Origin of the sequence: Mycobacterium sp. URHD0025 (genome assembly GCF_000426065.1) — a bacterium.
GTDB lineage: Bacteria > Actinomycetota > Actinomycetes > Mycobacteriales > Mycobacteriaceae > Mycobacterium.
Window position 1 is genome coordinate 1 of record NZ_AUEQ01000022.1, and the last position, 46,299, is coordinate 46,299.

General features: G+C 67.4%; 53 protein-coding genes, 1 pseudogene and 1 riboswitch. Of the genes and pseudogenes, 31 read left to right on the top strand and 23 right to left on the bottom strand.

What is annotated here, in order from left to right; genetic code table 11:
- Nucleotides 1-296 (top strand): IS3 family transposase (locus H977_RS0127460; protein ID WP_029108220.1); only part of this gene is annotated, 296 nt, incomplete at its 5' end.
- A 76-nt stretch (nucleotides 297-372) separates the two neighbouring features.
- On the opposite strand, the gene H977_RS0127465 is transcribed toward H977_RS0127460, so the two are convergent.
- The 4 genes from H977_RS0127465 to pdxH form a co-directional block, all read right to left on the bottom strand.
- Nucleotides 373-1,677 carry a citrate synthase gene (locus tag H977_RS0127465; RefSeq protein ID WP_029110865.1) on the bottom strand — a complete coding sequence of 435 codons (1,305 nt, stop codon included), beginning with the start codon at nucleotides 1,675-1,677 and terminating at the stop codon, nucleotides 373-375.
- Nucleotides 1,678-1,812: 135 nt separating this feature from the next.
- Nucleotides 1,813-2,451, bottom strand: coding sequence for a TetR/AcrR family transcriptional regulator (locus H977_RS0127470; protein WP_029110866.1), 639 nt, complete (start codon nucleotides 2,449-2,451; stop codon nucleotides 1,813-1,815).
- 81 nt (nucleotides 2,452-2,532) lie between these two features.
- Entirely contained in the window at nucleotides 2,533-3,834 is a 1,302-nt protein-coding gene (locus tag H977_RS0127475; RefSeq protein ID WP_029110867.1) for an MFS transporter, read from the bottom strand.
- Nucleotides 3,835-4,470, bottom strand: a complete 636-nt coding sequence (gene pdxH / locus H977_RS0127480; protein WP_029110868.1) for a pyridoxamine 5'-phosphate oxidase — start codon at nucleotides 4,468-4,470, stop codon at nucleotides 3,835-3,837. It lies immediately after the preceding gene.
- A gap of 92 nt (nucleotides 4,471-4,562) precedes the next feature.
- Here pdxH and H977_RS0127485 point away from each other — a divergent pair, with 92 nt between their 5' ends.
- The 8 genes from H977_RS0127485 (at nucleotide 4,563) to H977_RS0127520 (ending at nucleotide 10,947) form a co-directional block, all read left to right on the top strand.
- Nucleotides 4,563-5,681 (top strand): citrate synthase 2, encoded by a 1,119-nt coding sequence (locus tag H977_RS0127485; protein WP_029110869.1) that lies wholly within the window; start codon nucleotides 4,563-4,565, stop codon nucleotides 5,679-5,681.
- Nucleotides 5,678-6,292: a maleylpyruvate isomerase N-terminal domain-containing protein gene (locus H977_RS0127490; RefSeq protein ID WP_029110870.1), complete on the top strand. Its 615-nt coding sequence runs from the start codon at nucleotides 5,678-5,680 to the stop codon at nucleotides 6,290-6,292. The genes H977_RS0127485 and H977_RS0127490 overlap by 4 nt, the downstream gene beginning before the upstream one ends.
- Nucleotides 6,293-6,420: 128 nt before the next feature.
- Nucleotides 6,421-6,873 carry a VOC family protein gene (locus tag H977_RS0127495; RefSeq protein ID WP_029110871.1) on the top strand — a complete coding sequence of 151 codons (453 nt, stop codon included), beginning with the start codon at nucleotides 6,421-6,423 and terminating at the stop codon, nucleotides 6,871-6,873.
- Nucleotides 6,874-6,933: 60 nt separating this feature from the next.
- Nucleotides 6,934-7,476 (top strand): GNAT family N-acetyltransferase, encoded by a 543-nt coding sequence (locus tag H977_RS0127500; RefSeq protein ID WP_029110872.1) that lies wholly within the window; start codon nucleotides 6,934-6,936, stop codon nucleotides 7,474-7,476.
- A gap of 94 nt (nucleotides 7,477-7,570) precedes the next feature.
- Nucleotides 7,571-8,188, top strand: a complete 618-nt coding sequence (locus tag H977_RS0127505; protein WP_029110873.1) for an ECF transporter S component — start codon at nucleotides 7,571-7,573, stop codon at nucleotides 8,186-8,188.
- Nucleotides 8,185-9,669: an ABC transporter ATP-binding protein gene (locus H977_RS0127510; RefSeq protein WP_029110874.1), complete on the top strand. Its 1,485-nt coding sequence runs from the start codon at nucleotides 8,185-8,187 to the stop codon at nucleotides 9,667-9,669. The genes H977_RS0127505 and H977_RS0127510 overlap by 4 nt, the downstream gene beginning before the upstream one ends.
- Nucleotides 9,663-10,409, top strand: a complete 747-nt coding sequence (locus H977_RS0127515) for an energy-coupling factor transporter transmembrane component T family protein (protein ID WP_196808340.1) — start codon at nucleotides 9,663-9,665, stop codon at nucleotides 10,407-10,409. Before H977_RS0127510 ends, H977_RS0127515 begins: the two co-directional genes overlap by 7 nt.
- A complete protein-coding gene (locus H977_RS0127520) occupies nucleotides 10,396-10,947 on the top strand; it encodes a nucleoside/nucleotide kinase family protein (RefSeq protein WP_029110876.1) in 552 nt (183 codons plus the stop codon). Before H977_RS0127515 ends, H977_RS0127520 begins: the two co-directional genes overlap by 14 nt.
- On the opposite strand, the gene H977_RS0127525 is transcribed toward H977_RS0127520, so the two are convergent.
- Nucleotides 10,944-12,599 (bottom strand): 4Fe-4S binding protein, encoded by a 1,656-nt coding sequence (locus tag H977_RS0127525; RefSeq protein WP_029110877.1) that lies wholly within the window; start codon nucleotides 12,597-12,599, stop codon nucleotides 10,944-10,946. The two genes, H977_RS0127520 and H977_RS0127525, sit on opposite strands and share 4 nt — an antisense overlap.
- A gap of 36 nt (nucleotides 12,600-12,635) precedes the next feature.
- Nucleotides 12,636-13,652: an AurF N-oxygenase family protein gene (locus tag H977_RS0127530; RefSeq protein WP_029110878.1), complete on the bottom strand. Its 1,017-nt coding sequence runs from the start codon at nucleotides 13,650-13,652 to the stop codon at nucleotides 12,636-12,638.
- Nucleotides 13,653-13,910: 258 nt separating this feature from the next.
- On the opposite strand from H977_RS0127530, the gene serC reads away from it, so the two are divergent.
- The 3 genes from serC (at nucleotide 13,911) to H977_RS34070 (ending at nucleotide 16,996) form a co-directional block, all read left to right on the top strand.
- A complete protein-coding gene (gene serC, locus H977_RS0127535) occupies nucleotides 13,911-15,017 on the top strand; it encodes a phosphoserine transaminase (RefSeq protein ID WP_029110879.1) in 1,107 nt (368 codons plus the stop codon).
- A 103-nt stretch (nucleotides 15,018-15,120) separates the two neighbouring features.
- Nucleotides 15,121-15,930, top strand: a complete 810-nt coding sequence (gene sepH, locus H977_RS0127540; RefSeq protein ID WP_029110880.1) for a septation protein SepH — start codon at nucleotides 15,121-15,123, stop codon at nucleotides 15,928-15,930.
- Nucleotides 15,931-16,084: 154 nt separating this feature from the next.
- Nucleotides 16,085-16,996 carry an SAM-dependent methyltransferase gene (locus H977_RS34070; RefSeq protein WP_036477477.1) on the top strand — a complete coding sequence of 304 codons (912 nt, stop codon included), beginning with the start codon at nucleotides 16,085-16,087 and terminating at the stop codon, nucleotides 16,994-16,996.
- Between the two features lie 12 nt (nucleotides 16,997-17,008).
- On the opposite strand, the gene H977_RS0127550 is transcribed toward H977_RS34070, so the two are convergent.
- Genes H977_RS0127550 through H977_RS0127560 form a run of 3 tightly spaced genes read right to left on the bottom strand, consistent with a single transcriptional unit; the run spans nucleotide 17,009 to nucleotide 18,554 of the window.
- Nucleotides 17,009-17,284: a DUF2537 domain-containing protein gene (locus H977_RS0127550; protein ID WP_029110881.1), complete on the bottom strand. Its 276-nt coding sequence runs from the start codon at nucleotides 17,282-17,284 to the stop codon at nucleotides 17,009-17,011.
- A gap of 20 nt (nucleotides 17,285-17,304) precedes the next feature.
- Complete coding sequence (locus H977_RS0127555) at nucleotides 17,305-18,126, bottom strand: TrmH family RNA methyltransferase (protein ID WP_029110882.1); 822 nt, start codon at nucleotides 18,124-18,126, stop codon at nucleotides 17,305-17,307.
- Nucleotides 18,123-18,554, bottom strand: a complete 432-nt coding sequence (locus H977_RS0127560; protein WP_029110883.1) for an Rv0880 family HTH-type transcriptional regulator — start codon at nucleotides 18,552-18,554, stop codon at nucleotides 18,123-18,125. Before H977_RS0127560 ends, H977_RS0127555 begins: the two co-directional genes overlap by 4 nt.
- Before the next feature lie 85 nt (nucleotides 18,555-18,639).
- Here H977_RS0127560 and H977_RS0127565 point away from each other — a divergent pair, with 85 nt between their 5' ends.
- Nucleotides 18,640-18,903: a DUF2530 domain-containing protein gene (locus tag H977_RS0127565; RefSeq protein WP_029110884.1), complete on the top strand. Its 264-nt coding sequence runs from the start codon at nucleotides 18,640-18,642 to the stop codon at nucleotides 18,901-18,903.
- A gap of 9 nt (nucleotides 18,904-18,912) precedes the next feature.
- A complete protein-coding gene (locus H977_RS0127570; protein ID WP_029110885.1) occupies nucleotides 18,913-19,365 on the top strand; it encodes an SRPBCC family protein in 453 nt (150 codons plus the stop codon).
- A gap of 29 nt (nucleotides 19,366-19,394) precedes the next feature.
- On the opposite strand, the gene H977_RS0127575 is transcribed toward H977_RS0127570, so the two are convergent.
- Nucleotides 19,395-20,189 carry a DUF3027 domain-containing protein gene (locus H977_RS0127575; RefSeq protein WP_029110886.1) on the bottom strand — a complete coding sequence of 265 codons (795 nt, stop codon included), beginning with the start codon at nucleotides 20,187-20,189 and terminating at the stop codon, nucleotides 19,395-19,397.
- A 141-nt stretch (nucleotides 20,190-20,330) separates the two neighbouring features.
- Here H977_RS0127575 and H977_RS0127580 point away from each other — a divergent pair, with 141 nt between their 5' ends.
- Together H977_RS0127580 and H977_RS0127585 are read left to right on the top strand one after the other, a co-directional pair.
- Nucleotides 20,331-21,944, top strand: a complete 1,614-nt coding sequence (locus H977_RS0127580) for an MFS transporter (RefSeq protein WP_231396073.1) — start codon at nucleotides 20,331-20,333, stop codon at nucleotides 21,942-21,944.
- On the top strand, nucleotides 21,941-22,429 hold the full coding sequence (locus tag H977_RS0127585) for a DUF2771 domain-containing protein (RefSeq protein WP_029110888.1): 489 nt from the start codon (nucleotides 21,941-21,943) through the stop codon (nucleotides 22,427-22,429). The genes H977_RS0127580 and H977_RS0127585 overlap by 4 nt, the downstream gene beginning before the upstream one ends.
- A gap of 14 nt (nucleotides 22,430-22,443) precedes the next feature.
- Here H977_RS0127585 and H977_RS0127590 read toward each other — a convergent pair whose 3' ends face one another.
- Together H977_RS0127590 and H977_RS0127595 are read right to left on the bottom strand one after the other, a co-directional pair.
- Nucleotides 22,444-23,460 carry a glutathione S-transferase family protein gene (locus H977_RS0127590; RefSeq protein ID WP_029110889.1) on the bottom strand — a complete coding sequence of 339 codons (1,017 nt, stop codon included), beginning with the start codon at nucleotides 23,458-23,460 and terminating at the stop codon, nucleotides 22,444-22,446.
- Between the two features lie 85 nt (nucleotides 23,461-23,545).
- Nucleotides 23,546-23,956, bottom strand: a complete 411-nt coding sequence (locus H977_RS0127595) for a cold-shock protein (RefSeq protein ID WP_003884584.1) — start codon at nucleotides 23,954-23,956, stop codon at nucleotides 23,546-23,548.
- 162 nt (nucleotides 23,957-24,118) lie between these two features.
- Between H977_RS0127595 and H977_RS0127600 the strand changes: the two genes are divergently transcribed.
- The 4 genes from H977_RS0127600 (at nucleotide 24,119) to H977_RS0127615 (ending at nucleotide 27,603) form a co-directional block, all read left to right on the top strand.
- Nucleotides 24,119-24,511, top strand: a complete 393-nt coding sequence (locus H977_RS0127600; RefSeq protein ID WP_029110890.1) for a YccF domain-containing protein — start codon at nucleotides 24,119-24,121, stop codon at nucleotides 24,509-24,511.
- Nucleotides 24,508-25,596 (top strand): GTP 3',8-cyclase MoaA, encoded by a 1,089-nt coding sequence (gene moaA, locus H977_RS0127605; RefSeq protein WP_029110891.1) that lies wholly within the window; start codon nucleotides 24,508-24,510, stop codon nucleotides 25,594-25,596. The genes H977_RS0127600 and moaA overlap by 4 nt, the downstream gene beginning before the upstream one ends.
- Complete coding sequence (locus H977_RS0127610) at nucleotides 25,597-25,860, top strand: MoaD/ThiS family protein (RefSeq protein ID WP_029110892.1); 264 nt, start codon at nucleotides 25,597-25,599, stop codon at nucleotides 25,858-25,860. It abuts the gene before it with no gap.
- Nucleotides 25,861-26,108: 248 nt separating this feature from the next.
- Nucleotides 26,109-26,293: riboswitch (cyclic di-AMP (ydaO/yuaA leader) on the top strand.
- Nucleotides 26,294-26,301: 8 nt separating this feature from the next.
- Nucleotides 26,302-27,603 carry a transglycosylase family protein gene (locus H977_RS0127615; RefSeq protein ID WP_029110893.1) on the top strand — a complete coding sequence of 434 codons (1,302 nt, stop codon included), beginning with the start codon at nucleotides 26,302-26,304 and terminating at the stop codon, nucleotides 27,601-27,603.
- A 6-nt stretch (nucleotides 27,604-27,609) separates the two neighbouring features.
- Here H977_RS0127615 and H977_RS0127620 read toward each other — a convergent pair whose 3' ends face one another.
- From H977_RS0127620 to H977_RS0127635, 4 genes are read right to left on the bottom strand one after another with little or no spacing between them, the layout of a single operon-like run.
- Nucleotides 27,610-28,038 carry a molybdenum cofactor biosynthesis protein MoaE gene (locus H977_RS0127620; RefSeq protein ID WP_029110894.1) on the bottom strand — a complete coding sequence of 143 codons (429 nt, stop codon included), beginning with the start codon at nucleotides 28,036-28,038 and terminating at the stop codon, nucleotides 27,610-27,612.
- Complete coding sequence (locus H977_RS0127625) at nucleotides 28,035-28,511, bottom strand: MogA/MoaB family molybdenum cofactor biosynthesis protein (RefSeq protein ID WP_029110895.1); 477 nt, start codon at nucleotides 28,509-28,511, stop codon at nucleotides 28,035-28,037. The genes H977_RS0127620 and H977_RS0127625 overlap by 4 nt, the downstream gene beginning before the upstream one ends.
- Nucleotides 28,508-28,993: a cyclic pyranopterin monophosphate synthase MoaC gene (moaC, locus tag H977_RS0127630; RefSeq protein ID WP_029110896.1), complete on the bottom strand. Its 486-nt coding sequence runs from the start codon at nucleotides 28,991-28,993 to the stop codon at nucleotides 28,508-28,510. The genes H977_RS0127625 and moaC overlap by 4 nt, the downstream gene beginning before the upstream one ends.
- Nucleotides 28,994-28,995: 2 nt before the next feature.
- The gene (locus tag H977_RS0127635; protein ID WP_019345946.1) at nucleotides 28,996-29,193 is read right to left on the bottom strand and encodes a hypothetical protein; all 198 of its coding nucleotides are present in this window, start codon (nucleotides 29,191-29,193) and stop codon (nucleotides 28,996-28,998) included.
- 73 nt (nucleotides 29,194-29,266) lie between these two features.
- Here H977_RS0127635 and H977_RS0127640 point away from each other — a divergent pair, with 73 nt between their 5' ends.
- The 3 genes from H977_RS0127640 (at nucleotide 29,267) to H977_RS0127650 (ending at nucleotide 34,362) form a co-directional block, all read left to right on the top strand.
- Nucleotides 29,267-31,522 carry a helicase-associated domain-containing protein gene (locus H977_RS0127640; protein ID WP_029110897.1) on the top strand — a complete coding sequence of 752 codons (2,256 nt, stop codon included), beginning with the start codon at nucleotides 29,267-29,269 and terminating at the stop codon, nucleotides 31,520-31,522.
- 132 nt (nucleotides 31,523-31,654) lie between these two features.
- Nucleotides 31,655-33,304 carry a DNA repair helicase XPB gene (locus tag H977_RS0127645; RefSeq protein ID WP_029110898.1) on the top strand — a complete coding sequence of 550 codons (1,650 nt, stop codon included), beginning with the start codon at nucleotides 31,655-31,657 and terminating at the stop codon, nucleotides 33,302-33,304.
- 122 nt (nucleotides 33,305-33,426) lie between these two features.
- Nucleotides 33,427-34,362 carry a type IV toxin-antitoxin system AbiEi family antitoxin domain-containing protein gene (locus H977_RS0127650; protein ID WP_029110899.1) on the top strand — a complete coding sequence of 312 codons (936 nt, stop codon included), beginning with the start codon at nucleotides 33,427-33,429 and terminating at the stop codon, nucleotides 34,360-34,362.
- A gap of 71 nt (nucleotides 34,363-34,433) precedes the next feature.
- On the opposite strand, the gene H977_RS0127655 is transcribed toward H977_RS0127650, so the two are convergent.
- Complete coding sequence (locus H977_RS0127655) at nucleotides 34,434-34,778, bottom strand: cupin domain-containing protein (protein ID WP_029110900.1); 345 nt, start codon at nucleotides 34,776-34,778, stop codon at nucleotides 34,434-34,436.
- 51 nt (nucleotides 34,779-34,829) lie between these two features.
- Complete coding sequence (locus H977_RS0127660; RefSeq protein WP_029110901.1) at nucleotides 34,830-35,534, bottom strand: SDR family oxidoreductase; 705 nt, start codon at nucleotides 35,532-35,534, stop codon at nucleotides 34,830-34,832.
- 202 nt (nucleotides 35,535-35,736) lie between these two features.
- Here H977_RS0127660 and H977_RS0127665 point away from each other — a divergent pair.
- Nucleotides 35,737-36,705 (top strand): annotated as a pseudogene (locus H977_RS0127665) (YbfB/YjiJ family MFS transporter); the annotation flags it as partial.
- 42 nt (nucleotides 36,706-36,747) lie between these two features.
- Here the strand turns inward: H977_RS0127665 and H977_RS35060 are convergent.
- Nucleotides 36,748-37,680: a LysR family transcriptional regulator gene (locus tag H977_RS35060; RefSeq protein ID WP_081681881.1), complete on the bottom strand. Its 933-nt coding sequence runs from the start codon at nucleotides 37,678-37,680 to the stop codon at nucleotides 36,748-36,750.
- A gap of 125 nt (nucleotides 37,681-37,805) precedes the next feature.
- Between H977_RS35060 and H977_RS0127675 the strand changes: the two genes are divergently transcribed.
- Nucleotides 37,806-38,519, top strand: coding sequence for an SDR family NAD(P)-dependent oxidoreductase (locus H977_RS0127675; protein WP_029110904.1), 714 nt, complete (start codon nucleotides 37,806-37,808; stop codon nucleotides 38,517-38,519).
- The gene (locus tag H977_RS0127680) at nucleotides 38,506-38,880 is read left to right on the top strand and encodes an SgcJ/EcaC family oxidoreductase (RefSeq protein WP_029110905.1); all 375 of its coding nucleotides are present in this window, start codon (nucleotides 38,506-38,508) and stop codon (nucleotides 38,878-38,880) included. The genes H977_RS0127675 and H977_RS0127680 overlap by 14 nt, the downstream gene beginning before the upstream one ends.
- A gap of 52 nt (nucleotides 38,881-38,932) precedes the next feature.
- On the opposite strand, the gene H977_RS0127685 is transcribed toward H977_RS0127680, so the two are convergent.
- Together H977_RS0127685 and H977_RS0127690 are read right to left on the bottom strand one after the other, a co-directional pair.
- Nucleotides 38,933-39,319: a hypothetical protein gene (locus tag H977_RS0127685; RefSeq protein ID WP_155946867.1), complete on the bottom strand. Its 387-nt coding sequence runs from the start codon at nucleotides 39,317-39,319 to the stop codon at nucleotides 38,933-38,935.
- 136 nt (nucleotides 39,320-39,455) lie between these two features.
- Nucleotides 39,456-40,445, bottom strand: a complete 990-nt coding sequence (locus H977_RS0127690; RefSeq protein ID WP_029110907.1) for an LLM class F420-dependent oxidoreductase — start codon at nucleotides 40,443-40,445, stop codon at nucleotides 39,456-39,458.
- Nucleotides 40,446-40,501: 56 nt separating this feature from the next.
- Here H977_RS0127690 and H977_RS0127695 point away from each other — a divergent pair, with 56 nt between their 5' ends.
- A complete protein-coding gene (locus H977_RS0127695) occupies nucleotides 40,502-40,927 on the top strand; it encodes a pyridoxamine 5'-phosphate oxidase family protein (protein WP_029110908.1) in 426 nt (141 codons plus the stop codon).
- A 4-nt stretch (nucleotides 40,928-40,931) separates the two neighbouring features.
- On the top strand, nucleotides 40,932-41,519 hold the full coding sequence (locus tag H977_RS0127700) for a class I SAM-dependent methyltransferase (RefSeq protein ID WP_029110909.1): 588 nt from the start codon (nucleotides 40,932-40,934) through the stop codon (nucleotides 41,517-41,519).
- A gap of 3 nt (nucleotides 41,520-41,522) precedes the next feature.
- Here H977_RS0127700 and H977_RS0127705 read toward each other — a convergent pair whose 3' ends face one another.
- Both H977_RS0127705 and H977_RS0127710 read right to left on the bottom strand, forming a co-directional pair.
- Nucleotides 41,523-43,358 carry a S9 family peptidase gene (locus tag H977_RS0127705; RefSeq protein ID WP_231396072.1) on the bottom strand — a complete coding sequence of 612 codons (1,836 nt, stop codon included), beginning with the start codon at nucleotides 43,356-43,358 and terminating at the stop codon, nucleotides 41,523-41,525.
- A 55-nt stretch (nucleotides 43,359-43,413) separates the two neighbouring features.
- Nucleotides 43,414-43,959 (bottom strand): TetR/AcrR family transcriptional regulator, encoded by a 546-nt coding sequence (locus H977_RS0127710; RefSeq protein ID WP_029110911.1) that lies wholly within the window; start codon nucleotides 43,957-43,959, stop codon nucleotides 43,414-43,416.
- Nucleotides 43,960-44,035: 76 nt separating this feature from the next.
- On the opposite strand from H977_RS0127710, the gene H977_RS0127715 reads away from it, so the two are divergent.
- Genes H977_RS0127715 through H977_RS0127725 form a run of 3 tightly spaced genes read left to right on the top strand, consistent with a single transcriptional unit; the run spans nucleotide 44,036 to nucleotide 46,163 of the window.
- Nucleotides 44,036-45,244, top strand: coding sequence for an FAD-dependent monooxygenase (locus tag H977_RS0127715; protein WP_029110912.1), 1,209 nt, complete (start codon nucleotides 44,036-44,038; stop codon nucleotides 45,242-45,244).
- A 28-nt stretch (nucleotides 45,245-45,272) separates the two neighbouring features.
- Nucleotides 45,273-45,695, top strand: coding sequence for a PPOX class F420-dependent oxidoreductase (locus H977_RS0127720; protein WP_029110913.1), 423 nt, complete (start codon nucleotides 45,273-45,275; stop codon nucleotides 45,693-45,695).
- A gap of 9 nt (nucleotides 45,696-45,704) precedes the next feature.
- Nucleotides 45,705-46,163 (top strand): TIGR03618 family F420-dependent PPOX class oxidoreductase, encoded by a 459-nt coding sequence (locus H977_RS0127725; protein WP_081681882.1) that lies wholly within the window; start codon nucleotides 45,705-45,707, stop codon nucleotides 46,161-46,163.
- The last annotated feature ends 136 nt before the right edge of the window (nucleotides 46,164-46,299 follow it).

The following is a 46,299-nucleotide window of genomic DNA, read 5'->3' on the forward strand; positions in this document are numbered from 1 at the left end:
TGGTGCATTCCGATCAGGGCTTCCAATACCGGCATTGGTCCTGGCGTAAGTTGCTCGGCGACGTTGAGGCGGTGCAGTCGATGTCGCGCAAAGGCAACTGCTATGACAACGCGGTCATGGAGAACTTTTTCGGCCACCTGAAGTCAGAAATGTTCCACCACAACCGGTTCGACACTGTCGAGGACTTCGCCGCTGCCCTCGACACCTACATCCACTGGTACAACATCGAACGAATCTCGACAAAGCTCAAGGGCCTGAGCCCGGTCCAATACCGGGCCCAGGCCCTTGCCGCTTAGGCTCCAAACGTCAGAGTCCAACTTCTGGGGACCACTTCAGTTTTAGGGCAGTTTTGTGTCTGCTCGCGAGGGAAACTCAGCGCTTGTCGATGTTGACGTAACCGCGCTCGGTGTAGCCGGTGTAGATCTGGCGCGGGCGGCCGATCTTGTTGGGCTCCGAATGCATCTCGCGCCAGTGCGCGATCCAGCCGGGCAACCGGCCGAGTGCGAACAGCACGGTGAACATGCGGGTCGGGAAGCCCATCGCCCGGTAGATCACGCCGGTGTAGTAATCCACGTTCGGGTACAGCTTGCGCTCGATGAAGAAATCGTCGGTCAACGCGATCTCTTCGAGCTGCTTGGCGATGTCGAGCAGCTCGTCATCGCCGCCGAGCTTGCCCAGGATCTTGTCGGCCTGCTCCTTGACGATGCGGGCGCGCGGATCGTAGTTCTTGTACACGCGGTGACCGAAGCCCATCAGCTTCACGCCGTCTTCGCGGTTCTTGACCTTCTTGACGAACGTCTGCACATCGTCGTCACCGGTGCGGATCTTCTCCAGCATCTCCAACACCGCCTGGTTCGCGCCGCCGTGCAGCGGGCCCCACAGCGCGTTGATGCCACCGGAGATCGAGGTGAACAGGTTGGCCTGCGAGGACCCGACCAGACGCACCGTCGACGTCGAGCAGTTCTGCTCGTGATCGGCGTGCAGGATCAGCAGCATGTCCAGCGCCCGCACGATCTCGGGGTCGACCTCATACGGCTCGGCCGGGAAACCGAACGTCATCCGCAGGAAGTTCTCCACCAACGTCAACGAGTTGTCCGGGTACAGGAACGGCTGCCCCTCGGACTTCTTGTAGGCATACGCCGCGATGGTGGGCAGCTTGGCCAGCAGGCGGATGGTCGACAGCTCGACCTGCTTGTTGTCCAGCGGATCCAGCGAATCCTGGTAGTAGGCGCTCAGCGCGTTGACCGCACTGGACAGCACCGGCATCGGATGGGCATTGCGCGGGAAACCGTCGAAGAAGCGCTTGAGATCCTCGTGCAGCAGGGTGTGCCGCTGGATCTGGGTGGTGAACGCCTCCAGCTGCTCGGCCGTCGGCAACTCACCGTAAATCAGCAGATAGCTGACTTCGATGAACGTCGAATTCTCGGCCAGCTGCTCGATCGGGATACCCCGGTACCGCAGGATTCCGGCATCACCGTCGATGTAGGTGATCGCCGACTTGGTCGACGCGGTATTGACGAAACCACCATCGAAGGTGGTGTAGCCGGTCTTGGCCAGCAACGGACCAAGCGCGATGCCGTCACTGCCCTCGGTAGCGCGGACGATATCCAGATCAATCTCGCCACCGGGGTACTTGAGAGTGGCAAGCTCCTGCCCACTCGACGGGTTTTCGGCCACGGGAGTCCCTTCATCCTCGTCGGGAACCGACAACTGCTCTACAAAAGGTAGTCGCAATCGATCCGCGCTGCCCGCGGGGGGTTACCAACGGGTTGTGAATCCAGCTCAGACTCGGCTGGGCAGGCTGCCTGCGACCTATCCCAGGCCCGCGACAACTTCCAGGAAATCCGCGTAGGTGGCCTCGATCCTGGCGACGATGTCATCCACCGTCACGGAGGCCCAGTCGGCCTGAGAGCCCAGCTCAGCGATGCCGGTCATGATGATCGAACTCCACAACACCGCCGTCAGTTTGAGCCGGCGATCATTGCCGGGCACGGCCATCCGCTGCGCCAGCACCGCATTGACCGCGTCCGCCCGGAACTCCGAAGCCGACTGCATCAACGCCGGAGACGCGGTGATGATGCGTGCCGAAGCCAACAATCGATCCGCGGTGAGCTGAGTCGGCGGGGCCGTCTTGGTCCTGAGGAACGCCTGCACGTGCGCCCGGTACAGCGCCTCGATGTCACTGATTCCCGACGGTTGTGCGGCCAGCTCGACCGCGACGATCTCGATCACCTCATCGATGAACGCGAGGATGACGGCGTCCTTGGTCGCGAAGTAACGGCTGAACGTGCGGGGGGAAACGTCCGCGACCGCGGCAATCTGTTCGACGGTGGTCTGCTCGAAACCCTGACGGTCGCAAAGATCGATGGCGGCCTCGATCAGCATCGTTCGCGTGCGCTGTTTCTTACGCTCACGCAAACCCGTCGGCGCCTGCCGCGCAACGTCAACCACGAGACCGGATGCTATCGCTCAAAGGCCTGCTTTTCGGTCCTTTTGAGCAACTATGTGGCGCGGGATGCCATTCGCCGGTGGTCACACTTTGTCAGGCTCGGACTGTTCCAGCGGCATGCTGGTGTTCACCCGGTAGCGCACGAACGCAGGCACCACGAGCGCCGCGAGCACCACGCCGACGACCACCAGCGCCCCGCCACCGGCCGCGGCGACCGTCGTTCCCACCGCCGCCGCTGCCGCCCCGTGCAACGTGTCGGCCAGCCGCGGGCCACCGGCGACCACGACCGTGAACACGCCCTGCAACCGGCCGCGCAGCTCATCGGAGGCCGCCTGCTGCAGGATCGTCGACCGGAACGCCGCCGACACCATGTCCGCCGCGCCGCCGATCGCCAAGAACGCCAACGCAATCCACAACACCAGCCCCGCCTGGCCGTGGGCCATCCCACCGACCAGTCCGAATCCGACCATCGCCACGCCCCACACCACGATCGCCAGCACCACGGCCAGGCCCTGTCTGCCGATCCTCGGCAGCCAGCCCGAGAACACGCCACCGGCCACCGCGCCCACCGACATCGCCGCCGCCAGCAGCGCCATCGCGGTGCCACCCCCGACCGGGCCGCCGAAACTCTCGTGCGCCATCTGGGGGAACAACGCGCGCGGCATGCCGAAGATCATCGCCACCAGATCGACGACGAACGACATCAGCACCACCCGGTTGCCGGCCAAGTAGCGGAAGCCGTCCAGCACCGCCGTCAGGCCCCAGCGCGAGGCCCCCTCCTCGGTACTCGCCGGCGGCATCGGAGCCAGCCGGAAGGTCGCCCAGATCGGCGCCAGACAGGTCACGGCGTCGATCAGGTACAGCGTCGACAGGTCCACCCAGTTGAGCAGGAACCCGGCCATCAGCGGGCCGACGATCGCACCGAACTGCATGACAGTCATGTTCAGCGAGTTCGCCGCGGGCAACTGCTCACCCGGCAGCATCCGCGGTATGGCGGCGGAGCGGGTCGGGCTGTTGATCGCGTAGAACGCCTGCTGCACACCGAGCAGGCACAAGACCACCCACACGTTGTTCAGGGCCAGCGCGGCCTGCAGCCACAACAGCACCGAGGCCGCGGCCAACCCGATCGAGGCGATGATCAGCAGCAGCCTGCGGTCCATCGCGTCGGCCCAGGCGCCACCCCACAGGCCGAAAACCACCAGCGGTACCAGCGCGAACAAACCGGAAAGCCCCACGTAAGCCGAGTTCTCGGTGAGCACGTACAGCTGCACCGGCACCGCGAAGATGGTCAGGTTTGCGCCGATGACCGTCGGGATTCCGGCCACCCACAGCCGCCGGAAATCCGGTGTGCGCAGCGGTGTGGTGTCGGCGAAAAGGCGCCCCACCTACGGCTGGAGGCGCTCGGCGCGGTTGCCGATCACCCGAATTCGGTTGTGCACCCGGTCCTCCCGGCCCTGCCAGAACTCGACGCTCTCCGCGGCGATCAGGTAACCACCCCAGTTCGGCGGCACCGGCACCGCTTCGAGACCGGCGAACCGCTCGGTCACCTCGGCGAGCTGGGCGAGCAAGGCCTGACGCGACGCGATCGGGTCGGATTGGTGCGATGCCCAGGCACCCAGCTGTGAACCCCTTGGCCGCTTGGACCAGTACTGCTCGGTGTCCTCACGGCTGACCTTGGTGACCGGACCGCGCACGTGGACCTGACGCCCCAGCTGGTACCAGGGGAACGTCGCCGATGCGTAGGGATTCGCGGCCAGCTGTGCGCCCTTGGCAGAGTCATAGTTCGTGAAGAACGTGATGCCCGTCTCGTCCATGCTCTTGCACAACACCGTTCGGGTGACCGGTCTTCCCTCGTGGTCGACGGTCGCCACCACCATGGCGTTGGGCTCGGCCACCCCGGCGCGGTACGCATCTGCCAACCAGGTCCGCACCAGGCTCAGCCAACCGATCGCCGGATCCTCGCCGAGCCAATCGACATCGAGGTCGCCGCAGCCGTCCTTCTCGACGTAATCCACGCGCATGGCAGCCAGGTCATGGTGGTGTTCGGGGGGTTGTCCGGAGGGTCTTGCCACCGCGCTAACGCTACGCCTGAGCGTGGTGCAAGAATCTGGCCATGCCCGCTGTACCGGAAGACTTCGTTGCCGGCCTCGAAGGCGTCGTTGCCTTCACCACCGAAATCGCCGAACCGGACAAGGACGGCGGAGCGCTGCGCTACCGCGGCGTGGACATCGAGGAACTGGTGAGCCGCCGGGTCACCTTCGGCGACGTGTGGGGACTGCTGGTCGACGGCAGCTTCGGCACGGGCCTGCCCCCGGCCGAGCCGTTCCCGCTGCCCATCCACAGCGGCGACGTGCGGGTCGACGTCCAGGCCGGGCTGGCCATGCTGGCACCGATCTGGGGCTACGCACCGCTGCTGGACATCGACGACAGCACCGCGCGGGACCAGTTGGCGCGGGCCTCGGTCATGGCGCTGTCCTACGTCGCCCAATCCGCCCGCGGCATCTACCAGCCAGCGGTATCCCAGCGCACGATCGACGAATGCGACACGGTCACAGCACGTTTCATGACGCGCTGGCAGGGCGATCCGGATCCCAGGCACGTCGAGGCGATCGACGCCTACTGGGTGACCGCCGCGGAGCACGGGATGAACGCGTCGACCTTCACCGCGCGGGTGATCGCCTCCACGGGCGCCGATGTCGCGGCCGCCCTGTCGGGCGCGGTGGGCGCGATGAGCGGACCGCTGCACGGCGGCGCCCCGGCCCGGGTGCTCCCGATGATCGAGGAAGTCGAGAAGACCGGTGACGCCCGCGCGGTGGTGAAGGGCATCCTGGATCGCGGCGACAAACTCATGGGCTTCGGGCACCGCGTGTACCGCGCCGAGGATCCGCGGGCACGGGTGCTGCGGGCCACGGCCAAACGTCTTGAGGCGCCCCGCTACGAGGTGGCCGCCGCACTGGAGCAGGCCGCGCTGGCCGAGCTTCGCGAACGCCGTCCGGACCGGGCCATCGAGACCAATGTCGAGTTCTGGGCCGCGGTGATCCTGGACTTCGCCCAGGTGCCGGCGTCGATGATGCCCGCGATGTTCACCTGCGGGCGGACCGCCGGATGGTGCGCGCACATCATGGAGCAGAAGCGGCTGGGCAAGCTGGTTCGCCCGGCCGCCATCTACATCGGCCCCGAGCCGCGCAGTGTGGAATCGGTCGCGGGATGGGACAAGATCGCCACGTCATGAGCGGCGCTCGCGACGTGTTCGCTTCTGCAGCACATACTTTCGCCCGGTTGGTGCAGGTGCTGCCGGCGGACTCGTTCGCTCGCCCCGGCCTGGGCGAGTGGGATCTGCGCGCCCTGGTGGGCCACACCTCGCGCTCGCTGATCACCGTCAGCACGTACCTGCAGACCCCTGCGTCGACGGCCGATCTGGCCGGTCCGGTGGAGTACTACGCGGCCATGCGGGGATTCATGTCCGACGCCGGCGCCGAGGCCATCATCGAGCGCGGCAGGCAGGCCGGACGCGACCTGGGATCCGATCCGGCCGCCGCGGTGGACGCGCTGGCGAGCCGGGCCCTCGACGACATCGACGAGGCGGGCGATCCGTTGATCACCGTCATCGGCGGGTTCGGTATCCGGTTGAGCCATTACCTGCCCACCCGCATCTTCGAGCTCGCCGTACACAGCCTCGATATCGCCAGGGCCACAGGCCTTTCGGCGGACCTGCCGGCTGAAGTACTGGAGGCAGCCGCTGTGCTCGCGACACAGGTCGCGGTGAAGCTGGGTGAGGGCGAGACCGTGCTGATGGCACTCACCGGCCGTGTCGAACTGCCGCGCACGTTCTCCGTCACCTGACCCGGTCCCGAGCTTTTGTCAGAGGGCAGTGGTTGCATGGGGGTTGTCCGGCGATGAGATCCGCCCGCCGCGCGGGTCTGCATTGAGTCCGCTCACCAATCAGGACACTCACCGATCAGGAGAAGAACATGGCGATCGAAGTAACCCCGGCAGTCACTCCCCATCTGGTTGTCGACGACGCCGCCGCGGCAATCGACTTCTACGTCAAGGCGTTCGGCGCCACCGAGCTGGGCCGGGTGCCCGGGCCCGACGGCAAGCTGGTCCACGCCGCACTCACCATCAACGGGTCCACGGTCATGCTCAACGACGACTTTCCCGAGTTCAACGGCGGCAAGTCGACGACACCCAAGGCCCTGGGCGGCACCCCGGTGACCATCCACCTCACCGTGACCGATGTCGAGGAGAAGTTCGCCCGGGCCGTCGACGCAGGGGCCGAGGTGGTCGCGGAGTTGGCCGATCAGTTCTGGGGCGACCGCTACGGCGTCGTGCGCGACCCGTTCGGGCACCAGTGGTCACTCGGGCAGCCGGTCCGCGAGGTCAGCATGGACGAGATCGAGCAGGCGATGAAGTCGGGACAGTAACCCCCACTCCCGGTACGCCAGATACGCACGGACGCGACGCCGGAGTGGCATCCTGAGCCGGTGATCGACGTCGTGATCGCCGAGCCCACGGAGATGGGCCCGGACGCCTTGGACGCGGCCGAGAAGTTGGTGCGCTCGGCATTCGGTGACGGCTTCCGCGAATACGACTGGTTGCACGGCGTCGCCGGCGTGCACGTGCTGATCACCGAAGGCAGCGAACTGGTGGCCCACGCCGCGGTGGTGCCCCGCACGCTGCGACACCTCGACGACGTCTTCGACACCGGATACGTCGAAGGTGTCGCCGTGCGGGGTGACCAGCAGGGCCGCGGTCTGGGCCGGCTCGTGATGGACCACACGGAATCGATCATCCGCACGCGACACCGGATCGGCGCCCTCAACGCCGTGGAGGACGCCGCCGCCTTCTATGCCGGCCGGGGCTGGCAGTTCTGGGACGGCCCGACCGAGGCCGACGCCCCCGACGGAGTGATCGACACCTACGACCCGACCGACCGGATCTTCCTGTTCCCGACGGGCAGCACTGCGCTCGATCTCGCGACCTCAGCACCGCTGATCTGCGATTGGCGCGTCGGCGACGTCTGGTAGCCACCGACCGGCGCCGGCGCCGGCGTCTGACCGACTGGGCGCAGGCCATACTGGTCTCCTTGCGCGCCATCGCGACATGCCACGAAGGAGACCGATGAACACCCAGCCGACCGACACCCCGCCGGCTGCCCGCACGCTGAGCTGGCGGGTCGTCGACATCGTCGTCGCCAGCGTCCTCGCGACCGCGGCCGGCCTGGTGTTCGTCGTGTGGAACATCGCGTCCAACCCGATCAGCGCGCCGCTGAGTGCGCTGCTTCCCGGGCTGCAGGCACTGCTCGCCGGAGGTTGGCTGTTCGCCGGCGTGCTCACCGCCCTGGTGATCCGCAAACCCGGCGCCGCACTGTACGGCGAGCTCGTGGCCGCCACGGTGTCGGCGTTGGTGGGCAACCAGTGGGGTGTGCTCACCCTCGAATCCGGGCTGGTGCAAGGCCTCGGCGCGGAACTGGTCTTCGCGGTGTTCCTGTACCGCCGTTGGGGATTGCCCGTCGCGCTGATCGCCGGCGCCGTCGCCGGATTGGCCCTGGCCGTCAACGACCTCATCCTGTGGTACCCCGGCTCGGCCAACACGTTCGCGGCGATCTACACGGCCTCGGCGATCGTCTCCGGTGCCCTCGTCGCCGGTCTGCTGTCCTGGTTCGCGGTCAGGGGTCTGGCGAAGACCGGGGCGCTGAGCCGATTCGCCTCGGGCCGGATCGGCCCCGACGCTCGATGAGCCCGGCGCACGGCATCGGTGCCACCGTCACCGCGCACAACTGGGGTTGGTGCCACGCCGGACGCGCCACCTGGGCTGTGCGTGACCTCGACCTGCGGATCGAACCCGGCGAACGGGTACTGCTGCTAGGCCCGTCCGGGGCCGGGAAATCGACTCTGCTGCACGGCATCGCCGGTCTGCTCGGGGGTGCCGAGGAAGGCCGTCAGACCGGCGCCCTCCTGGTCGACGGCGGCCCTCCGCCTGACCAGCGCCACCGGATCGGCATGGTGCTGCAGGATCCCGACTCCCAGGTGATCCTGTCCCGGGTGGGTGACGACGTCGCCTTCGGCATGGAGAACTTCGGCGTGGAACGCGAACAGATCTGGCCCCGCGTGCGAGCCGCGCTCGATGCCGTCGGGCTGAAACTCGGTTTGTCCCAATCTACTTCGGAGCTTTCCGGCGGCCAGAAGCAGCGGCTCGCACTGGCCGGGGTGATCGCCATGGACCCCGGTCTCATCCTTCTCGACGAACCCACGGCCAACCTCGACCCGGCCGGTGTCATCGAAGTGCGCGACGCCGTCGCCGAATCGGCTGCGCGCACCGGCGCGACGCTCATCGTCATCGAGCACCGCACCGAGATGTGGCTGCCTGTCATCGACCGCGTCATCGTGCTGGGCGCCGACGGTGAGGTGGTCGCCGACGGAACACCGGAGCAGACCATCCGGCGCCACCACGACTACCTGGTCCGATCCGGTGTCTGGGTGCCCGATACCCCGCTGCCCCAGATCGCCCGCCGCAGGTCTGCCGCGGGCGAATCACTGTTGTACGCAGCAGATCTGGCGCTGGCACATCCCGGAGATCCACCGATGCACGTCGGGTTGAATTTCGAGATCGCACCGGGCCGGACGACGGTGATCACCGGTCCGAACGGGGCGGGCAAGTCGACGCTGGCACTCACCGTCGGCGGCCTGTTGCCCGTGCCTGCCGGACGCCTCGAAGCGCACCCCGGCTTCGCCCCCTCCCCGACGCGCCGCACACCCGTCAAGTGGCGGTCGAAAGAGCTGCTCACCCGGATCGGCAGCGTGTTCCAGGACCCCGAACACCAGTTCCTCACCGGCACAGTGCGCGACGAACTCTCCCTGGGCCCCAAGGCGATCAAGCTCTCCACCGCCGAAATCGCCGCCCGCACCGACGAACTGCTCGACCGGCTACGCCTGGCACACCTCGCGTCGGTGAACCCCTACACGCTTTCCGGCGGTGAGAAGCGCCGGCTGTCTGTGGCCACGATGCTGGCCACCGCACCCAGGGTGATCATCCTCGATGAGCCCACCTTCGGCCAGGACCGCCGCACCTGGGAGGAATTGACCCGGCTGCTGGCCGAGATCGCCGATGCCGGAACGGCAGTCGTCGCGGCCACTCACGATGCGGACTTCGCCGCCCTGCTCGCCGACGACCGCATCGTGCTACCGGACTGGGAGCCCACCACGGAGACGGCATCGTGATCAATCCGGTCGCGCGATTGCTCACCGCCCTGATCATCGCGGCCGCCCTGGTGTTGTCGGTCGACTGGGTTTCGGCGCTGACCGCGCTGGCCGGTGAGTTCGTCTTGTTCGCAGTGGTCGGGGTGCGGCTGCGGGCGGCCCTGACCCGCGGCGCCCTGGTCGCCGTCGCGGCCGCACTGACCGCCGTCACCATCCTGCTCTACGGGCAGACGAGCGGAACCGTGTATTGGCATTTCTTCCTCGTCACCATCAGTGACGGGTCCATCGCCCTCGCGCTGGCCACCTTTCTCCGTGTGCTGGCCATCGCACTGCCCTCGGTCATCCTGTTCGTCGACGTCGAATCGACCGAATTGGCAGACGGTTTGGGACAGGTGCTCCGGCTGCCGGCCCGGTTCGTGCTCGGCGCGCTGGCCGCCCTGCGTATGGTCGGGCTGCTGGGACAGGATTGGCAGTATCTCGGTTACGCCCGCCGCGCCCGCGGTGTGGCCGACCACGCCAGGATCCGGCGGGTCACCGGGCAGGCGTTCGCACTGCTGGTGTTCGCCGTGCGCCGCGGGTCCAAGCTCGCCACCGCGATGGAAGCCCGCGGGTTCGGCGCCTATCCGCACCGGACCTGGGCCCGTCCCTCACCATTCGGCGCACGCGAATTCGCCCTTATCGCCGCGGGATTCGTCATCGCGGCAGCAGCGATCGCAGTGTCGGTCGCCTCGGGAACGTGGAACTTCATTGGCACTCGATGACATCCTGCGCCGCCTCGGCGCGGCAGCGCGGACGGTGCTGATCGACGGCCGTTCCGGATCGGGCAAGTCGACGTTGGCGATAGAGCTGCACCAACTGTGGACGGACAGTGTCGTCGTCCGGCTCGACGACATCTACCCGGGCTGGGACGGACTGCTCTGGGCCGCGGAACATCTGCGGCGGTCGCTGCTCGAACCGCGGGCCGATGGGCACAACGGCCATTGGCGGGAATGGGATTGGGCCACCGCCGCGCCCAGCGGGCGGCACACGGTCGAACCGGGCCAACGCCTGATCGTCGAGGGCATCGGTGCGCTCACCCCGGCCGGCCGGGCGCTCGCGGATCTGGGCATCTGGGTCGAGGCCGACGATGCCGAGCGCAAGCGCCGGGCGCTGGAGCGCGACGGGGACACCTACCGACCGCACTGGGACCGGTGGGCCGCTCAGGAGGACGAGTTCATCGCCCGGTTCCAGCCGAGAGCATGCGCCGACCTGATCGCGGTGCCCACCGCAGACGGGTTCGAATTCTCCGAGTCCGGCTAGCGCAGGGCCGACAAAACCTTTTGCCGCACAGACGGTTTCGGTGCTGTTGCGGCGACCGCGACCATATCGCCGACCGAGGTGAACTTGACGCGCGGCCGGTCCTCGCCACCGCGGGCGATCTCGGCGGCGTCGATGGCCTGCCAGCCCGCGGCGTCGACCATGGCGGGCTGGCGCGTGCGCACCAGCTTCTCCAGGGCGGCGGGCTTGTGCACCGGATCGGTCAGCACGCCCGCGTTGTAGTCATCGACCAGCTGACGCACCGTCTGCGCCGCGCATGACTTGTTGGTGCCGATGAATCCGGTGGGCCCGCGCTTGATCCAGCCGGCCACGTAGGCACCGGACGTGCCGCGGACCCGCCCGCCGTCGTTGGGCACGACAGCCGCGTCGTCATCGAACGGAAGATCGGCAATCGCCTTGCCGCGGTAGCCGATCGAGGTCAGCACAAGCCCGGCGTCGAGCGTGCGTACGTCATCGGTCCCGGTCACGCCGAACTCGATGCCGCTGACGCGATCCTCGCCGAGCACCCGCCGAGGGGTCAGCCGGTAGGCCAACCGGATCCGCGGCCGGGTGGCCGGAGCCGACGAATTGCCGAGCTTGGCCAGGATCTCAAGCTTGTTGCGCGTCAACGGATCCGTCTCACGGGCCAGGTCCGCGGCCACCAGTTGATGGTCGGCCTCATCGAGTACAACGTCACAGGTGGCGGTCAGACCGATCAGCTCGGGAAGCGTGAAGGCCGATTCGGCGGGGCCACGGCGGGCCGCGATCACCACCTCGGAGACCTTCGAGGAACGCAGCGCCGCGAGCGCGTGGTCGGAGATGTCGGTACGGGCCAACACGTCCGGATCGGTGGTGAGGATCCGGGCCACGTCGAATGCGACATTGCCGTTGCCCACGATCACCGCCCGCTCGTGGCTCAGGTCCACGGGCAGGTCGGTGAAGTCCGGATGCCCGTTGATCCAGGCGACCATCTCGGTGGCGGTGCCGGTGCCGGGCAGACCCATGCCGTCGATCTCGAGACGACGGTCGTTGGGCGCGCCCACGGCGTACAACACGGCGTGATGGTGCTCCAGCAGGTCGGCATGCGAGAGGTGCTTGCCCACCTCGACGTTCAGGAAGAATTTGAACCCCGACTGCTTCCCGATGACATCGAACAGCCGGGTCACCCGTTTGGTGCTCTGATGGTCGGGCGCGACACCGGCACGAACCAGCCCGTAGGGCGTCGGCAGCTTCTCGAAGACGTTGACCCGCACGCCCCGTTGGGTCAGCAGCTCGTCGGCCGCGTACATGGCGGCCGGACCGGAGCCCACTATCGCCACCGTCAGGTGTCGGTCCCGAGGTTCGATCCGCGGCGCCGGGATCACCGGCGCCAACTTCGACGTCGGCGGCAGCTTGCCTTCCCGCTTGGGGTAGAACGCGGCGTTGAGCTCGATGAACGGCAGCTGTTTGTCGGTCAGCTTGGTATCGGCCGCGATCGCACCCACCGGGCAGGCGCTCACGCACGCGCCGCAGTCCACACACGCGTCGGGATCGATGTAGAGCATCTCGGCCGTCGCGAAGCCCGGCTCATCCGGTGACGGATGGATGCAGTTCACCGGGCACGCGTAGACACAGGACCCGTCGCTACAACACGACTGGGTGATCACATGGGGCATCTAAACCTCTACAGACCTTGCGCTTCCGGGCGAGCTTCAGGCGACCGAGACCAGGTGCTCGCGCTGCGGTTCGCTACGGTAGCGGCTCGGCGGCCCGTCGATCTTGCAGATCCGCCAGATCAGCTTGGCGATCGGGTTCATCAGGCCGGTGTCCTGGCACAACATCCGGACATCGCCGAACATGTCCCGCAGCATCTTGCGCGACTCGGGCGATCTGAAGAACAACTCCTTGCGGACCGAGCGCGGAATGTCGAATTCCTTCCAGAACGCGCGCGGCGGCACGATGATCGCCGAGCACAGGATGCGCATGGTCAGCGGCACGAACAGCGACAGGATCCAGCGCTGGCGGCGGCGCAGGTTCGGTACCCGCTTGTGCAGGTACTGGTGTGCGAACGAGATGTGGCGGGCCTCCTCGGCGACGTGAATCGCCATGACCCGTTCCATGATCGGGTGCAGGGCCTTGCCCTCGCGCAGCACGTTCTTCTGCGTGTGGTCGATGGGCTCCTCGCCGGCGAGGACGCCGAAGAAGAACGGGATCGGCAGCGGGCCGGCGGCCAGCGGGATCAGCGGCTGAAGCCACTTGAGCAGGCGCGGCATACCCGGCACGTCCATGCCGATGCGGTTCACCATCTCCTGGAACATCAGCGTGTGGTTGCACTCTTCAACCGACTCGTGCAGGCAGTACCGATACTCCGGCGAGCCGTTGGGCACCCAGAACGAGTACTCCATCAGGCCGCGGATCAGGATGTTCTCGAAGTGCAGGCCGACCTTGGCGACGTTGGCCTGGCGCCACATGCCGATCTCGATCTGCCGCTCGACCGGCTGGGCCTGGTACCACGGGTGACCGCCCATGGGGTCGGTCTCCGGCAGGATCCACCGCGGATCGTTCGGGATCACGGCAAACTCCGGCGAATCCCAGTCGATGTCCTTGTAGGGGTTGAAATTGCGCCGCACCGACCCCTCGGACAGTGTGGCGAGCATGTCGACGTACTGGGTGTCGTCGCTGACGTCCATGTTCTTGCGCCAGCGCCTGACCATCTTGGTCCGAGCCATGTTGCAGAACCTCTCTATACTCGTCGGCGGTTTACATCTACCCACTTGTTGTACAAACGGTACCGCAGGTATCGAGTAAAAGTCCATGCCTGATTTCACCGGCTTACCGGTGGGTCTCCATCCCTGGCCACTGCCGCGACAAAACGCCAGATAGACGCGCCGGCGGCAGCACCGAAAGTGGTCGGCGCCACATTCGGGCCGGTCCGCGTGGGCAGGGCCCACGCTCGGCCCGTCCGCAGCCGCCTTTAGGCTGGTCCCATGGCTGAACTGATCATCCCCGCCGACCTCAAGCCCCGCGACGGGCGTTTCGGATGTGGCCCCTCGAAGGTCCGTCCCGAACAACTCACCGCGCTGGCCGCTGCCGGGGATCTGTTCGGCACGTCTCATCGGCAGGCGCCGATCAAGAATCTGGTGGGCCGCGTCCGCGACGGGCTGCGGCAGCTGTTCTCGGTGCCCGACGGCTACGAGGTCATCCTCGGCAACGGCGGTTCGACCGCATTCTGGGACGCCGCGGCCTTCGGCCTGATCGACGAGCGCTCGCTGCACCTGACCTACGGCGAGTTCAGCTCCAAGTTCGCCTCCTGCGTGGCCAAGAACCCGTTCATCGGCGACCCGATCATCGTCAAGACCGACCCGGGCACCGCGCCGCAGCCTCAGTCCGACCCCTCGGTGGACGCCGTCGCCTGGGCGCACAACGAGACCTCGACCGGCGTCTCGGTGCCGGTACAGCGTCCCGCCGGTGACGCGCTGGTTCTGATCGACGCCACCTCGGCCGCCGGTGGCCTGCCCGTCGACATCGCCGACACCGACGCGTATTACTTTGCGCCGCAGAAGAACTTCGCCGGCGACGGCGGCCTGTGGCTGGCCATCGTCAGCCCGGCGGCACTGGCCCGCATCGAGGCGATCGCCGCGTCCGGCCGCTGGGTTCCCGACTTCCTGTCGCTGCCCATCGCCGTGGAGAACAGCCTCAAGAACCAGACCTACAACACCCCCGCCATCGCCACGCTGATCCTGCTGGCCGAGCAGATCGACTGGCTCAACGGCAACGGCGGCCTCGACTGGGCGGTGAAGCGCACTGCGGATTCTTCGCAGCGGCTGTACTCATGGGCCGAGGCGTCCAGCTTCGCCACCCCGTTCGTCACCGATCCGGCACTGCGTTCCCAGGTGGTCGGCACCATCGACTTCAGCGATTCGGTGGACGCCGCCGCGGTCGCCAAGACGCTGCGAGCCAACGGGATCGTGGACACCGAGCCGTACCGCAAGCTGGGACGTAACCAGTTGCGGATCGGCATGTTCCCGGCCGTGGAGCCCGATGACGTGAGCGCCCTGACCAGCTGCGTCGACTGGGTCGTCGAACAACTCTGAGGGAAACTCTGAGCAAACCCTCGATCTCGCCCGTACCCGCCAGCGTGTCAGCCCGGTAACGGGCCCATAACGCAGTAGCCTTCGCAAAGGAGGTCAGGTCGGTATGCGAGAACTCAGAGTCGTTGGATTGAACGTTGACGGCAGACGCATCATCTGTGAATCCGACGACTCCGAGAAAGACATGTTCAGCTTGCGTGTCGATGACCGGCTCCGCGCTGCGATGCGCGGCGACAAGGTCGCCTCGAATCAGACCGACATCGATATAGAGGTGCAGAACGTGCTGCGACCCAAGGAGATTCAGGCGAAGATTCGCGCCGGCGCGTCGGTCGAGCAGTTGGCCGCGTCCGCCGGGGTGCCGGTCGAGCGGGTCGAACGGTTCGCGCATCCGGTGTTGCTGGAACGCGCCCGCGCCGCCGAGTTGGCCACCGCGGCGCATCCGGTCATGGCCGACGGACCCGCCGTGCTGACGCTGCTGGAAATCGTCACGACAGCCCTGGTGGGGCGCGGGCTCGATCCCGACTCGATCGCCTGGGACGCCTGGCGCAACGAGGACAGCCGCTGGACCGTGCAGCTGGCCTGGAAGGCCGGCCGGTCGGACAACGTCGCACATTTCCGGTACACCCCCGGAGCCCATGGCGGCACCGTCTCCGCATCGGACGATGCGGCCCGCCAGCTGATCAACCCCGATTTCGGCCGACCGCTGCGCCCGGTCGCCGCGGTGCCGCACCTTTTCGACAACCACGAGACCCATGAGGTTCAGGAGACACCGGCCGCGGCGCCCGAGCAGATCAACCGGCCGGCCGAACCCGCGCCCGCTCCCCCGGCAGCCAAGCGCGGCCGCAAAGCGCGTCCCGCGGTTCCGGCCTGGGAGGACGTGTTGCTGGGCGTGCGCTCGTCGGGAACCCAACCCTGATCGCTTGATCGCTTGACGCCGAGGATCTCAGTCAACCTGCGATCCTCGGCTTGGTGCATTTCTCAGCCCCCGTGTGGCGCAAACGACACACGCGGCTGCCCGCAGATTAGTTATAGTGTCTAATAACTAGACTTGCTATACATCTGGAGGAGCCATGCCGCGCACCGAGAACGACACCTGGGATCTGGCCACGGGCGTCGGCGCCACCGCCACCGGCGTGGCCGCGTCGCGCGCACTGGCATCCAGCTCCCCCGACCCACTGATCTCCGACCCGTACGCGCGGCCCCTCGTCGACGCCGTCGGCGTGGACTATTACGTCCGCCTTGCCGAGGGCGACCTGGTTGCCGCCGACACAGCAGACCCGCTCGATCCGCATCTGATCGCCGACGGCATGGCCATCCGCACCCGCTACTTCGACGACTTCCTCCTGGCCGCCGCCAAGGCGGGCATCCGCCAGGCCGTCATCCTCGCCTCGGGCCTGGACGCCCGCGCCTACCGGCTGCCCTGGCCGGCCGGGACGACGGTGTTCGAATTGGACCAACCCGCCGTCATCGAGTTCAAGGGCCGCGCACTCGCCGATCTGGGCGTTGCGCCGACGGCGGAGCTGCATGCCATCGGCATCGACCTGCGCCACGACTGGCCCGCGGCCCTGCGCGCCCGAGGTTTCGACCCGCAGGTTCCCACCGCCTGGATCGCCGAAGGACTGCTCGGCTACCTCCCGCCCGACGCCCAGGACCGGCTGTTCGACAACATCACCGCACTGAGCGCACCGGGCAGCCGCGTTGCCACCGACTGGATCGACGAGCAGTCGGAACAGGCCGAAAGCCGGATCCGGACGCTCACCGACCACCAACGAGAGCAGGGCGTGGCGCTCGACGACCTGTCGGACCTCATCTTCCCGGGCGAGCGCAACGCCGTCGCGGATTACCTGACCGAAACCGGCTGGCAACCTGAAACCACCACGGCCGAAAGGATGTTCGCGGTCCACGGCAGAAAGTTCCACCGCGACGAGGCCGTCGCCGGGCTGCTCGACGCCAACTACACCGCGGCAGAACTGGTGGCCTGAGCGGCGAATCGGTCAGCCCTGGGACAACCCGATCGCCAGGAGCACCAGCCAGCCGCACGCCACACCGACGCCCGAACCCAGTACGAACCAGCGCCACACCGGCCGGTGCCTCCACCCCCACACCGTGGGCGCCAACCCGCCGACGGCCACCATGTTCAGTCCGATCGCCAGCAACGGGTGCACCCGCAGCAGCCCGACCCCGAGCACCACGATGGCCGCACCCAGCACCGCGGCCACGAAGCCGGCCACGGTCAAGCCGGTGCCCCACGGCGTGGAATCGTCGGTCACGGAGTCAATCTAACGCGATCTCAGCTCCCGAGCCGTGCGCGCTCGTAGAACGCGAGCGCAGCCGCCGTGGCGACGTTGAGCGAATCGGTGCCGCGTGACATCGGAATACGTACCCGGACGTCGCTGGCCCGCATCGTGTGTTCGGTCAACCCCGGCCCCTCGGCGCCGACCAGAAACGCCACCCGTTCTCCTTCGAGCCGCGACATCGCCTCGGACAGCGTCGCGGCGGCGGGATCGGGCGTCATGGCCATGAGGCGAAATCCTTTGTCGCGCAAAAGCTGCAGATCACCTGGCCAAGACAGGGCCCGGGCGAAAGGAACCAGTAGGGCATGCCCCATCGAGACCCTGACCGCCCGCCGATACAGCGGATCGGCACATCCCGCCCCGAACACCACCGCATCGACCGCAAGCCCGGCGGCATTCCGGAAGATCGACCCGAGATTCTCGTGGTCGTTGACACCCTCGAGCACCGCCACGGTGCGCGCCCCGGAGATCACCTCGCTCACGGACAACTCCGGCGCCCGCGAAGCCGACGCCAGCACCCCGCGGTTGAGGTGGAATCCGACCGCGGCGGCCATCACGTCCGCATTGGTCCGGTAGAACGGCACGTCCACGCCGTCGAGATCGGCGGCCAGTTCCGTCAGACGCCGGTCGGTGCCCAGCAGTGCGCGCGGGACGAACCGGGAAGCGAGCATGCGCTGAGCCACCAGCACACCCTCGGCAATCACCAGACCCTTGCCACTGGGCAGGTCCGGCCGACGGTCCACACTGTTGAGATCGCGGAAATCGTCCAACCGCGGGTCAGCCGGATCCTCGATATCGATGACCTGCAGCTGACTCACGCGCCTTCGAAGACCATCGCCGACATCAGGTCGGTCGCAGTCAGCAGAGTCTGGCGTTCGTCAGGGCCCAGCCGCGACAGCTGCACCATGAGCCATTCCTGGCTGGCCTTGCGCTCGGCCTCGACAAGGCTCACCCCGGCAGGCGATGCCGACACCACGATCTGACGTCCGTCCACCGGATGGGCGGCGCGGGCCACCAGACCCTGCTCGGCCAGAGAAGCGATGACCCGGGTCATGGACGGAGGGCGCACCCGCTCACGCAACGCCAAGGCGCCCGGCGTCATCGCGCCTTCCTTGGTCAAGGTGGCGAGCGCCGAGAACTGGGTCAGCGAAACCGGGGATTCCGCACGCCGCGTACGTAATTGACGGGCGAGACGGACCACTGCCAGAGCGAGATCATTCGCGAGCCGCGCCTCCGGATCTTTCACATCGGAAATAGTACTGAGGCCGAGGGAGTAAAGGGCTAAAACCAAGACCAATGAATCCCCACCCCATCGGATACCTTGGTCAGCGATGACCGAGGACACCAACCACGCGCCTGAGCCCCAGCCGCCGTCCCTGCCCGCCGCGCTACTGGAACCGTGGCCGGTGATCGTGGTGATCGCCACGGGCTGGCTGATCGCCACCATCGTCGCCTTCACCGTCGGTGGTCTGCAACACTGGCGGCCGTTCACTCTGGCCGGCCTGGCGATCGGCGTTCTCGGCACAACCATCTTTCTGATCCAGCGCCGTGCCGTGCGCCGCGGATCCCGTGGCGCGCAAAGCGGATTGACCTGAGGAGACACCATGGCCGCACCACTTCTGCAAGCCAGCGTCGACATCGACGCGCCGGTCGACAAAGTGTGGGGACTCATCTCGGACCTGACCCGGATGCCGCAGTGGAGCCCGCAGTGCCGGCTGATGAAGCCCCTCGGCCCGGTGCGTCCCGGAACCCGTACGTTCAATCTCAACCGCCGCAAGTTCATCTTCTGGCCCACCACGTCACGCATCACCGAGGTCGTCGACAACACGCGGCTCGCGTTCCTGGTGGAGGGCAACAACACCATCTGGAGCTATGAACTGGAACCGACCGCGTCGGGCACCCGGGTGACCGAATCGCGTCACGCCGAAAACGGCACCACCGCGGTGTCCAACGCTCTGGTCGGCGCGTTGTTCGGCGGAGTGCCGAGCTTCGAGGACGAACTGGTCGACGGGATGAACGCCTCGCTGGCACGGATCAAGGCCGCCGCCGAGAACTGAGCGGGCCTCAGTCGGCGGGGCAATTCGCCTCACTCGGCGGTATCAAGCACGCCGTCGTCGTACGGCTCGAACATCGGCGACCCGGTGCCCTGCGGTTGCGGGGTGTCCGAATGCGCACCACAGCCGTACTCGGCCTCCACCACATGCCCGTCGGCGGACAGGTCGTTGGCGCACACACCGAACATGACGCCGAGTGCGCCGCCGAGCGGTAGATAGAACCCACAGTCGCGGCAGGCCCGACGGGTCGAGCGGGCCATCGCCGAACCGGGCCCGTAATCGCCGTCGTGCCAACGCTGCGCGGCCTGGGCCCGGCCCCACTCGCTGAGCACCTGGCGCCGGCCCAAGCCGAGCTCGAGAGGGGCATCGTCGATCAACGGATCGCCGGTGGCCACGTAACCCGGAACCAGCCGCGGATCATTCGCCGGCGGAGCCAACAGGTCACCTGGGCCGAGATCACCGGGACGGACCCGCTCGTTCCACGGCACCCACTGCGGCGCCAGCAGCGCTGTCGGGCCGGGAATGAGGACCAGCTCGCTGATGGTCACGTGATCGGCACCGGGATAGGCCGCCACCACGACGGCCCACTGCCAACCGCGGTAACCAGGCAGATCGGCGAGGAATCGGTGCGTGGCCGAGGCGGCGTCCTCGATGCTGGCGCCCAGGTATTCACCCACGGCGCCCTCGTCGCTGAACTCGATCAACGCCGTACGAGCCTGCTCGGCGGCACCCAGAAGCAAGGCCTCCTGCTCGCGCGTCGGCGCCGCCGGGGGAGCTGCCCGGCCGGATTCACAAGACTGCTCAGCTGGTTCGGTCACGCTTTCCATCGCCTCCATAGTGCCTGATCGGGGCAACCGCGGGCCACACCGGTCGGCTGTCGGCCGTCTGCGCGCCGGATAAGAGAGAATCAGGGGGTGACCTACTACCCGCCGCGGCCGCCGGCCGACCACGGCGCGGAACATCCCGGAATGGCCAACTACCCCAGCGAGGAGACACCGCGTCGGCCACGCAGGCAATCGGTGCCCAGCTCCAACCGCTGGCTCCCGCCGCTCGACGAGCAGCACACCGCCGCGTATTCGGCGCCGGAGGACGCACCACGGTCCCACGGGGTCGGATCAGCGGCCGGTGAGCGCGTCACCGTCACCCGGGCAGCCGCGGCCCGCAGCCGCGAAATGGGTTCGCGGATGTACGGTTTCGTGCATCGCGCCGCCACCGCGGACGGCGCCGACAAATCCGGCCTGACCGCGCTGACCTGGCCGGTGGTCGCCAACTTCGCCGTCGACGCGGCCATGGCCGTCGCGCTGGCCAACACGCTGTTCTTCGCCGCGGCCAGCGGTGAGTCCAAGAGCAAGGTCGCGCTCTACCTGCTGATCACCATCGCCCCGTTCGCGGTGATCGCCCCGCTCATCGGGCCCGCCCTTGACCGCCTGCAGCACGGCCGCCGGATCGCGCTGGCCGCTTCGTTCGTCCTGCGCACCGTGCTGATCGTGGTGCTGATCGCCAACTACGACGGCGCCACCGGAAGCTATCCGTCCTGGGTGCTCTACCCCTGTGCGCTCGGCATGATGGTGCTGTCCAAATCCTTCTCCGTGCTGCGCAGCGCGGTCACGCCGCGCGTGCTGCCGCCGTCGATCGACCTGGTCCGGGTGAATTCCCGGTTGACCACCTTCGGCCTGCTGGGCGGCACCGTCGTCGGCGGCGGCATCGCCGCGGGTGCCGAGTACCTGTTCAACGTGGCGCAACTGCCCGGGGCGCTGTACGTGGTGGTCGCGGTCAGCGTGGCCGGCGCCGTGCTGTCCATGCGGATCCCCAAATGGGTCGAGGTCACCGAGGGCGAGGTGCCCACCACGCTGAGCTACCACGGTCAGTCGGCCGGTGCGGCGGGCGAGATGCGCCGTCATCCCGGCAAGCCCAAGGCCGAACGTCAGCCGATGGGCCGCAACACGATCACCGCGTTGTGGGGCAACTGCACCATCAAGGTGATGGTCGGATTCCTGTTCCTCTACCCGGCATTCGTCGCCAAGTCCCACGATGCCAGCGGCTGGGAACAGCTGTTGATCCTCGGACTGATCGGCGCCGCGGCCGGCGTGGGCAACTTCGGCGGCAACATCGCCGCCGCCCGGCTCAAGCTCGGCCACCCTGCCCAGCTGGTGGTGCGGGCCGCCGCCGCGGTCACCGTCGTCGCCCTCGCCACCGCGCTGACCGGAAATCTGTTGGTGGCCGCCGGTGCCACCCTCGTCACCTCGGCCGCCAGCGCCGTCGCCAAGGCCTCACTGGACGCGTCGCTGCAAGACGACCTTCCCGAGGCGTCGCGGGCGTCCGCATTCGGCCGCTCGGAATCGGTGCTGCAGCTGGCGTGGGTGGCAGGCGGCGCCACCGGCGTGCTGATCTATACAGACCTCACAGTCGGGTTCACTACGATCACGGCCGTGCTGATACTGGGTCTGGCGCAGACCATCGTGAGTTACCGCGGCGAATCACTCATTCCCGGCCTTGGCGGCAACCGCCCCGTCCACGCCGCACCGGAAGGCGGCGGGTGGCCCGCGGGCGCCCCGTCGACAGCACAGTGGGAGTCCCGATGAAGCGTGCCCTCGCGGTCCTTGCGGCCGTTGTCGTGCTGGCGATCGCCGGCACCGCGGTCGGGGTCTGGCGGCTGCACAGTGCCCACGGCGACCGGCTGCCGGAGATCAGTGCGTACTCGCACGGGCACTCGGTGCGCGTCGGCCCGTTCCAGTACTGCGAGGTGCTGAACCTCGACGACTGCAAGGAGCCGAGGGACGCAGGCGAGTTGCCGGTCACCAAGGACAATCCGGTGCAGCTCTCCGTGCCCAGCTCGGTCGCCCGGGCGCCGTGGCGGCTGCTGCGGGTGTACGAGAACCCGATCGACACGACGGTCACGTACTTCGCACCCAAGACCACGCTGGCCGTCACCATCCCCACCACCGACCCGCAGCGTGGGCGGCTCACCGGCCTGGCGGTCCAGCTGCTCACCCTGGTCCAGGATCAGAACGGCCAGGAGTTCGCGCTGCCCCACGCCGAATGGTCGATCAGCACCGCCTGGCCCTGATCCCTTCGGCGGCGCTACCCCGCTGAGTGTCCGGCCGGCACCCGCTCCCCCTCAGGTGTCGGACCGGGCGGGGTGCCATCACCGAAAGGCCTGCCGCCCAACGATTCCCGGCCATGCGGCGTGAGCCAGTTGGCCAGGTCCGGACCCTTGGGCACGATCTGCGTCGGATTGACGTCTTTGTGAACGATGTAGTAGTGCTGCTTGATCTGGACGAAGTCGATGGTGTCACCGAAGCCCGGTGTCTGGAACAGATCCCGGGCGTATGCCCAGAGCACCGGTAGTTCGCTGAGCTTGGACCGGTTGCACTTGAAGTGGCCGTGATAGACCGGATCGAACCGGGCCAGGGTGGTGAACAATCTGACGTCGGCCTCGGTGATGGTGTCGCCGACCAGATATCGCTGGGTGCTCAGCCGGTCGGTGAGCCAGTCCAGGGCGGTGAACAGGCGGTCGTAGGCCTTGTCATACGCCTCTTGCGAGCCCGCGAAGCCGCACCGGTACACCCCATTGTTGACCTCGGTGTAGATGCGCTTGGCCACCTCGTCGATCTCCGCGCGCAAGGGTTCGGGATACAGCTGCGGGGCGCCCTCGCGGTGGTACTCCGTCCACTCGGTGGAGAAGTCCAGCGTCATCTGGGCGAAGTCGTTGGTGACCACCGCACCCGTGGCGACCTCGACGATCGCGGGCACCGTGATGCCCTTCGGGTAGCCGGGGTCACGCTTGAAATACGCGTCCTGCAATCGCGGGATCTTGAGCACAGGGTCGAGCCCATCCGGATCAAGGTCGAACGTCCAGCTGCGCGCGTCATGCGTCGGACCGCAAAAGCCAATGGACAGAGCATCTTCCAGGCCCAACAGCCTGCGCACGATGATCGTGCGGTTGGCCCACGGGCAGGCCCGCGCCACGATCAGCCGATAGCGGCCCGCCTCGACGGGATAACCATCGGAACCGTCGCGCGTGATGCGCGTGGTGATGTAGTTGGTGTCGCGGTTGAACTCACCGCTGCCGCTCGCGACGTAGGAGCCCTGGGTCATGACACCAGCATGCCCGCCGAGAGTTGGCTTGTGTTCGAGAAATCAGCGGAACCTCGAACACAAACCGACGTTCGGCGTGTGGGTCCTAGGCGTCGAGTTCCTGCGCGACGGCCTTGACCACCTCGGACACCCGGCGCGCGACCTTGCGGTCGGGGTAGCGCCCCTTGCGCAGCTCGGGCTGCACGATGTCCTCGAGCAGGGTGATCATGTCCGAAACCATGCCGTGCAACTCATCGGGAGTGTGCTTGTGCTCGGGACGCTCAGCCTCCCGCCGGGCACGGCTCAGGCTCGGCGGCGGGTCGATGAGCTTGAGGCTCAACGCCTGCGGGCCACGACGACCGGCGGCCACACCGAACTCGACACGTTGACCGGCCTTGAGGCCTTCGACACCCGCGGGCAACGCCGAGGACCGCACATAGACGTCCTCACCGTCCTCTTGGGACACAAAGCCGAAGCCCTTTTCGGCGTCGTACCACTTCACCTTGCCGGTCGGCACTGCTACTCACCCGCTCGTCTTGTCAGAACCTGTACACACATAAAGTTCGCGCCCCGTCAGCGCCGGGACGCGATGCAGAGATCTTACTCGGCCCTGGCCCGGTGCTTCACCCCTATTACTCGGTAGGCTTGCAACCACCTCTGGAAGAGAGATGCGCCGTTAATGCGAGTGATACTCAACGTCATCTGGTTGATCTTCGGCGGCCTGTGGCTGGCGTTGGGATACCTGCTGGCCGCGCTGATCTGTTTCGTCCTGATCGTCACCATCCCGTTCGGGTTCGCCTCGTTGCGCATCGCCTCCTACGCGCTGTGGCCGTTCGGCCGCACCATCGTGGACAAGCCGGGAACCAGACCCGGCGCCCTGATCGGCAACATCATCTGGATCGTCTTGTTCGGCTGGTGGCTGGCGTTGGGTCACCTGGTCAGCGCGGCGGCCATGGCCGTCACGATCATCGGAATCCCGCTGGCGCTGGCCGACCTCAAGATGATCCCGGTCTCGCTGGTCCCGCTGGGCAAGGAGATCGTCCCGGTGGACTCGCTGAAGGCCGCGGTATGACACTGACGCCACTCGGGTTGCCCACGGTGCACCGATCCGACGGACCGGACACCGCCGCACCTCTGGCTCCCGCCCCGGAAACCGGTCCGCTGGTGGACACCTACGGCCGGGCCGCCACCGATCTGCGGGTGTCGCTGACCGACAAGTGCAACCTGCGCTGTACCTATTGCATGCCCGCCGAAGGTCTGGACTGGCTACCCGGCGAGGCGCTGCTCAGCGCCGACGAACTGAGCCGGCTGCTGCGCATCGCCGTCACCCGGCTCGGCATCACCAGCGTGCGGTTCACCGGTGGCGAGCCGTTGGTCACCCGCCACCTGGAGGAGGTGGTGGCCGCCGCGGCCGCGCTGCACCCTCGACCGGAGATCACCCTGACCACCAATGGCATCGGGCTGGCCCGGCGCGCCGCGGGCCTCAAACAGGCCGGGCTGAACCGGATCAACGTGTCGCTGGACAGCGTCGACGCAACGCATTTCGCCCGGATCACGCGCCGGGACCGGCTGGCCGATGTGCTCGAAGGCCTGGCCGCGGCCAAAGCGGCCGGACTGGACCCGGTGAAGGTCAACGCGGTGCTCGACCCGGTTTCGGGTCTCGATGATGTCGTGAGCCTGTTGGGCTACTGCCTGGATCACGGATACCAGTTGCGGGTCATCGAGCAGATGCCGCTGGACGCCGGACACACCTGGCAGCGCGGGACGGTCATCGACGCCGACGCCATCCTGGGCGCTCTGCGCCGTCACTTCGACCTGCGACCGGATCCGTCACCGCGGGGCTCCGCACCGGCAGAGCTGTGGCAGGTCGCCGCGAGCGCCGACCATCCGGCAGGCGCCGTCGGGGTGATCGCCTCGGTGTCACACGCCTTCTGTTCGGCCTGTGACCGCACCAGGCTGACCGCCGACGGCCAGATCCGCAGCTGCCTGTTCTCGACCGAGGAGAGCGACCTGCGTGCGCTGCTGCGCGGCGGTGCCGACGACGACGCCATCGAGGCGGCCTGGCGGACGGCGATGTGGGCCAAGCCCGCGGGACACGGCATCAACGACCCCGATTTCGTGCAGCCCGTACGACCGATGAGCGCGATCGGCGGCTAGATGACGGAGCACACCGTGGCCGTGACGGTCCGCTATTTCGCCGCTGCGGCCGCCGCGGCCGGAGTTGATACGGAAACGTTAGATTTCGCGAAGGATGCGACCATCGCGACGCTCGTCGAGCAACTCAGCGGTCGCGACGCGGAGCTCGCGCGAGTGCTAAAGCGCTGCTCATACCTGTCGGACGGGGTGGCTGTCCGCGATATGGGCAAGCGGATATCAACGCCTCAGACCCTTGATGTGTTACCCCCCTTCGCCGGCGGCTAGTCGTGATTTGCATCACATAACGAAATGGTCACGAGCTGGCTACAGCGCGGTGGAGCACGTGGTCGACCTGCGGCAACGCAAAAATAACCTGCACCTTTAAACAACTTTTAGAGTTTGCTCAGGGCCAAAACGCCCGAGGCCGCCAAAGGTGACGGGATAGCGGGCAGCCGTTACCGTTCACTTCCAAGTCAACCGACCCTAATCAGTTGACCCACCCTGACCGATAGCGCCGAGCTCCATCCATCGGGCAAGGGTTCACAACGAACAACGAGGATGGAGGCGGGGGACCCAACCGGTCCACCGATTTATTTCAGGACCAGGAGCCGCTTGCGGCCCCTTGGGGTGAAGCCGTCGCCGTTTCGACGACGCCGGCCGGGTGACCTCTCCTACCCGAACCCGACAGCTGACCTCGTGGGCGCATACGAGAGGACCTTCACGCTTATGAGTGGACGGCATCGCAAGCCTGCTTCCTCGTCTTCAGCAAAGAATGTCGCCAAAATCGCCTTCACCGGCGCTGTCCTTGGTGGTAGCGGCCTCGCATTGGCCGGTCAGGCCATGGCCGCCACCGACGGCGAGTGGGATCAGGTAGCCCGCTGCGAGTCCGGCGGCAACTGGGCGATCAACACCGGCAACGGCTATCACGGCGGCCTGCAGTTCTCGCCCAGCACGTGGTCGTCACACGGCGGCAGCGAGTACGCACCGGCGGCCTACATGGCCACCAAAGAAGAGCAGATCGCGGTCGCCGAGCGCGTGCTCGCCGGCCAGGGCAAGGGCGCCTGGCCCGTCTGTGGCCGCGGCCTCTCGGGCTCCTCCCCGCGCAACGTCGTCGCCGAACCCGCTCCGGCCCCGCTGGATGCGCCCGCGGTCAACGGCGAACTGCCGCCCGCCCCCGAGGCACCGCCGGTCGATGCGCTTGCCGCACCGCTGCCGGCCGACGCCCCGCCCGCACCCGAGAACCTCCCCCCGGCACCCGAGGCCGCCCCGATGGACGCCGCGTTGGCGCCCGCCCCCGAGGCCGCCCCGATCACCGACGCCGCGCTGCAAGTGCCCGCCCCTGAGGCTCCGGCACCGGTGGACGCCCCGGCTCCCGAGGCCGAGGCACCGGCTCCGGCGCCTGAAGCTCCGGTGGACGCACCGGCCCCCGAGGCCGAGGCACCCGCACCGGCTCCCGAGGCTCCGATCGACGCACCGGCTCCCGAAGCTCCGGTCGATGCCCCGGCCCCCGAGGCTCCGGCCGACTGGGACCAGGCTCCGGCCCCCGCCGATCAGCCGCAGACCTGGGCGCTGCACGTGGGCGATCCGATGCCGCTCGACCCGGTGCTGCCCCCGGCCCCGGCGCCGGCCCCCGCCGCTCCTGCGGTCGCCGCACCGGATCCGCTGGCCCCGCTCAACAACGTCGACATCCCGCAGCCGGCCTTCGACGTCGCGAACCAGATCGCCACCAACGGCGTCCCGGCCGTCCCCGCCGAGGGCGTCCCGCACCTGGCCAGCCCACAGAACCTTCCCCCGGGCACCACGGCTGACAACCCGTCGCAGGTGCCGGGCCAGGGCCCGAACGCCACCTACCTGCGGGAGATCTGGCACGCGATCCAGACCCAGGACATCAGCGGTAAGGATGCTCTGCTGGCGCTGACACAGCGTCCGCTGTCCACCCCGGACGCCCCGGGTGGTGAGGCTCCGAACCTCCCGGTCGCCCCGGTGGATCCGGCCGCCCCGGCTCCCGTGCCGGCCCCGCCGGCCTGATCCGGGTCAGGCCGAACCGACCCATTCGTCGGTGCCGTCGGAGAAGTACTGGTGCTTCCACACCGGTAGCCGCTCTTTGACGGTGTCGACGAGACGGGCACAGGTTTCGAACGCCGCCCTGCGATGGTCCGCTGCCACAGCGGCCACCAGGGCGGCGTCTCCTATGTGCAGGGTCCCGATGCGGTGGCTGACCGCGATCGCACGCACCCCGGTCGCCTGCGCGGCCACCTCGGCGGCCACTTCTTGCAACGTCTGAAGAGCATTGGGGTGCGCCGAGTAATCGAGCCGGATGACTGAACGGCCCTCGTCGTGATCACGCACCACACCGGAGAACCCGACGACCGCGCCGGCGGCCTCGTGGGCCACCAGCGCCTCGTACTCGGTCAGTGAGATCGGTGCCTCGGTCAATTCGACACGTATGACGGACGCACTCACGTGTGGTCCTTTCCGCCCAGCTGGTCCAGGGCATGCTCCAGCACACCGGCCAGCACGCCCAGCCCGTCCTTCACCCCGCCCGGCGACCCGGGCAGGTTGATGATCAGGGTGCGCCCGGCGACCCCACACACGCCGCGGGACAGCACCGCAGTGGGCACCTTGTGCGCGCCGGCGCGCCGGATGGCGTCGGCCAGCCCGGGTATCTGATAGTCGAGCACCGACATGGTGGACTCCGGCGTCGCGTCGGTCGGTGAGATGCCGGTACCGCCGGAGGTGATGATCAGATCGACCCGCTCGGCCAGCGCCGCCCGCAGGGCATCGGCGACGGCGTGTCCGTCGGCGACCACCACCTGCTCGGTGACGTCATAACCGCGATCGGAGAGCCAGCCGACGATGACAGGGCCCGTCCGGTCGTCGTACACCCCTGCCGCGGCACGGGTCGAGGCGATGATGACCCGTGCCGAACGGGTCACTGCTGGGTTTCTTCCGACGCTCTTTCCCACAATCCCGTTTTACCGCCTTCTTTGCGCACCACTTTGATGTCGTCGACGCGTGCGGCGGGATCGACGGCCTTGATCATGTCGTACAGGGTGAGTGCGGCCACGCTCACCGCGGTCAGCGCTTCCATCTCCACCCCGGTGCGGTCCGTGCTGCGCACGGTGGCGGTCACCGCCACCGCGGCATCCCGGACGTCGAAGTCCACGTCGACGCCGGTGAGGGCCAACTGATGGCACAGCGGTATCAACTCGGGAGTCCGCTTGGCCGCCAGGATTCCCGCCACCCGCGCGGTGGCCAGGGCATCACCCTTGGGCAGGCCGCCCGAGGCGATGAGGGCCACCACATCCGGGCGCGTGTGCAACGTGCCCACAGCGACCGCGGTGCGCTTGGTGACGTCCTTCGAGGTGACGTCGACCATGTGCGCCGCGCCGGACTCGTCGAGGTGCGACAGTCCCACTGTTACCTGTTGACGACCGTGGCCGACTGGATGAAGGGCAGCTCTTCGGCCGGCAATGGAAAGGTCACATCGCCGAACGGTGACAGTGCGCCGGTGCGGTCGGTGGCGAGCTCGCTGACGGCGTGATCATCGCCGTCGGAGAGCACCGGCCAGCCGTTGTCGACGTAATGGTTCTTCTTGTTGTCAGCCACGCCCCACATTGTGGCAGGCGTCCGATCCGGTGGCGAGACCGGCGCGGCGGACGACCCGAAGTAGCTTTACGCTGGTCAGGATATGACCGCCGCACAGACCCCCGGAATCCCGCTGGGTGCCTGGTTGGCCGAACTCGATGACAAGGGCCTGATCCGCCTGCTGGAACTGCGGCCCGACCTGAGCCAGCCGCCACCGGGAACGATTGCCGCGCTCGCCGCGCGCGCCACCTCACGCCAGTCGGTCAAGGCTGCCACCGATTCCCTGGACTTCCTGCGGCTGGCGGTCCTGGACGCACTGCTGGTCCTGCACGCCGACACCCATGCGGTCCCGATATCCCAGGTAAATGAACTGTTGGGCGACCGCGTCGGCTCCGATGACGTGACCGCCGCGCTGGACGACCTGCGCGAGCGGGCCCTGGTGTGGGGCGAGGCCGCCGTCCGGGTGGCCCCCGAGGTCGCCGCCGGCCTGCCCTGGTTCGTCGGCCAGGCCGCCATCGAGGTGCCCGAGCGCAGCCCGGACGAGATCGCCGCTCTGCTCCAGGGCCTCGACGACGCCCAGAGCGAGCTGCTGGCCCGGCTGCTGGAGGGCTCGCCCATGGGCCGCACCCGCGACGCGGCACCCGACACCCCCGGCGACCGACCGGTCCCGCGACTGCTGGAAGCCGGGCTGCTGCGCCGGATCGACGACGAGACGGTGATCCTGCCCCGGGTGGTCGGCCAGGTGATGCGCAGCGAGGCGCCCGGGCCGCTGGAGCTGACCGCACCGGCGCTCCAGACCACGTCCACGACTCCTGCCGACGTGGATGCGGTGGCCGCCGGCGCGGCCATCGACCTGCTGCGTGAGATCGACCTGATCATCGAAACCCTCGGCAGCACACCGGTTCCCGAGTTGCGCAACGGCGGGCTCGGCGTCCGCGACGTCAAACGGCTGGCCAAGGCCACGGGCATCGAGGAACCCCGGCTGGGACTCCTGCTGGAATTGGCCGCGGGCGCGGGGCTGATCGCCGCCGGAATGCCCGAACCCGACCCGGGTGACGGGACCGGGCCGTACTGGGCGCCGACGGTGGCCGCCGACCGGTTCATCGAATCACCCACGTCGGTGCGCTGGCACCTGCTGGCGGCGACCTGGCTGGACCTGCCGGCCCGGCCCGCCCTGATCGGCAGCCGCGGACCGGACAACAAACCCTTTGCCGCGCTGTCGGATTCGCTGTACTCGACAGCGGCACCGCTGGACCGCCGGCTGATGTTGAGCGTGCTGGCCGAACTGGATCCGGGCACCGGAGTCGACGGTGCCGAGGCGGCCCGCGCGATGCTGTGGCGGCGGCCGCGCTGGGCGGCAAGGCTGCAGCCGGCCACGGTCGGCGGACTGCTCGCCGAGGCGCACGCGCTGGGCATGGTGGGCCGCGGCGCGATCAGCACGCCGGCCCGCGGGCTGCTGGCCGGCGATCCCGACGAGGACGTGCTGGCCGCGATGGCCAAGGCGCTGCCCAAACCTCTCGATCACTTCCTGCTGCAGGCCGATCTCACCGTGATCGTGCCCGGCCCGCTGGAGCGGGATCTGGCCGAGCACCTGGCCGAGGTGGCCACCGTCGAATCGGCGGGCGCAGCGATGGTCTACCGCATCAGCGAGGCGTCCATCCGGCGCGCACTCGATGCCGGACGGACCGCAGGCGACCTGCACACCTTGTTCGAGAAACACTCGAAAACACCGGTGCCGCAAGGACTCACCTACCTCATCGACGACGTCGCCCGGCGCCACGGCCAACTGCGGGTCGGGATGGCCACATCGTTTTTGCGGTGTGAAGATCCGGCACTGCTGGCCCAGGCCGTCGCCGCACCGGGCACCGACCGCCTCGAGCTCCGGCTGCTGGCCCCCACCGTGGCGGTGTCCCAGGCGCCGATCGCCGACGTGCTCACGGTGCTGCGGGAGGCGGGATTCGCGCCGGCCGCCGAGGACTCGACCGGCAGCGTCGTCGACATCAGGGCCCGCGGCGCGCGTGTCGTCGCACCGACCCGGCGCCGCGTCTACCGCCCGCCCTCACCCCCGTCCGCCCAGACGCTCGGCGCAGTCGTCGCGGTGCTGCGCAAGGTGGCGTCCGGACCGTTCTCCAGCGTGCGTCTGGACCCGGCGATGGCCATCACCCAGTTGCAGGACGCCGCGATCAACCAGACCTCCGTGGTCATCGGCTACGTCGATCCCGCCGGCGTGGCCACCCAGCGAGTGGTCTCCCCCATCAATGTGCGCGGCGGCCAGCTGACCGCGTTCGATCCGGCCGCCGGCCGGGTCCGCGAGTTCGCCATCCACCGGGTCACCTCCGTGGTGTCCGCCGACAACTAGCGATACCGACCACAAAATGGCGCTGCTGCGGCGTGTCGGCGTGCGGACTCGGTCACTCGTCGTCCGAAGGTGTCCGCGCGCTCTGGATAATGGACAGAATGACCAGCCAGCCAGAAGCCGAGGGAGCCGCGCATGACTGACGGCCCCCTGATCGTGCAGTCCGACAAGACGGTGCTGCTCGAGGTCGACCATGAGCAGGCCGGGGCGGCGCGTGCCGCCATCGCACCGTTCGCCGAGCTCGAACGCGCCCCCGAACACGTGCACACCTACCGCATCACCCCACTGGCGCTGTGGAACGCCCGCGCGGCCGGCCACGACGCCGAGCAGGTGGTCGATGCGCTGGTCAGCTTCTCGCGGTACCCGGTGCCCCAGCCGCTGCTCGTCGACATCGTCGACACCATGGCCCGTTACGGGCGCCTGCAGCTGGTCAAGCACCCCGCACACGGGTTGACCCTGGTCAGCCTGGACCGTGCGGTGCTGGAAGAGGTGCTCCGCAACAAGAAGATCGCCCCGATGCTGGGCGCCCGCCTCGACGACGACACCGTGATCGTGCACAACAGCGAGCGCGGCCGCGTCAAACAGATGCTGCTCAAGATCGGTTGGCCGGCCGAGGACCTGGCCGGCTACGTCGACGGCGAAGCCCACCCGATCTCGCTGGCCCAGGACGGCTGGCAGCTGCGCGACTACCAGGAGATGGCCACCGACTCATTCTGGGCGGGCGGCTCGGGTGTGGTGGTGCTGCCCTGTGGTGCCGGTAAGACCCTGGTCGGGGCAGCCGCGATGGCCAAGGCCGGCGCGACGACGCTGATCCTGGTCACCAACACCGTGGCCGGGCGGCAGTGGAAGCGCGAGCTGGTGGCCCGCACCTCGCTGACCGAGGACGAGATCGGCGAGTACTCGGGTGAGAAGAAGGAGATCCGGCCGGTCACCATCGCGACATACCAGGTGATCACCCGCCGCACCAAGGGCGAGTACAAGCATCTCGAGTTGTTCGACAGCCGTGACTGGGGGTTGATCATCTACGACGAGGTGCACCTGCTGCCGGCACCGGTGTTCCGGATGACGGCCGATCTGCAGTCCCGGCGCCGGCTGGGCCTGACCGCGACGCTGATCCGCGAGGACGGCCGCGAAGGCGATGTGTTCTCGCTGATCGGGCCGAAGCGCTATGACGCACCGTGGAAGGACATCGAAGCCCAGGGCTGGATCGCCCCCGCCGAGTGCATCGAGGTGCGGGTGACGATGACCGACAACGAGCGGATGCTTTACGCCACCTCTGAACCGGAGGAACGCTACAAGCTGTGCTCGACGGTGCACACCAAGATCGCGGTGGTCCGCTCGATCCTGGAACGCCACCCCGGCGAACCGACCCTGGTCATCGGCGCCTACCTGGACCAGCTGGAAGAGCTGGGCGAGGAACTGAACGCCCCGGTGATCCAGGGGTCAACGAAGAACTCGGAGCGCGAAGCGCTGTTCGACGCATTCCGTCGCGGCGAGATCTCCACTCTGGTGGTGTCGAAGGTGGCCAACTTCTCCATCGACCTACCGGAAGCCTCTGTGGCCGTTCAGGTTTCGGGGACCTTCGGATCTCGCCAGGAAGAGGCTCAGCGGCTGGGCCGGCTGTTGCGGCCCAAGGCCAACGGCGGTGGCGCGGTGTTCTACTCCGTCGTCTCGCGTGATTCCCTGGATGCGGAGTACGCCGCGCACCGGCAACGTTTCCTGGCCGAGCAGGGTTACGGCTACGTCATCAAGGACGCCGACGATCTGTTGGGCCCGGCGATCTAGCCAGGTCCGGCAACGCTGAAGATTGCAGCTACCTGGTGACCACAATCTTCAGCACAACGAGTTATCCACAGGCGCGCGAACAGCTCTGGCGGGCGTGGCGTCGGGTGTACGACCATGACAGCGTGGACCTCGACGAAGCGCTTCGCCAGCAGTCGGGGGTCATCGCGCGTCGACAAGCCCTCGATGCGGGCATGCGGTCCCACGACATTCGCCGGTTGCTCAGACGCAACGAATGGGCGCGGGTCCACGACGGCATCTATGTGGATCACACCGGACCGTTGACGTGGTTGCAACGAGCCTGGGCCGCAGTGCTTTACGCAGCTCCGGCAGCACTGTGCCTGGAATCGGCGTTGGAGGACGGAGGCTCGGTGATCCATGTCGCCGTCGGCCGCGGCCGAGGTGTGCTGGCCGAACCGTACGGAGTGCGGATCCACCATCTCGCACACCTGCAGGAGCGGGTGCTGTGGAATCTCGGACCGCCACGGGTGCGTTTCGAGGAAGCCGTGCTTGACGTCGCGCGCCAGGCGATATCCGAGTTCGACGCGATTGCGGTGCTGGCCAACGCCTGCCAGTCACGGCGCACCACTGCGCGACGCATACTGCTCGCCCTCGACGCTCGCCCGCGGATTCGCCGACGACGCTGGCTGCGGGCCGTGGTGGTCGACATCGCCGAGGGCTCCTGCTCGGTCCTGGAGCACGCGTACCTCAATCGCGTGGAGCGGGCGCACGGATTGCCGCCGGCGACTCGACAGAAACGTTCAGCCTCATCAGTGGGTGCCTGCTACCGCGATGCCCAGTACGGGCAACGGCTCGTGGTGGAACTCGACGGCCTCCTGTTCCATGACTCGGCATCTGCACGGAACAGGGATTTCGAGCGCGATCTCGACGCCGCGGTCGACGGCCGCTCAACCATCCGCCTGTCGTACCGTCAGGTTTTCGACCGACCATGCCAGACCGCCGCGAAGATCACCCGGGTGATGCGCCGGCACGGGATCACGGTGAGCGGCCACTCCTGCGGGCCGGGATGTGAATTCGGCCGCCTCGGTCTCGCTGCCTGACGTGGACAACTGCTTACGCTGAAGATTGCAGCTACCTGGTGACCACAATCTTCAGCAATAGCGAATCAGGCTCAGGTGTGCGGCCCCATCACCTTCACGACGGTCAGCAGCACCACCGAATCCGCGAGCGCCTGCAGGCTGTGCCGGGTGCGCGGGATCACGATGTGATCGCCGGGCGAGCCCTCCCAGCTGGCTTCGGAGTTGACCAGTTTCACCCTGCCCTCGATCACCTGCAACGTGGCTTCACCAGGACTCTCGTGCTCATCGAGCCCGGAGCCCTCGGTCAGCGCGATCAGCGTCTGGCGCAGTTGGTGTTCATGCCCGCCGTAAACCGTGTGGGCACTGCGTCCGCTGCTGGCCGTGCGGGCTGAAGCCAACTGCTGACGAGCGATCGCGGTGAGCGAGATCTTCTCCATATCCGCCAATCGTGCCACCTCCTGTCGGTGAACCGTGAGCGATTTCCCACGCTACGCCCGAACGCTCTCTGAGCGTCCGCCGTCGTTGGCACTGGACAACTGAGTCTTCACCTGGCGCGAAAGTTCATCGGCCAGAATCTCCGGCCGGCCGTCGAGCAGCCCCGCGATCGCCTGGGCCGCCACCAGCGCCGGATCGGTCTTCTGCTCCGGCGGGATGTAGCTGACCATGTCGGTGTCCATGTATCCGACATGCAGCGCGGCAACGTGAATCCCGCGGGGCGCAAGCTCGGTGCGCAACGCGTCGGTGAGCGCCCACTCGGCGGCCTTGGCGGCCGAATACGCTCCCGACGTCGGCGCGTGGTACCACGAGAGCACCGACAAGACATTGAGAACCGCTCCGCCGCCGTTCTTTTCGATCACAGGAACGAACTCGCGGCTCACATTCAAGGTGCCGAAGTAGTGCGTCTCCATCTCCGCGCGAATGTCCTCGATCGGCCCGGTCAGCAGCTGCGCTCGCGTGGAGATACCGGCGTTGTTCACCAGCACCGTGACGTCGTCCGCGACGGCGGCCGCGCGGCGCACCGACTCCGGATCGGTGATGTCGAGCTGGATCGGTATGGCACCTGGCAGATCCACGGTGTCCGGGTTTCGGGCCGCGGCGTACACCTTGGCGCCGCGCGCGAGCAGCTCGGCGGCCAGATGACGCCCCAGCCCGCGGTTGGCACCGGTAACCAGTGCGGTGATGTTGTTCGTCATGGCATCCTCCTGGTGGATTGACGGCTCGGTCGGTGCACCATCTCAACGCGCCGCCTCGCGTCCGCAGTCCCTGCCGGTGAGAGATACTGCCTTCCACCTGTGAGGCTTTTTGTCGTGGCGCCGACGAATCGAATTGCCACACGATGGGCCGATGCGCACACACGGACACGTCGCACGCACCGCGGCGGCGCTGGCATCGGCGATGGGGATCGGCCGCTTCGTCTACACCCCGATCCTGCCGTTGATGTCGGCCCAGGCCGGCCTCAACGCCCATGACGCCGCGATCCTCGCGACCGCGAACTACGTCGGCTACCTCGCCGGTGCGCTGGCGGGTTCGATCTCGCCGCGCCTGGCCCGCTCGGTCACCGCCTGCCGGGCATGCCTGCTCGCCATGGCCGTCAGCCTGGCGGTAATGCCCTTGTCCACCAACACAATCGAATGGGCCGTGTTACGCGGCGTGGCCGGTTTCGCCAGCGCGCTGGTGTTCGTCATCGCGGTCAACACCATGCTCGAGCACCTGCACGGGCATCCCGCACACCTGGCCGGGTGGGGCTTCGGCGGGGTCGGCGCCGGTATCGCGCTGTCAGCGCTGCTGGTGCTGGCCGCCGGCGACTGGAAGGTGGCCTGGTGGGCCTCGGCGGCGGTGGCGGCGCTGCTGGGTGCCTGCGCGTGGTCCATGCCCGCCTCGCCACACACCGCCACGGCCGCTCCGACCACCGAAACCCGGCCGGCCCACGGGCCGTTCGCGTTGCTGCTCACCGGCTACACGCTCGAAGGCGTCGGCTACATCATCGCCGGCACCTTCCTCGTGGCGGCCGTCGCGCAGGGTGCACCGGGCTGGCTGGGCGGGAGCACCTGGCTCGTCGTGGGGCTTGCCACGGTGCCCTCGGCGGCACTGTGGGCGGCGTTGAGCAGCCGATGGTCGCATCCGGCGCTCCTCGTCGTGGCCCTGGCCCTGCAGGCCGTGGGGATCGCCGTGGCCGGCGCGGTCGGCGGGGTCACGGCCGCATTGGTGGGCGCGGTGCTGTTCGGCGGAACCTTCATCGGTGTCAGCACGCTGGCGCTGGCGGCAGGCAGGCTGTTGCGGTATCCGCGCGCCGTCGCCCTGCTCACCGCCGGATATTCAGTGGGCCAGATCCTCGGGCCGTTGATGGTGGCACCGCTGTTGCACCGCGGTTTCGCACCCGCCCTTCTCGTGGGCGCCGTCGTGGTGCTAGCCGCCGCGGTGGTGTGCGGGGTGATGCGGATCGTCTTCCGGCAGCCAGACATCGGGGGCGTCCAGCCCGAGATCGCCTATACCGCGGGTGAACTCGTCGACGACGGCGAGCACGGCCGGGACGGTCTCATCACGACGCCACACCAACGACCAGGTCCACAACGGTGACGGGGACACCACCGGGCGGCGGACCAGTCCCGTGGGCAACGCGGCGTCCTGTCCCTTGGGGTTGTTGAGGACCGGGCGGCGCAGCCGCCGGACATGCTCGAAGAACGTGGGACCGGTGACGCCGCCGTCATCGGTCCGCAGGACCGGCGCACCGACCGCTGTGGCGAATTGTTCGCCATAGGTGTTCCAGGAAGACCAACTCGCCGCGTCCGTGTCGATCAGCACCGTGGTGTCGCGGGCACTGACCGGTGATTCGTCGCTGCCCGTGCACAGGGCGTACAGCCGGTCCACCCCGATCAGCCTGGCCTGCAAAGACAGCGAGTCCAGGTCACGGTTCTGCACCCAGCAGATCGCGAGATCGAGGCTGCCGTCGGCGACCCGGGCCGCCTGGGTGTGCGACGGCATCACCCAGGTGTCCACCCGGACCTGGGCCACGCCCGCGGCCCGGTCGGCCCAATCTGTCGGGCACCAGTTCACATACCCCATCCGTACCGGATCCGAGGATGCCAAACCGTGTGCGCGCCTGCGTAATTCATCAGCCTGCTGGATCAGGGACCGCGCCTCCGGCAGCAATGCACTGCCGGCCTGCGTCAACGCCACCGAGCGCCGGTCACGGTCGAACAGCGTGACCTTGAGATCGCGTTCCAGCGCCTTGATCTGTTGGGACAGCGACGGACCGGCGATCCGCAGCCGCTCGGCCGCGCGCCCGAAGTTCAGCTCCTCGGCGACGGTCACGAAGTACCGCAACTGGCGCAATTCCACCCGACGAGCGTATTAGGCGCAAGCTATCAACAATGAGCTATCCCGTCACATAAGCCGGAGATCACTGCGCTCGGGGATGCGTTGAGCAGTACATCAGACCGGAAACAAGAGAAGGGTCCACCCCCATGAGCACCACACCACACGTCGCAGTCATCACCGGCGCCTCCCAGGGCATCGGCGAAGCGCTGGTCGCGGGTTATCGCAAGCTGGGCTACGCCGTCGTCGCCAACTCCCGCAACATCGGCGAGAGCGACGACCCGATGGTGCTGGCCGTACCCGGCGACATCGGGCAGCCCGGCGTGGGCAAGCAACTGATCGACGCCGCGATCGAGCGCTTCGGCCGCGTCGACACCATCGTGAACAACGCCGGCATCTTCATCGCCAAGCCCTTCACCGAGTACACCGACGACGACTACGACGCCGTCACCGGAGTCAACCAGCGAGGCTTCTTCGAACTGACCCGCGCCGGGATCGCCGCGATCGAATCGCACGGCGAAGGCGGACACGTGGTCAGCATCTCCACAAGCCTCGTCGACCACGCCAACTCGCAGGTGCCCTCGGTATTGGCATCCCTGACAAAAGGTGGCCTGAACGCCGCGACCAAAGCGCTGGCCATCGAATACGCGTCGCGTGGCATCCGCGCCAACGCCGTCGCGTTGGGCACCATCCGCACCCCGATGCACGCACCCGAAACCCACGAATTCCTGTCGGCGCTGCATCCGGTCGGTCACATGGGCGATATCGATGATGTGGTCGACGCGGTGCTGTACTTGGAGCGGGCCGGATTCGTCACCGGCGACATCCTGCATGTGGACGGAGGCCAGAGTGCCGGACATTGAGGAGGGCACGGCGGCGATCCTTCGTCACGTCCTCGACGAGTGGCGGGCCGGCATCGCCGCCCACGATCCCCAGCGGGTGGCCGCGGTGTTCGCCGACGACGCGATCTTCCAGGGGTTGCGTCCCTACAGCGTGGGCCGGCAGGGGGTGTTCGACTACTACGAGTCGCAGCCGGTGGGCCTCACCGTCGACTACCGGATCGATGAGACGCGCCGGCCCGCCGACAACGTGGTGCTCGGTTATCTCCGCGCAGACTTCACGCGGCCCGACGGCACGAGGATCCCGCTGAACCTCAGCGTTCTGGCCACCCGTGACGACGACTGGCGCATCGCGCACTATCAGGTGTCAGCGGTGCCCGACTGAGGGCAACTCAGCGCCGCGTGGGCATCACCACGATGCCCACGCGGGCCGAAGATCAAATCACCCTGAGTGAATCTCCGTCGTATCCGAACCGGGACCGCAATTGGACCAGCAGGCGCTCGGCCTCGGAGATACGCGCGTGTAGCCGCACCAGTGCTTCCGGCATCGGCGCATCGGCCACTCGGCTTCGTTCCCTGACCCGCCGCCACCGCAGTTCGGTGGCGGCGAGATTCGCCCGCAGCTCGGCGATTTCGCCGAGCAGGATGTCTTCGAACAGCCGCGACTGGGCAATGTCGGCGCTGTGCACGGGCCTGGAACAGTCGGCCGCCGCAGTCGCGCGGCAAACCACGCGCGACAAGGGGTTGAACACCGCGGCCGAATCGGCCCCGACCGTCAGAGCGGAGATGCTTCCGCTCCCGAACTCCCGTGATATCAGCGTCACGTGGGAATCATGGAGCAGGTCACGATGCCAAGCCACCACACAGGCGTCACCCGACGTACCGCCTCTGGTCATCTGGCGGTTACCCGATGTACCTTTGACGGCCTTCACGCCGGCCGGCTCTTCGCAGCTTCAGCGCCTAGCTCAACGCGGGGATGACCTTCTGCTCGAACAGTTCGATACCGGACCGGTCGTAGGCGGCTTCCGGGAAATACAGGATCGCGTACTCGCACCCGAGATCACGCATCCGCTGCAGCTTCTCGATGACCTGTTCGGGTGTACCGCTTGCCGATTCGGGTGCGGTGACATTCGCGAGCATCGCATCGACGGAGGCCTCGCCGGCGACAGGGGCCTGTCGGGCCCGCAACCGCGCGACGCGATCGGCGACATCGGCTTCGGAGTCGCCGATGACGGCGTTGAAGTTGGCCGATCGCACGATGGCGCCGTAGTCGGTCCCGACATCCCGGCAATGCCCGGCCAGCACCTGCGACTTGTGGGCGAAGCCCTGCGGCTCGGAGGTGAAGTTGGTGTACTGCGCGTACTTGGCCGCGATGCGCAGCGTCACTTTCTCCCCACCGCCGGCGATCCACAGGGGGATCCCGTTGTTCTGCAACGGCTTCGGCGCGACGATCGCACCGTCGACCTGGTAGTGCCTGCCGTCGAAGCTGACTCGGCCGTCACGCCAGGCGTCCCGCATGATCTGAACACCCTCGTCGAGCCGGCCGAGACGCACACCGGCGGACGGAAAGCCGTACCCGTAGGCGCGCCACTCATGTTCGTACCAGCCGCCGCCGATGCCCATCTGCACGCGGCCGCCGGAGATGACGTCGGTGGTGGCGGCGACCTTGGCAAGGTAAACCGGATTGCGGTAGCTCATCGCGGTGCACATCTGACCCAGCTTGATCCGCGATGTCGTCGCGGCGTAGGCCGCCATCAGGGTCCAGGCCTCGTGCGTCGCCTCGTCGGTCGGAATCGGAACGGTGTGGAAGTGGTCGTACACCCACAGCGAGTCCCATTCACCTGCGTCTGCGTGAGCAGCCAGGTCACGCATCACCGACCAGTGCTTTTCGGTGGGAATGTCGACGAGGTCAAGACGCCAGCCCTGCGGGATGAAGAGTCCAAAGCGCATGGACCCCGACTTTACGACGCCAACTCTTGTCGCGGTACGGCGCTAGCCTGAATTCCATGGCCCTTTCCAAAGAAGAACGCGAACAGTTCCTGGCTGAACCCCACATCGCCGCCCTCTCGGTGTACGCAGGCGACAAACGTGGTCCGCTGACCGTCCCGATCTGGTACCAGTACACCCCCGGCGGCGAGCCGTGGGTGTTGACCGGGGTGGGATCACGCAAGCACCGGCTGATCGAGGCGGCCGGGCACGCGACATTGATGGTGGAGCGTCTCGAGCCGACGGTGCGCTACGTGGCCGTCGACGGTGCCGTCAGTCGCATCGAACCGGGCACCGATGAGCAACTCGTCGAGATGACCAAGCGCTACCTGGCGCCCGAGAAGGTGGAGCCATATCTGGAGTTCGCCCGCCGGGAACACGGCGAGAGCGTCGCTGTCTTCTTGAAGCCCGAGCACTGGCTGTCCTCCGATCTGGGGTCGCTCTGACACTGTGAGCTCGCGTCAACGGCTGTTCCGGTGGCTCTACCGCCTGGGATTCACGCCCTGGGACGGTCATCCGTTGGCGCACAGCCTGACCGAGCTTGTCGAAAACACGTCGTTGCCCCCGGGAACCGCGCTCGATCTGGGCTGCGGTACCGGGGACAACGCGATCTACCTTGCCAGGCACGGGTGGCAGGTCACGGGTGTGGATTACGTGGCCAAACCGCTGAAGAAGGCCCGCGCCAAGGCCGGCCCGCTGCCGGTGCAGTTTGCCAAAGCCGATGTGACGCAACTGAGTTCGTCAGGTATCCGGCCCGGCTTCCAGCTGATCATCGACAGTGGGTGTCTGCACGGCATGAGCGCCGCCGACCGCGACGCCTACGTCGCGGAGGTCAGCGCGGTAGCTGCCCCCGGTGCGCAACTACTCATCGTGGCGTTCATCCCTGGCGCATCGATGGGCGTGCCGGGCATCGGATTCGATGAAGTACAACGGCGTTTCAGCCACGGCTGGACACTGCTCTCAAGCGGAGACGAGCCGGCACTGGACCTGAACAACACCCACCGGGCGCGGCATTATCTGTTCGCGAGGAGCGACTGACCCTCACTCAGCACGACCTCCGAGATGCTTGGCGAGGAACTGATCGGCCCGATGATAGAAGTCGAGGCGATTCTCGGGTTTGACGAAGCCGTGGCCCTCGTTCTCGTACATCACGTACTCGTGATCGAGGCCGCGCTCTTTCATGGCCGCCACGATCTGCTCGGACTCCGCCCGCTTGACCCGCGGATCGTTCTCGCCCTGCCCGATCAGAATCGGAATGCGAATGGCATCCACGCGCGACAGCGGCGACCGAGACCACAGGAAGTCCGGATCGTCGCCAACGCGCTTGTGCCACAGCATGATCAATGGCTTCCAGTACTCCGGGAACGACGCGATGAGAGTGTTCAGATTGGACGGGCCGACCAGCGAGACCGCGCACTTGAACACCTCGGGCGTGAAGGCCGCGCCCACCAGCGCCGCGTACCCACCATAGGACCCGCCGTAGATCGCCACCCGGTCCCGGTCGACGATCCCCTGCCCGACAAGGTGGCCGACCGCATCCAGCAGGTCATCGTGCATCTTGGCGGCCCATTCACGGTTGCCGGCATTGAGGAATTCCTTGCCGTAGCCGCTGGAACCACGGAAGTTCACCTGCACGCACAGGTAACCGCGGTTGGCGAGCCATTGCGCCTCGGGATCGAAGCCCCAGCCGACACGGGCCCATGGCCCGCCGTGCACGTTGAGAACGGTGGGCAGATTCTTGCGGTCGCCCCCAGCCGGGAACGATACGTAGCCGTGGATCGTCAGGCCGTCACGGGCGGTGTAGCTGAACGGTTCCATGGGCACCAGCGGATACTCGTTCAGCTCTGGCCGGTGATCGAACAGGAAGGTGGCAGTTTGCATTTCACGATCCCAGCGGTAGAACTTCACCGGTCCTGAGTCCTGGTCGAATGCGACGAGCCAGGTCGTGTCGTCCGCGTCGCGGTCGGTGATCATCAGCTCGCCAGGGTGCAGCCGCTCGAGTGCCTCGACGTCGCCACGAATCGAGTCGTCGAAGATCCGGTACTCCTGCCGGTCGCCATACACCGTCACGCCTTGGATTTCGCGGGTGTCGGGATGGACGATCACACTGTTGATGTCGTAGGTGGGGTCCTCCGCGATCACCTCGGTCGCGCCGGTTTCGATATCCATCTGGACCAGCCGGGTAGTGTTCGAACCGACAGAGGACTGCAGGTACATCGCCATGCCGTCCTTCGTAAAGCCAACCGGCCCGGTGCTTTCCGCGTCGTCCGGTCCAACCTCCAGCAACGGCCGCCACGGGGCCGTGTCGTCGTCACGCACCAGAATGACGAGGCCGCCATCGGGAGTCGGCGCGGCCGCGCCGCGCACCTTCAGGTCATCGTCGACCACCCAGCCGAGGTAACCGGGATTCTCCACGATCTTGCGCAGCGCACCGGTGCGCAGGTCAAGGTGGTATACATCGTGCAGCTGCGGATTGTCCTTGTTGATGCCCACCAGCACCTCGTTCGGAAATCGCTTGCGGTGCGCGATGACCCGGCACTGCACGCCATCCATCGGGGTCAGATCGCGTTCCGCCCCGGTCTCCATGTCGACGTCGTACAGCCGGAAGTTCTCGCTTCCATCCCTGTCCCGGACGTAGATGATGTGGCGATTGTCGTGGGCCCAGAAGTAATTCTGGATCCCGCGGTCGGTGTCGTGGGTGACCGGGTTATCCGTGCCCGGTCCGGCGTCACCGACAAACACGTTCAACACGCCTTCGAGTGGGGCGATGTAGGACAACCGCATGCCGTCCGGTGATATCTGCGCCGCGGCGCGTTCGGGCTGGCCCAGCAGGACCTCGAGCGGGATGAGTTTGACGTCCCCCATGTCATCGGACATTCCGGCCCCCGTCGTCGGCGATGCGATCCATCATGCCCACTCGAAGGTGCCGTGGCTACAGGCCCAGCGCGGCCATCGCGCCGTCGACCGTCGCCTTACGCAGTTGCTCGTAGGGAACGTCGGGAAACTGCAGACAACAATCCTGCAGACCGCCGAACGCGATGACGGCGCGAGTGGACTGCTCGAGCGTCGGCCGCCGGCCGAACACCAGCACGCCCAGCCTGGCCCGCCAGGCCAGCAGCTGGTCGATCAGCCCCAGATCGGCCAGCGTGGTCAGCTCGGAAACCAGCAGGACCAGGTCAGCCAGGTGCCGATAGTGGAAGTCGAAGTAACCCTCCAGGAGTTCCCGCGGTGTGGCGCGCGCGGCGCCGCGCTTGCGTTCCTGCTCGGCGATGAATGCCTCACCCTCGTCGACGAGGGGTTGCACAATGCTGCGGACGAGGTCCTCGCGTGACCGGAAGTGGTAGTACAAAGCGGGTTTGGTGATTCCGAGACGGTCGGCGATGTCCTGCAGACTGGTGCGGACAACACCCTTCTCCGCGAACAGTTCGCGCGCCACATCCTGGATGCGCTGCCGGGTATCCACTTCAGGCTTGGCCACGTAGCCACCCTAACTTACTTAACGATAGGTAAGCTCATGACAGGATCACTTACCGACCGTTAAGTAAGGGGGCATCGTGAAGGTTCTCATCTCCGGCGCCAGCATCGCCGGGCCCGTACTCGCCTACTGGCTGTCACGACACGGAATCGACGTCACCGTGGTGGAACGCTCACCGGCACTGCGCAAGACAGGCGGCCACGCCGTCGACCTGTTCCGGCCCGCCATGGAGATCTCCGAGCGCATGGGGGTCCTGCCCGAGATCGAGGCACACGCCACCGGCACCACCGAGATGGTCATCCACCGGCCCGGCACGTCACGCCCCGCCCGGCTGGACTACCTCAAGATTATCGGGGCCATGTCCGACCGGCACGTGGAGATCATGCGTGACGACCTCAGTGAGATCTACTTCCGGACCGGTCGAGACGACGTCGAATATCTCTTCGGGGACACCATCACCTCGATCTCACCCGACGGCGACGTCACGTTCGAACACAATCCACCCCGACGTTTCGACGTGGTCGTCGGCGCCGACGGGCTGCACTCCGGGGTGCGTCGTATAACGTTCGGCGACAACGTTTCCGAGAGCTTCCTCGGTGGATACCTCTCGGTGGTGTCGGTGCCGAAGAGCCTGGCCCGTGACGGCGAGATGACCGGCTACTTCAAACCCGGCCACATGGCAGGCATCTACACCGCCGATCATCTCGACGATGCCCGCGCGGTGTACATCTTCCGGCCGAGCCAACCGCTGGATTACGACTACCGCGATGCGGAGCGCCAGAAGTCGCAGTTGCGCGCCGCGTTCGAGCACATGAGCCCCGAAGTGGACCGCTGGCTGGACGAGGTGGAGCGCACACCGACGTTCTACTTCGACGCCATCACGCAGCTGCAGATGTCCACGTGGTCGCGGGGCCGCGTGACTCTCGTCGGCGACGCAGGCTACTGCCCCGGGCCCGCAGTCGGCGGCAGCACCAGCCTCGCGGTGTACGGCGCCTACGTCTTGGCCGCCGAGATGGTGCGGGCGGGTGACGATTACGCCGCGGCGTTCGCCGCGTATGAACGCACCATGCAGGCGCCGGTCCAAGGCAGCCGGAAGCTGGCCCGCGTGAACGCGAAAACGGTGGTGCCCACGAGTGGTTGGGGCATCCGCGCACTGGTGGGTGCCGGTCAGGTGATCTCGCTGCTGCCGCTTGGCGTGGTCCAGTCACTGGCCCGTCTCAACACGAAGGGCGTGCGGCTCTACGACACCATGCCGCTGCCCGACTGGCCCGCCTCGTTGCCGGGGTGAGCACGCGGACGCGGCGTAGCGTGGCCGCATGGGCGAACTTTCCGAGGATGTGATCGCGTTTCTGTCCAAAGGCACGCGCACCGCGGTGCTGGGTTGGGTCGCGGCTGACGGCCGGCCGTTGGCGGCACCCGTGTGGTTTGTGGTGGACGACGGCACCCTCGTCTTCAACACCGGCAAGGAGACCGCCAAGGGCCGGGCTCTGGCCCGCGACCCGCGAGTGGTGATCTGTGTCGACGACCCCAACCCGCCGTATGCGTTTGTCCAAGTCCAGGGCATCGCCTCGATCAGCGAAGACCCCGACGAACTTCTCGACATCGCCACCCGCACCGGCGGCCGCTACATGGGCGCCGACCGCGCCGAGGAGTTCGGCCGGCGCAACGGCGTACCGGGAGAACTCGTGGTCCGCGTTCAGCCGACGAAAGTCCACGCCGCATTCGACATGGCGGATTGAGGTGGTCTGATGGGAACCGGAGCGACCGATATATCCCAGTTCTCCGAGATGCTGTCCAGCGATCACGGACTCTGTGTGCTGAGCACGCTGCGCCGCGACGGCAGCATCCAATCCTCGGTGGTCAACGCCGGTGTGATGGTGCATCCACGCACCGGCGAACCCGTCGTCGCCCTCGTGGCGATCGGCGGTGCGCGCAAGCTCGCGCACCTGCGCGCCGATCCCCGGGCTACCGTCGTCGCCCGCGCGGGCTGGCAATGGGCGACTGTCGAGGGCACGGCCGCGATCATCGGGCCCGACGATCCGAGCCCTGACACGGACGCCGAGGCGCTGCGGCTGCTGTTGCGCGCCATCTTCCAAGCGGCAGGCGGCACGCACGACGACTGGGACACCTATGACCGCGTCATGCGCGAGGAACGTCGCGCCGCGGTACTCATCTCCCCTACCCGGGTGTACTCGAACCCCACCTGACCCTCGCCCAGCAGACGCAAAACTGCCCCTTTCCAGGTGAATGAAGTGGTCCCCAGAAGTTGGACTCTGACGTTTGGAGCCTAAGCGGCAAGGGCCTGGGCCCGGTATTGGACCGGGCTCAGGCCCTTGAGCTTTG

Excerpts from the sequence above, each read along its gene's own strand:
- H977_RS0127660 (WP_029110901.1), bottom strand. The coding sequence starts at position 35,534 with ATGACGAACAACATCACCGCACTGGTTACCGGTGCCAACCGCGGGCTG.
- H977_RS0127695 (WP_029110908.1), top strand. The coding sequence starts at position 40,502 with ATGGCCCTTTCCAAAGAAGAACGCGAACAGTTCCTGGCTGAACCCCAC.
- sepH (WP_029110880.1), top strand. The coding sequence starts at position 15,121 with ATGCGAGAACTCAGAGTCGTTGGATTGAACGTTGACGGCAGACGCATC.
- serC (WP_029110879.1), top strand. The coding sequence starts at position 13,911 with ATGGCTGAACTGATCATCCCCGCCGACCTCAAGCCCCGCGACGGGCGT.
- H977_RS0127580 (WP_231396073.1), top strand. The coding sequence starts at position 20,331 with ATGGCCAACTACCCCAGCGAGGAGACACCGCGTCGGCCACGCAGGCAA.
- H977_RS0127530 (WP_029110878.1), bottom strand. The coding sequence starts at position 13,652 with ATGGCTCGGACCAAGATGGTCAGGCGCTGGCGCAAGAACATGGACGTC.
- pdxH (WP_029110868.1), bottom strand. The coding sequence starts at position 4,470 with ATGCGCGTGGATTACGTCGAGAAGGACGGCTGCGGCGACCTCGATGTC.
- H977_RS0127720 (WP_029110913.1), top strand. The coding sequence starts at position 45,273 with ATGGGCGAACTTTCCGAGGATGTGATCGCGTTTCTGTCCAAAGGCACG.
- H977_RS0127640 (WP_029110897.1), top strand. The coding sequence starts at position 29,267 with ATGACCGCCGCACAGACCCCCGGAATCCCGCTGGGTGCCTGGTTGGCC.
- H977_RS0127635 (WP_019345946.1), bottom strand. The coding sequence starts at position 29,193 with ATGTGGGGCGTGGCTGACAACAAGAAGAACCATTACGTCGACAACGGC.
- H977_RS0127645 (WP_029110898.1), top strand. The coding sequence starts at position 31,655 with ATGACTGACGGCCCCCTGATCGTGCAGTCCGACAAGACGGTGCTGCTC.
- H977_RS0127495 (WP_029110871.1), top strand. The coding sequence starts at position 6,421 with ATGGCGATCGAAGTAACCCCGGCAGTCACTCCCCATCTGGTTGTCGAC.
- H977_RS0127485 (WP_029110869.1), top strand. The coding sequence starts at position 4,563 with ATGCCCGCTGTACCGGAAGACTTCGTTGCCGGCCTCGAAGGCGTCGTT.
- H977_RS0127610 (WP_029110892.1), top strand. The coding sequence starts at position 25,597 with ATGACGGAGCACACCGTGGCCGTGACGGTCCGCTATTTCGCCGCTGCG.
- H977_RS0127510 (WP_029110874.1), top strand. The coding sequence starts at position 8,185 with ATGAGCCCGGCGCACGGCATCGGTGCCACCGTCACCGCGCACAACTGG.
- H977_RS0127705 (WP_231396072.1), bottom strand. The coding sequence starts at position 43,358 with ATGTCCGATGACATGGGGGACGTCAAACTCATCCCGCTCGAGGTCCTG.
- H977_RS0127570 (WP_029110885.1), top strand. The coding sequence starts at position 18,913 with ATGGCCGCACCACTTCTGCAAGCCAGCGTCGACATCGACGCGCCGGTC.
- H977_RS0127505 (WP_029110873.1), top strand. The coding sequence starts at position 7,571 with ATGAACACCCAGCCGACCGACACCCCGCCGGCTGCCCGCACGCTGAGC.
- H977_RS0127675 (WP_029110904.1), top strand. The coding sequence starts at position 37,806 with ATGAGCACCACACCACACGTCGCAGTCATCACCGGCGCCTCCCAGGGC.
- H977_RS0127585 (WP_029110888.1), top strand. The coding sequence starts at position 21,941 with ATGAAGCGTGCCCTCGCGGTCCTTGCGGCCGTTGTCGTGCTGGCGATC.
- H977_RS0127590 (WP_029110889.1), bottom strand. The coding sequence starts at position 23,460 with ATGACCCAGGGCTCCTACGTCGCGAGCGGCAGCGGTGAGTTCAACCGC.
- H977_RS0127615 (WP_029110893.1), top strand. The coding sequence starts at position 26,302 with ATGAGTGGACGGCATCGCAAGCCTGCTTCCTCGTCTTCAGCAAAGAAT.
- H977_RS0127565 (WP_029110884.1), top strand. The coding sequence starts at position 18,640 with ATGACCGAGGACACCAACCACGCGCCTGAGCCCCAGCCGCCGTCCCTG.
- H977_RS0127575 (WP_029110886.1), bottom strand. The coding sequence starts at position 20,189 with ATGGAAAGCGTGACCGAACCAGCTGAGCAGTCTTGTGAATCCGGCCGG.
- H977_RS0127690 (WP_029110907.1), bottom strand. The coding sequence starts at position 40,445 with ATGCGCTTTGGACTCTTCATCCCGCAGGGCTGGCGTCTTGACCTCGTC.
- H977_RS34070 (WP_036477477.1), top strand. The coding sequence starts at position 16,085 with ATGCCGCGCACCGAGAACGACACCTGGGATCTGGCCACGGGCGTCGGC.
- H977_RS0127655 (WP_029110900.1), bottom strand. The coding sequence starts at position 34,778 with ATGGAGAAGATCTCGCTCACCGCGATCGCTCGTCAGCAGTTGGCTTCA.
- moaA (WP_029110891.1), top strand. The coding sequence starts at position 24,508 with ATGACACTGACGCCACTCGGGTTGCCCACGGTGCACCGATCCGACGGA.
- H977_RS0127725 (WP_081681882.1), top strand. The coding sequence starts at position 45,705 with ATGGGAACCGGAGCGACCGATATATCCCAGTTCTCCGAGATGCTGTCC.
- H977_RS0127490 (WP_029110870.1), top strand. The coding sequence starts at position 5,678 with ATGAGCGGCGCTCGCGACGTGTTCGCTTCTGCAGCACATACTTTCGCC.
- H977_RS0127525 (WP_029110877.1), bottom strand. The coding sequence starts at position 12,599 with ATGCCCCATGTGATCACCCAGTCGTGTTGTAGCGACGGGTCCTGTGTC.
- H977_RS0127600 (WP_029110890.1), top strand. The coding sequence starts at position 24,119 with ATGCGAGTGATACTCAACGTCATCTGGTTGATCTTCGGCGGCCTGTGG.